We start from the raw sequence: 57,671 nt of genomic DNA, 5'->3' as shown, positions 1-57,671 counted from the left end.
ACAGCGTCGCTGACACCGGTTTAGTACGGACGCCGGAACAAGCAAGCGGCCAATTGCGCGCAGCTTCGTTCATCAAGCTGAAGGCACGTATCGGCCAAAACAAAACCGGCGCCCGAGGGCGCCGGTTTGCAAAGAAATGCACGCAGGGTCGCGTCAGGAGCTGGCGTTCAGCACGGTGACGGCGCGGCGGTTCTGCGACCAGCAGGAGATGTCGTTGCAGACCGCGACCGGGCGCTCCTTGCCGTAGGAAATGGTGCGCATGCGGCTCGGATCGATGCCGCGCGAGGCGAGATAGGCGCGGACCGACTGAGCACGGCGGGCACCGAGCGCGATGTTGTATTCGCGCGTGCCGCGCTCGTCGGCGTGTCCTTCGATGGTGAAGGAATAGCGGTTATAGGTCTGCAGCCACTGCGCCTGCTTGTCGAGGGTCGCGGTCGCCTGCGGGCTCAGATCGGTCTGATCGCTCTCAAAGAACACGCGATCGCCGACATTGACCACGAAATCCTGCTGGCTACCCGGGGTCGCGGCGCCCCCAATCGCGCCATTGGCGTCCAACGGGTTCTTGTTGGCGCAGGCGCCCATCGACAGCGCCACCGCCAGAACCGCAACCAGCTTCATACCCTGGAGATAATTCATTCCCGGAGCCTCCACGCTCACGCTCTTCGTACTACCCAATCGATCTACAGGGCGATGGTTAAGCGAACGTTCCGTCAACCTTGACGAGACCTTGCTGGACCCCATCAAATGCCAGGCAATGCCGGAAAGCGCCCCCGATGGTTAATGGGTGGCAAATGTGGCGCGACGGTGAAGGGAAGGCAAGCTTCGCGGGAACCGGCCGCTTTTGCAGGACAATCTGGCCCGCGCGCAACAGCCGGTCGATATCCCAGGTGCGAGATCGGCGGGTGTCCGCCGCTTCCCTCAGGAATTTGGTACGATCGACGCGCGCTCGAACGGCCGGACGATGCCGTCGGGCTGTAACTGGCCCTCCCGATCGAACAGCATGCGCCGCTCGAAGGCGCTGGAGCGCAGGAACGGATACCGGGCGAGCACGCGTTCGCGCACTGACGGCAGATGCGACGCCATCAAGCCGACCGGCTTGACCAGCCCGGGATAGAGCCGCGCCTCCGACCAGGTCTCATGCAGGAACACGCGCCGGTAGAACGCCATGTGCTCGGGCCGCACCGGCGCCAGGCCGTAATCGGCATTGAAATGCACGCCCGCGGTCGAGCCGAGGCGCACCGTGACATACGGCAGTTCCGGAATATTCCGTGCCTTGTCGGGGTCCGCGACGAAGCGCGTGGAGTCGATGAAGACCATGCCCTGATCGAGTTTCGGCAGCAGTATGTCGCCGAACACGTCGAGCGTCGGCGAGGAGCGCCATTCCGGAGTCACGACCGTGATGCGGATCGAGCTGCAGAGCTCGCCTTGCAGATAGACCCCGAACACCCAGGCATTCGGCGCATCATCGAACTGGTCGACCACGCGCTCATCCGCCGAGGCCCGGATCGCGCCCTCGCGCAGATAGGCGCGATAGCGGAGCCGGTAGATCTCGTCTTTCTGTTCCGGTGTCTGAGCGAGGCGGTAGTCGACTTGATCGAGGGGGTCCGCAAGCCTTCCTGTCGCGGGCTTGATGGCTTCGGCCGCGGACCTCATGTGGTACTCCCCTGAACAACCCAACAACTTCAACGCGCAGCCAAAAGATTAACAGCTTCTTAATTTCCGTCAAAGCAATCGAGCCAGTACGGTTAACTTGTGACCGCAAGAGTGCATTTCGAGAAGTGCACCCGGACGCATGCACAACTGCCAATTGAAGGTGTTCGACTAAGTCAGGCGATCGAGCGCGACGGAACCACGTGCAATTGCTCGTCGGGCCGCCGGCCATGCGAGGCATTGAGCAGTTGGCGGATGCGGACCGCGGGAACCGGCCGGCTGAACAGGTATCCTTGCGCTTCGGTCACCGCGCCGTCGGCACTGATCAGTTCCAACTGCTCATTGGTCTCGATGCCCTCGACCACCACCGACATGCCGAGGTCCGCCGACAGCCGCGCCACCCCGCGGAGCAGCGTCAGCGGACGGTCGCTGTCGATGCCTTCGAGGAAGGAGCGATCGATCTTGACCTTCTGCAACGGGAAATTGTGCAAATAGCTGAGCGACGAGTAGCCGGTGCCGAAATCGTCCAGCGAGATCCGCACGCCGAGCGAACGCAGCTGCGACAGCACGTCGTGGGTCAGTTCGGTGTTGTGCAGCAGTGAGGATTCGGTGATCTCGATCTCGAGCCGGTGCGCCGGCAGCCCGGAAACCTCGAGTGCGTAGCGTACCTCGCTCAGCACGTCGCGCTGATGGAACTGCTGCGGCGAGAAGTTGACCGCGACGCTGACCGCTTCGGGCCACTTCATGCATTCCATGCAGGCCTTGCGCAGGATCCAGCGGCCGAGATCGACGATCAGGCCCATATCCTCGGCGACCGGAATGATGTCGACCGGAGAGACGGTGCCGCGCGCCGGATGGTTCCAGCGCAACAGCGCCTCGCAGGTCGAGACCTTGCCGGACTTCAGGTTGATCAGCGGCTGGTAGAACAGCTCGAACTCTTCGTTGGCGAGCGCCTTGCGCAGATCGAGCTCGAGGATGCGGCGGGCTTCGACGGTTTGCGCCATCTCGTCGCGGAAGAAGCAGAAGGTGCCGCGGCCGTCGGCCTTGGCGCGGTAGAGCGCCATGTCGGCGTTCTTCAACAGCGTGTCGGCGCTGACCCCGGGCGCGGTCATCGCGATGCCGACGCTGGCGCCGATCTCGACCAGGTGGTTGTCGATCTTGTAGCGCTCGCTGAGGCGGTCGACGATGCGCCGCGCCAGCGCGGCGGCGTCCTCATGCGAATGGATGTTCTGCTGGAACACCACGAACTCGTCGCCGCCGAACCGCGCCACGAAATCCTCCGGACGCAGCATCTCGCGCAGCCGCTCCGCGACCGCGCAAAGCAGCTGGTCGCCGCAGGGATGGCCGAGCGTGTCGTTGACCTGCTTGAACTGGTCGAGGTCGACGAACAGCAATGCGGAACGATGGTCGCAGTGCTGCATGGCGAGCAGCCGGACGATCTCGTCGCGGAAATTGACGCGGTTGGGCAGCGCGGTCAGTTCGTCGTAGCGCGCCAGATGGCTGATCCTGGCCTCGGCATCCTTGCGCTCGGTGATGTCCTCGACCAGCACGACCGTGCCGCCACCGGCCATCGGCTGGAACGTCCAGTCGAGCGAGCGGTTCTTGCCCGGATCCGGATCGCTGGTGATGATATCGCCGCGCTGCGAGCTCTCGATCTCGTAGAGGATCTGTTGCGCCGCCGCCGCCGAGATCGCGCCGGACAGCACGCACGCATCGCAAATGTCGGCGGCACTGGCACCGCGCTGCACGAAGTCGTCGGACAGCTGCATCATCTCGATGAAGCGGTGGTTCATCACCGCGAGCCGGCCGTCGGCGCTGAACATGCACAGGCCGTGGGGCATGTTGTTCAGTGCGGTGTCGAACTGGCCGGCCAGCGCGGCCTCGCGCTCCTTGGCGATCCAGGCATTGACGTAGATGCGCTGCAAGCTCGAAGTGAGGTGACGGATCGCGCTGAAGAACACCAGGCTGAGCAGCGCGAGCGCGATGTGATAGGGACCGCCGACATACATCAGTGCCGCGATCAGGGGACCGATCGACATCAACAGATGCATGTGGAAGATCTGCGGCCGGCCGAAGGTCCGCCCGACCCCCGCCGACGTGTAGGCGACAACCGTGGTCACGCACAACATATGCGCCGCAGCGTCCTTGGTCGTGAGCAGGACGGTGACGCCCCAGACGCCGAGCGAAATGCCGTAGGCGATGGTGCCGAGCCGGTAGCGCTTCTCCCAGGTCACGGACTCTTCGATGGTGAGCCGCGAATTGCGCTGCTGATAGCGATACATCTGGAGCGCGCGCGCCAGTCCGACCACGATGAACAGCGGTACGCACAGCCAGGACAGCAGATTGCCGGTGACAGCCGCAATCACGGCGCCCGCAATCGCGGGGCCGAAGGCGCCGAAGATCATGGGCGCGGGGTTCATGAACAGCGAATCGACGAGCGCCGCGGAAATCGTCGGCGACATCGACCGGTCCGGTTCTCCCGTCTGACTTGCAAACTGCATTGTGAGAGCGCGCGTCCTTTTCAGCTCGCACTCTTACTGACCGCAGGTGAAGTCTTTCTGAGGGAACATCGTTAGCGAGTCGTTTCCGCGACCCCTCGACTTACCGAATTCACTATCAAAATCAGTGCGCTAGGTAAGAAGTGCCGACCAGCCCCGTGGTTCCCCCGTACCGATCGGCGAAAGCTCATGACAACAGCGGCGACCAGGCGGGATCGGAGGCAAAGCCCGGGGTCGGCACCCGCAGTTCGTTGCGCCCGGAGACGTCGATGGTGAACAGCGACGGTCCGCTGTTACCACCGGGATCGCGGAAGAACATCACGACACGGCCGTTCGGCGCAAAGGTCGGGCCCTCATTGTGGAAGCCTGAGGTCAGGATGCGCTCACCCGAGCCGTCCGGCTTCATGATCCCGATCGCGAACTGCCCGCCGCCCTGCTTGGTGAAGGCGATGTAGTCGCCGCGCGGCGACCACACCGGCGTCGAGTAGGTGCCGTCGCCGAACGAGATGCGCTGCGCCTGCCCGCCGGTTGCCGGCATCACATAGATCTGCGGCTTGCCGCCGCGATCGGATTCGAAGCAGAGCCGCGTGCCATCCGGCGCGTAGGACGGCGAGGTGTCGATCGCCGGCGTATCGGTCAGCCGCGTCATCGACTTCGAGCGCAGATCCATCACGAACAGATTGGAGTTGCCGCCCTGCTGCAGGCTCATGATGACGCGCTGGCCGTCGGGCGAGAAGCGCGGCGAGAACGACATGCCCGGGAAGTTGCCGACGATCTCGCGCTGGCCGGTCTCGATGTTGAGCAGATAGACCCGCGGGTCGCCCTGCCCGAACTCCATATAGGTGATCTCCTGGGTCGACGGCGAGAAGCGCGGCGTCAGCACGAGATCCGCGCCGCGGGTCAGGTAGCGCACATTGGCGCCGTCCTGGTCCATCAGCGCGAGGCGCTTGACGCGGCGATCCGCGGCGCCGCTCTCGTCGACGAACACGACACGGGTATCGAAATAGCCCTTCTCACCGGTCATCCGTTCGTAGATCTGGTCGGAGATGATATGCGCGATACGGCGCCAGTAGTCCGCCGACGTGTCGTATGACTGGCCGGCGAGCTGCTGGCCGGTGCTGACGTCCCAGAGCCGGAATTCCGCCTTCACACGGCCGTTGCCCTGGCGCGTCATGCGCCCGACGACCAGCGCCTGCGCATTGACGCTCTTCCAGTTGTTCAGGTTCGGCGGCGCGTCGATATTGACCTGCTTCTCGAGAAACGCCGCCTGATCGATCGGCGCGAACAAGCCGCTGCGCTTCAGGTTGTTGGTGATGACCTGCGCGACACCGACGCCGACCTCGGTGTCACCGGGCGTACCAGCCGAAAAATTCGGGATCGCAATCGGCACCGGCGCGAACTCGCCGCCGGGGACCGGAATCTGCTTGCGCCCGCCTTCCTGTCCGATGGCTGGACGGAACGGCGCGCCGGCGAACGCGGAAATCGCGGCCATGCCGGAAATCATCTGGCGGCGGTTGAGGCGAAACGTCATTGCACGCAAATCATTGTTGTCGGTCATTGTCGGTAGACTTTGTCTGCTATTGGCCAAACGTCACGGCTGATCTCAGGTATTATTCTCTTTGAACACGGGCGCGAATGCTTTCCATTCTTCGAACCAACCCGCGGGCAGATTGTAGGGCTGACAGTCGATGATCGCGCGCAGGGCGCTCTCCTGATAGACACGCATGTACGGCGTTGCCGGAGTGCCTTCGGCCACCGGCATGCGCGCGAGAGTGCCGTCGCGCTTCAGATCGACGTCGATCACCACCTGGGTCCGCTGCTCTTCAAGGCTGCCATAAGGCTTGTTTTTCCAGCAGCGCTCGACCTGCTGCCTGAACATCGCGCCCCAGGTCGCGGAGTTGTCGGCGGCCTTGCCCCTCGCGGTGCCGAGCGCAGCGTTGGCATTGAGCGCATCGCCGGTCGCCGCGGCCCGCGTCGGGTCGCGCTTGTCGAGCAGTGCTGCGATCTTGCTCTGGTCGAACACGCGATCCTTCGGCTTCTGCTCCGGCGGCGGCTTGGCGGCCTGCTGCACCGGTTTAGGCGGCGGCTTCTTCTCTTCCTTCTTGATCGCTTCCGCGATCGGATCGGGCTTCACCGGATCGGGCTTCTTCTCGACCGGCTTTGGCTCTTCCTTCGGCTTGTTCTCGACCTTCTTCGGCGGATCCGGCTTCTTGTCTTCCGGCTTCTCCACCTTCGGCGTCGGCTGCGGCGCGGTTTCGGTCACCACCGGCGGCTTCTTCTCCTCGACCTTGCCGACCATGTCGTCGACCGGCTTGGCCTCGGCGACCTTGTCGACCAGCGGCTTGGGATTTTCCTTCTTGCCGTCCTTCTGGCCGGCCATGACGTGGGACAGCTGGTCGGACGAGATCACGTCGACGGCAACAGATTCCTCTTCGGGCATCACATACGCCCTGGTCGAAAACGACACGAGGCCCCACCCGATCACGAGGACGTGCAGGACAATCGATGCCGCCAGAGTCTTGTCGACCTTGACCTTCAATTCAGGCTTCCCTGTCCTATCCGCCTTCCGGGATGATGACGATGTTCGCCTTGAATCCCGCGGCCCGGACCTCGCCGAGCAATTTCATCATATCCGTGTAACAGACGTCCTTGTCGCCTCGCAGATAGACGACTTTCTCAGCGTCCGACCGCGCATCGCCGATCGCCTTGATCTTGGCCGGGAAATCGGCGGCCGTGACCGGCGCGTCGCCGAGATAGAGCTCGACATTCGAGTTGCAGCCACCGCCGGTGCGCTTGACCGACAGCGTCAAGGGCGGCTGGTTCGACGAGATCGACTTGCCGCCGCTTGCGACCGGCAGGTCGATGTCGATGTTCGAGGTCATCAGCGGCGCCGCCACCATGAAGATGATCAGGAGCACCAGCATCACGTCGACCATCGGCGTGACGTTGATCTCGGCCATCACCGGCTTGCGTCCGCCGCGGCCGCGCCTGCCGCCGCCACCGGACCCTGCCATGCTCATCGCCATGATCGTGCGCTCACAAGAGTGACCATCGTGATCATCATCGGTCTCAGCCCCGCTCGTCGATCTGACGCGACAGGATGGCCGAGAACTCGTCGGCGAACCCCTCCAGGCGCGCGGCCTGCCGGTTCACCTCCGAAGTGAACTTATTGTAGAAAATAGTCGCCGGAATTGCGGCAATCAGGCCGATCGCGGTGGCAAACAGCGCTTCCGCGATACCCGGCGCCACCACCGCCAGGGAGGTATTTTTCGAGGCGGCGATCGACTGGAAGCTCGACATGATGCCCCAGACGGTGCCGAACAGGCCGACGAAGGGGCCGGCCGAGCCGACGGTGGCCAGCACCAGCAACCGCCGTTCCAGCCGCTCCACCTCGCGGGCGATCGAGACGTTCATGACCTTGTCGATCCGGGCCTGCAGGCCGGCAAAGGACCGCGACTGGCTCTCGAAGGAGCGTTTCCACTCCCGCATCGCCGCCACGAAACAGGCGGCCATCGACTGGGTCGGCTTGGCCGAGAGGGCCCGGTAGAGCTCCTCGATCGACTGGCCGGACCAGAATGCCTGCTCGAACTTGTCCATCGCACGCTTGGTGCGGGCGTAGAGCAGGATCTTGTCGATCGCGATCGCCCAGACCCACACCGAGCAGGACAGAAGTCCCAACATCACGCATTTGACGACCCAATGGGCCTGCCAAAACAATGCGATCAGCGACACATCGCTCGATGCCAGTGGCAGAGTCGACTGGGCCACATCGGCGGGATTCATCGGCAATATCCTCTCAACGCAAGTGTCCCAATTCGGCGGGCCGTCACCGGCACCGGTCTCACGGCCGCGCCCGGCGCGGCAAGAACTGCGCGAGAGCCTCTTACATCTGTCGCATGGGGGGCCCGTCCAAAGCCGGGCCCTGCTTCCCCTGCCAACATGTCAAAACGAGGGCTTTTCGCGCGGCATTCCGGCCCTAACCAAACGCTAATCATGGTTAAGGCGAGGTTACCAAAGGGAAATCTGGAGGCGGGAAATGCCGGCGGACGAGCCCCTTGGCAGGTTCCGGGGATGAACGGATCTCTCGTCATTCCGGGGCAGCCCGAAGGGCTGAGCCCGGAATCCATTCATCACCCCGATGCGCGGCCCGATGGATTTCGGGCTCTCGCTTCGCGAGCGCCGGAATGACGGCCGCGGGTGATTCAGGTCAAATGCCTGATGATCGCAAGTCCTGCGAACAGGCCCGCGATCGAGAGCAGCACCGAGCCCAGCACATACAGCACCGCCAGCCCAACCTCGCCACGCTCATAAAGCAATGCGGTGTCGAGCGAGAACGCCGAGAAGGTGGTGTAGCCGCCGAGAATGCCGGTCATCAGGAACAGCCGCCAGGGCTGCGAGGCATCGCCCTTGAAGGCGAGATAGCCGGCGATCAGGCCCATCACGGTCGAACCCGTGATGTTGATGATGAAGGTGCCCCAGGGAAACGCGGTGCCGAGGCAGCGCGCGCAGGTGATGTTGATCAGATGCCGCAGCGTCGCGCCGAGGCCGCCGCCGAAGAACACCAGAAGATAGCTTGTCGCCTGCCCCATCCGTTCCTTGTGCCGCATGGCTGTGGCCGCTGCAAGAAAACAAAAAGGGCAGCAGTTGATCCTGCCGCCCTCTTCCAAAGTACCCTTGTCGTCATTCCGGGGCGGTCCGCAGGACCGAGCCCGGAATCCATTCATCAAGCGTGCGGCCCGATGGATTCCGGGTTCGATGCTTCGCATCGCCCCGGAATGACAAGATCAACCGGCCTTGCCGAACAGTTCGTCGACGTAGTCCCAGTTGACCAGGCTGTCGACGAACGCCTTCAGATAGTCCGGACGGCGGTTGCGGTAGTCGATGTAGTACGAGTGCTCCCAGACGTCGACGCCGAGGATCGGCACCGCGCCATGGACCAGCGGGTTCTCGCCGTTCGCCGTCTTGGCGATCTCGAGCTTGCCGCCCTTGACCTGGAGCCAGGCCCAGCCGGAGCCGAACTGGCCGACGCCGGCGGCGGCAAAGTCGGTCTTGAATTTCTCGAAGCCACCGAGGTCTTCGTTGATCTTCTTCTCCAGCCGGCCGGGCAGCTTGCTGCCGCCGCCATTCGGCTTCATCCACTTCCAGAAGTGAATGTGGTTGTAGTGCTGGCCGGCATTGTTGAAGACGGCAGCGTTCTTGCCGAACGAGGTCTTCACGATCTCCTCGAGGGACTTGCCTTCGTATTCGGTCCCCTTGATCGCGTTGTTGCCGTTGGTGACGTAGGCCTGGTGGTGCTTGTCGTGGTGAAACTCCAGCGTTTCCTTGGACATGTAAGGCGCAAGGGCGTCGTGGGCGTAGGGCAGATCGGGTAGCGTGAAGGTCATGGGGTAATGTCCAACAGAGGGTGGGAGACTACACTTAACGGGTCCCCCTTATAGAAGGTTCCACGGCTGAGAAACACCGCATTTTCAGATCGTGTATGACAGATCGACACAACCGAAAGCAGGCCCAGGACGGCGACGATGAGCATCGAAATCGACATTCTCAACGGAGATGCGTCATGGCAGCGCGCCGAGCCGCTGCTCCGGGCGGTCTGGAGCCCTGACGTCATGAAGGACAAATCCTGGGGCGATATCAAATGGGCTCACGCGGATTTGCGCGTGTTGCTCGACGCGCCTGACGATGGCGGCCTGGCTTGCCACGTCGGTATCTATTTCCGGACCATCACCTGGAACGGCCACAAGGTACATGTCGGCGGCATCGGCGGGGTCTCGACCCGCGAGGACTGCCGACGGCGTGGCTATGCGTCACTCGCGCTCGACGCCGCCGTGCACACGATTCGTGCCAATGACGCGGTGAAGTTTGCAATCTTATTCTGCGAGCCGCACAATTTCGCGTTCTACGAGGCCCGCGGCTGGCATCGCTTCACCGGCGAGGTCACTTGCGAACAGCCGTCTGGGACGATCCGGTTCGAGGCCATGGCGCCGTTCGTCAACGACATCGTTCGCGCCCCGCGTCAGGGCAAGATCGACCTATGCGGCTTGCCATGGTGACCCTTGCGCAGGCGCGGGTGGCTTGCGCGTGACGCACGCCGTAAAATGTTGATCATCATTTATTGATTGCGGGATGATCAGTTGACGTCGAACAGCGCCCAGACCGGCACCACGCCCCTCTCCTGCTTGCGGGCGAGGTGAAGGCAACAGCATGACCATTGACGCCTCGATCGACGACGCGCGTTCCGCCGCGGCGACGCCGGCCAGTCCGGTCAATCAGTTGCTCACCGCGCCGATCCTGCCGACGCTGCTGAAGCTCGCTGTCCCCAACACCATCGCGATGTTCGGCTCGACTTTGGTCGCGGTGGCCGAGACCTCCTATATCGGCCGGCTCGGCACCGAGCCGCTGGCGGGCATCGCGCTGGTGTTTCCGTTCGCGATGCTGAACCAGATGATGTCGGCGGGCGCGATGGGCGGCGGCGTCTCTTCGGCGATCAGCCGCGCGCTCGGCGCCGGCGACCGAGACCGCGCTGCCGACCTAGCATTGCATGCGGCGATCATCGGGGTCGGCCTCGGCCTGTTCTTCACCGTGATGATGCTGGGCTTCGGCCGCAGCTTCTATGCGCTGCTCGGCGGCCATGGCGGCGTGCTCGAGCAGTCCCTGCATTATTCGCAGGTGCTGTTCTCCGGCGCGATCTCGATCTGGCTGGTCAACACGCTGGCGTCGGTGGTGCGTGGCACCGGCGACATGCGGATTCCCTCGATGACGCTGATCACGGTGTCGATGGTCCAGATCGCGGTCGGCGGCGTGCTTGGTCTCGGCCTGTTCGGCGTGCCCGGCCTTGGCATGCGCGGCGTCGCCGCCGGCCAGCTCACGGCGTTCACGCTCGGCGCGATCTTCCTTGCCTGGTATCTCGCCAGCGGCCGCAGCCGCCTGAAGCTCGATCTTGCCGCATTCAGCTTCCAGCGCGCGATGTTCCTCGACATCCTCAAGGTCGGTGCGATCTCCTGCCTGTCGCCGCTGCAAAGCGTGCTGACCATCCTGATCTTCACCAAGATCCTCGCCGGCTTCGGCACCGAGACATTGGCCGGTTACGGTATGGGTTCGCGGCTCGAATTCCTGCTGATCCCGATCGCCTTCGCGGTCGGCGTCGCCTCGGTGCCGATGGTCGGCATGGCGATCGGCGCGGGGCTCGTTACACGGGCTCGCAAGGTGGCGTGGACCGCCGGTACGGTCGCGGGCCTCGTGGTCGGGCTGGTCGGACTTGTAGTTGCCCTCAAGCCGACGCTGTGGATCGCGCTGTTCACCAATGATCCCGGCGTCACCGCCGCCGCATCCTCCTATTTCGCTCTGGCTGGGCCGGGCTTTGGCTTCTTCGGCGTCGGCGTCTGCCTTTATTTCTCGTCACAAGGCGCGGCCAAGGTCGGCGGCCCGGTGCTGGCCGGGACCATTCGCCTGCTCATGGTCGGCATCGGCGGCTGGTGGCTCGCCGCCGCGAGCGCCCCGGCCTGGACATTGTTTGCGCTGGTGGGCGCCGCGATGGTGGCGTTCGGCCTCGCCACGATCGTCTCGATCCGGCTGACCCGCTGGGGATAGCGCCGCGCGGCAGCTAAGTCTTGCCTGAGAATTGCGGCAGCGGAAATAACCTAAAGAAATTTTCGGACCGCACTCGTCCGATCACGCGAATATGTCATTGCAGAAATCATTCGACTTGCTATGCAGGCCAGCCTCTTGGGGAACAAATCATGGCCTGCAAATTCGGACTGGTGATCGCCATCATCGCGACGGCGCTTGCCGTGCCCGCCGCGCATGCGCAGGGCGCGCCCGAGCCTGTCGGCGTCTGGCAGACCCAGGCCGGCGATGCTCGCGTCAAGGTCACGAAATGCGGCGGCGGGATCTGCGGCGTGGTGGTCAGCCTGCGTGATCCGATCGATCCCATGACCGGCAAGCCGCAGGTCGACAACAAGAATTCCAATCCGGCGCTGGCCAGCCGGCCGATCATCGGGCTGCCGCTGTTCTCCGGCATGCACCCGGTCGCGGCAGGCAAATGGTCGGGCCAGATCTACAATGCCGATGATGGCGGCACCTATGCCAGCAGCATCACGGTGACCGGCGAGAACACGCTGCGTGTCGAAGGCTGCGTCGGCGCACTGTGCGGCGGCGAGACCTGGACGCGGGTGGGACGATAGCGATTTGGCGGCGAGCCGCCGTTGCACGACGTCGACCATATCTATTCACGGCTGCGCCAGAGCGGTCATCCCGGATGGGGCGGTGAGCATCATTCACGACGCCTCGAAGGATGGGCCAGCATGGTTGCGCGGCTTGTCGCAGAGCCTATGTTTCCGTGCGCGCCGGCGCAGTTGCTCGAGCTCGGCACGGGCAACGGCATGGTCGCCTCGCTATTCGCGCAGCGCGGCTACGCGGTGGAGGGCATCGACATCTCGCGGGAAGCCATCGGCTGGGCGCGGGAGCTGTTCATCGCCGCTTCACTCGCGGGAGCATTTCACCACGGCGATATCTGCGCCATGCCGTTCGACGCTGGCAGATTCGACATTGCGATCGATGGCAATTGCCTACATTGCCTGATCGGTGCGGATCGCCGGCGCGGACTCGCCGAGGTCAAGCGGGTGCTGCGACCGCGCGGCATGCTTCTCGTCAGCACGATGTGCGGCCTGCCGAAATCAGACGATGCTCGCGCGCAATATGATGCCGCGACCCGCACCCTGCGCAGGGACGGCTTCACCTATCGAACGCTGCTGCCGGCTGAAGACATTGCGTGCGAGATCGCGGCCGCGGGATTTCAGATCATCTCGCAGGAGATCGCCGAGAATTCCTGGTGGGATCATCTGACGCTGCTGGCTATGCGGGAGTAACCGCGCGTGCCTTCAGCGCAGTGGCGGCGGAGGCGTAGCCGCCACGGGCGCCATCGATGAAATGGACGTGGTCGGCGCGCATCACCGACGGCGTGAAGCAGGTCATCATCGCGGCATCCTGCTCGTGCAGGCCGTAGCGCACGATGCCCTGCGCCGCGGCGGCGGCGAGGCGCTGCGCGAGCTCGGCGGCGAGCTCCGGCGTACAGTCCAGGATCATGCGCAGGCCGTCGTCGAATTTGCGGAAGTCGGAGTTCTCGACCAGCTGCCGCACATAGGTCTTCGGCACGAACTTGCCGACCGGAATGTTGAAGCGCATCAGCGCGTAGGCCCACAGCGTGAATGCGAGCACGGCGGCGCGCCGCAGCAGCAGCGGGCCGCCGCGCCGGGCGCGCGCTTCATACTCCATGCCCTGCGGCGGCCAGCGCAGCGGCGGGCCACTTGCGGGCACCGGCCGTCCGGCATCGGGGCTCTTCTCGACGCGGGCGACGATGTCCTCGATCGCCTTGCGGAAGGCGGCGGGATCGGCTGCTTGCGCCGGCAGCACCAGCACCGAGAGGATGACACCGCGCGCTGACGGCATCACCTCGAAGCGGCAGGACAGGCCCGACAGATCGGGCTGCGTACCCTCGGGCGCCGGATCGATCGCGAACTCGCCGCGCTTCATCGCGGCGTCGGCGTAGGCAAGCCCGCCCCCGGAGAACATCGCATAGGACAGATTGGCCGACGGTCCGAACCGCGCGACGCGGACGTCGGCGCCCACGGAGCGGATTGCGGACATCGGCACCAGCGCCACGCGCAGCACGAGATCGAGGTCGTCGCGCACCCAGCGCGCGGTGGCGGCCAGCGCCGTGCGCGCGCTGGCGAGATCGGCCGGCGCGACCGCGAAGCTGGCGCCGTCGCCTCCGAACACGAAGGGGAATTCGCGGCCCTCCAGCGCATTGGTGACCGAGGCAACCACCGCGGCGCCGGCCATGTTGACCGCCTTGTAGCGCTGCGCCGCGATCGCCTTGGTGGACTCGACGATGTCGGCGACGCCGACCGACCAGTCACCCGGCAGCGACGCATACAGCGCGGGATCCATCAGCTTCGCGAAGCTGCGAAACACCGGAATGCCGCCGTAGAAGACCTCGCTGCCAACAGCCATCGCAACGCCGCACCGTTTCCACCTCTAGAATCTCTAGCAGATACGGCGCGGGTCGGGGGCAGGTTTTGAACCGCAGCCCGGAGTGGAATCCCGTCATCCTGAGGAGCCGCGAAGCGGCGTCTCGAAGGATCGACGGCCACCAGCCGGGCCGATTCATCCTTCGAGACGCGCGTTCCGCGCTCCTCAGGATGACGGAGATGGAGCGCTACGGCTGCTGCTTCACGCTGCCTCGCCCGCCCTGCGCCACGGTGGAAACGGATCGCGAAGCTGTTGCCACGCCTGCGGGTCCATGCCGGGCTTGCCGGTGACGAGGCAGGCATCGAGGCGGCGGCGAATATCGTCCTCGTTCATCCCGGAGCCGATGAAGACGAGCTCCTGGCGGCGATCGCCATAGTGGTCGTTCCAGCTCCGCTGCATCATCAGGTGCCAATCGGGATGATCCGGCCAGCGCTCGCGCGGGATCGCGGCCCACCAGGAGCCGAGCCCTTCGGTGCGCACGATCGCGCCGGCCTGGCTCATCTCGCCGCACCAATCCGGTCGGGTTGCGATCCAGAAATGGCCCTTGGCGCGGATCACGCCCTGCCAGCTCTCGCGCAGGAAAGCGTGGAAGCGCACCGGATCGAACGGACGCCGCGCGCGATAGACGAAGCTCGTGATGCCGTATTCCTCGGTCTCCGGCACATGCTCGGCGAAGCCATAGAGCTCCTTGTGCCAGAGCGGATGCTGCTGCGCGCGCTCATGGTCGAAGCGGCCGGTGTCGAGCACGCGGTCGAACGGGATGTTCGCGAAGCTCGCCTCGACGATGTCGGCATCCGGGTTGAGCGCGCGCACGATGGTGCGGGCGGCCTCGCGCTGCGCCGGCGTCGCCGCGTCGATCTTGTTCAACACGATGACGTCGGCGAACTCGATCTGCTCGACCAGGAGATCGACCAGTGTGCGCTTGTCGCCGTCGAGCGCCTCGCCGCGCTGGGCGAGGAAGTCGGTCGAGGCATAGTCCTTCAGCAGATTGGCGGCATCGACCACCGTGACCATGGTGTCGAGCCGCGCGACGTCGGACAGGCTCTCGCCATGCTCGTCGCGAAACTCGAAGGTCGCGGCGACCGGCAGCGGCTCGGAGATGCCGGTCGATTCGATCAGCAGATAGTCGAAGCGGCGGCTCTCGGCCAGCGCGCGCACCTCCTTCAGGAGATCGTCGCGCAGCGTGCAGCAGATGCAGCCGTTGCTCATCTCGACCAGCTTTTCGTCAGTCCGGGACAGGTTCGCACCGCCATCGCGAACGAGGTCGGCGTCGATGTTCACCTCGCTCATGTCGTTCACAATCACCGCAACCTTCAGGCCGTGGCGGTTGTTCAGGACGTGGTTCAGCAAAGTGGTCTTTCCAGCCCCGAGGAAGCCGGACAAGATGGTGACGGGGAGTTTCTGCATCGAGATCAAACAGTTGCTGGAGGGAGGGACGGCGGCGGGACATTGGCATACGCTTCTATGTAATGTTATAACATAACATCAATAGTCGAAGGCGTTGTCAAGATGGAAGCTGCCTTCTGACGTTGCGGGTCCCCGCATGTGCACTGTCGCGAAAGGGAGCGACCCAAATGTGGGCCGCTTCACGCGCGCGTCTCATCTCAGGTTGTAGGTTGGAAAAAATGCCCGCCTGAACCGGAAAGGATCGCGCCGTGACCCTCGCCTACGGATTCGTCAAGACCAAGGTGACCTCCGAGCCCTCATTGAAGCCGTCGCGCCACGGGCACGAGACGCAATATCACCTGCATTGCAATCTCGATGTCGACGGCGAGCAATGGGACGTTGCGATCAATGTCGGCACCAATGACGCGGACGATCTATTGAAATACAAGCTGGTGTTCGACTTCCGCCATCCGATCATCCAGACGCTTGCGGCCGCGGGCGGCGGTTCGCAGGACCTGACCGGGCAGAAGAAATTGCCGGCGCTGGATTTCCTGCGCAGCAATCTGCTCGACAACACCGGCAAATGGCGCGACAGCGACGTGATGGACGGTTCCGACGACACCGAGCCGGCGGCGACGCTGAGGCGGCTGTTGTCGCGCGCGCATCAGGAAAGCCGCGACGTCTACATCTTCGGCCGCTTCTACGCACAGGGCAACGGCCTGCACGACGTCCATCTCAACCAGGGCTCGACCAAGGGCTTCATCCATCGCCCGGGCGATGATTCCAACGACCACAACGACATCTGGCAGGACGGCGCCGTCATGGTCGATCTCGGCGAGCCGGAATGGGCGGCCTATGTCTCGGCCTTCACCCAGCAGCTGGTGCCGACCGACGATCTCGGCAATCCGCAGCCGGACGCCGCCACGATCGGCTGAGCGCGCCGGGCGCGCGTTCGCGCCTGCTGCGAGCTCCTTTGTCCCGTCATGCTGAGGAGCCGCGAAGCGGCGTCTCGAAGCATGCACGGCCCCGCTCTGACAGCTCAGCCGTTCATCCTTCGAGGCTCGCTCCGCTCGCACCTCCAGCGACAATGGCTACGCCATTGCGCGGGGATGACGGAAAGAAAACGCGCAGCCCGGATGGAGTGCAGCGAAATCTGAGCTACGGGTGAGCCTACTTCCCCAGCCCGCGCAGCACGAGCTGGTTCAGGCGGCTCGCGAAGGCGGCGGGATCGTCGGGCATCTCGCCGTCGAGGATCTGCGCCTGCTCGAACAGAAGAAGCGAGAGATCCTTGGCCTGCGCCGTGTCGGTCGCGAGCGCTGCGACCAGCGGATGGTGCAGGTTGACCTCGAGCACCGGCTTGGTGAGCTCGCCCCGGTTCTGCTGGGCGAGCAGCCGCTCCAGCGCGCGGTCACGCGCATCGCCGCCGGCGACCAAGCACGACGCGCTCGAGGTCAGCCGCTGCGAGGCGCGGACGTCGGAGACGCGCTCACCGAGCGCATCCTTGATCACCGCGATCGTGGTCGCGGCATCGGCCGCGGGCTCGTCCTTCTTGTCGTCCTTGTCGTCGACGAGCGGGATCAGGCCGAAATCGACATCGCCCTGGCTCAGCGACTTCAACGGCTTGCCGCCGAACTCGAGCGGCGCCGAGGTCCAGAACGCATCGACCGGATCGGTCAAGAGCAGCACCTCGATGCCGCGGGCACGCGCCGATTCCAGCTTCGGGTTCGACTTCAGCCGCTCGACGCTGTCGCCGACCAGGTAATAGATCTCGGTCTGGTTCGGCTTGAAATCGTCGACATACTGCTTCAGCGAGCGCTTCTCGCCCACCGTCGTGGTGAAGCGTGCCAGCGCCAGCAATTTCTCGCGGCGCTCGAAATCCTCGTAGATGCCTTCCTTGATCACAGAGCCGAACGCGTCCCAGATCTTGGCGAAGGTCTCCGGCTCCTTCTCGCTCAGCGTCTCGAACTCACCGATCACGCGACCGGTGACCGCCCTGCGGATCTGGGCGAGCTGCGGATTGTTCTGCAACATCTCGCGCGAGATGTTGAGCGGCAGGTCCTCGCTGTCGATCACGCCGCGGATGAAGCGCAGATATGCCGGCAACAGCTCGGCGTCGTCGGCGATGAAGACGCGGCGGACATAGAGCTTCACCCTGCCCTTGCGTTCGACCTGGAACAGGTCGAACGGCTTCTCCGACGGCGCGAACAGCAGCACCGCGTAGGACTGGCGGCCCTCGGCACGGTAGTGCAGCGTCATCGCCGGCTCGTCGAACGCCCCCGCGATCTGCTTGTAGGCCTGCGCGTAATCCTCCGGCGTGAGCTCGGATTTCGAGCGCTGCCACAGCGCGCTCGCCGAGTTGATCTGGCGCGGCTCGCCCTCCTCCGGCACCAGGAGGATCGGAAACTGGATGTTGTCGGAATATTCGCGGACGATGCGCTCGATCTCGTAGGCCTCGAGATATTTTGCGGCGTCCTTCTTGAGATGCAGCACGATCTCGGTGCCGCGCGCGACGCGCTGCGCGGCCGCCTCGCTGGCGGGAGCGATCTCGAAGCCGCTGCCGCCCTCCGACGTCCACACCCACACCTCGTCGGAACCGGCGCGACGGCTGGTGACGACGATCTTCTCGGCGACCATGAAGGCCGCATAGAAGCCGACGCCGAACTGGCCGATCAGATTGGCGCCGTCCTTGGCCTCAGTCAGCTTCGACAGGAACGATTTAGTGCCGGAGCGCGCGATGGTGCCGAGATTGTCGATCAGCTCCTGGCGCTCCATGCCAATGCCGGTGTCGACCACGGACAGCGTGTTCGCCGCCTTGTTGGGCACGATCCTGATCTCCGGCGGCGTACCGTCGCCGATCAGGCCGGGATTGGCGATCGCCTCATAGCGCAGCTTGTCGCAGGCATCCGACGCGTTCGAGATCAATTCGCGCAGGAAGATGTCGGTCTCGGAATAGACCGAATGCACCATCAGGTGCAGCAATTCGGCAACCTCGGCCTGGAACGGCTGGGATTCGGCGGCAGCAGTGGTGGTCATGCGGAAACTCGAATAAACCTGAAGTGGCGGGAAAGTCCTGATATAGCGCGACCACGCCCTGTGGCAAGACGCGCGGAAGGAACCGTCAACCCGAGATCGCAGCGATATAGCGCTCCACCGAACGGTCGAATGCCGCCTTGGCGTCGGCGGCAATGTTCTTGCCCCACCACGCGCCATAGATGCGGTCGAAGGCCAGCGGCGCGACCGCCCGCGCGACGCCGCGGACCAGCGTGGCATTGAGAGGGATGTAGTTCGGATAGGAGTACATGAAGCTGACCGAGCGGCGGTCCATCGCCACCATCGCGATGTCGCCAGTCAGCAGTGCACCGCGCCCGTCCGCCCCCTTGCGCCAATGCAGCATGGTGGCGCCGGCGAAATGCCCGCCGCCGCGCACCAACAAGATGTCGTCGGAGATGCGATGGCTGTCGCCCTGCCACGGCACGATCGACGGGTAGGGCCGCGTCACCCACTGCGCATCGTCGCCGTGCAGATAGATCGGCGCGTCATCGAACGCCGCGCTCCAGTCGGCGACCGCGCCATAATAATGCGGGTGCGAGATCGCGATCGCGGTCAGCCCGCCGAGTGACTCGACATGCGCGATTGCCTCCTCGGTCGCCAGCGGCACGCAGTCCCACATCACGCAGCCGCCGCGGTCGGGCACCAGCAGCGCACGTTGCCCGATCGCGAATGACGGCGCGAGCGCGATCCCGACGAGACCGAGATCGTCGCGCCAGACCAGCCGATGCCGCTGCGCGAGCTCCTCGCGCGTCAGCCACGCCTGCCCCTCCCAGTTCACATATTGTCGCTCGTCCTCGCAGATCGGGCACGACGACGGCGGCGATGCGGCTTCAGGAAATTGCGCGCCGCATTGTTCGCAGGTCCACAAGGGCATCGGGCGATCCTCCACCGTGAACAGATAGCGCAAATCGATCCGCCCGCCAGATTGGCGGGCGGATCTTTCGGTGGGGAACACGGACAGCCATGGCTTGCCGACGATGCGGACGGGCGGGCGATGCTTGATGCACCGAGGTTGGCGACTGGCCTGCCAGCGCAGCCCTCACCAGCGGTAACGCAAGCCGGCGAGCACCAGCCGGCCATTGCCGAACTGGCAGTAGAAGTTCGAGCTACAGCTCGTGTAGTAGCTCTTGTCGAACAGGTTGGTGACGTTGAGGGTGACCTCGGCCCCCTTCCAGGCGCGCACCAAATTGACGAGGTCATAGCGCACGGCCGCGTCGAACACGACATATCCCGGCGAGACGAGGCTGTTGACGTCGTCACCATAGCTCGAGCCGACCGACCGTACGCCGCCGCCAATGGTCAAGCCGGCCAAGCCCCCGTTCAGGAAGCTGTAGTTGGCCCAGACCGATTCAAAATGGTTGGGCACGGCCTGAGGCCGTTTGCCGATCGCCAGCAGATCGGTCGATTGCGTTACCCTGGTGTCGAGGAAGGTCGATGCCGCAATGATCTCGATGGTCTCGGTCACCCTGGCCCGCGCCTCGAGCTCGACACCCTGCGACCGGACCTCGCCCTGCTGCACGCTGAAGCCGGGCACCGTCGACGGCGTCAGGATGTTGCGCTGGCGCAGATCGAACACGGCCGCGGTGAACAGCATGTCGGCGAAGGTCGGCTTGTATTTCAGGCCGGCCTCATATTGCTCGCCGGTGGTCGGCGCAAACGGCAAGCCGTTGCTGCCGACGCCGACCACGGGTTCGAACGATGTCGAATAGCTTGCATAGGGCGCCAGGCCATTGTCGAAGAGATAGAGCAGGCCAGCCCGATAGGTCTGCTTGTCGCTGTCCTGGCCTTGTGACGTGCCGTTGAGCCGATTGTCGGTCTTCTGCTCGGTCCAGTCATGCCTCGTCCCCAGCGTGAGGCGGAAGCCGCCGAACTTCATCTGATCCTGAATATAGACGCCGGTCTGCGACAGCGTCTGGTCGTTGTTGATGAATGGAGCCAAGGCTCCGACCGGCTGGTTGTAGGCTGGGTTGACCACGTCGAGCGAGCTCGCGGCGCCGAACTGATAGAGCCACGAGCTCCTGGCATTCTGCTGATCGACGCCTGCCAGCACGGTATGATCGATGCCCGACGTCATGAAGTCGAAGCGCAACCGGTTGTCCGCCGCCAGCCCCGTCGCATGCTCCGTCGATCCGATCGCGGCACGCGGAATAGTCCCGGCCGCCGTGATCGGCCCGACCATCTGAATGGCGCGGAGATCGGTATCGACCTGCGAATACCGCAAGGCCGAATGGACGCTGACGACATCGTTCAGGCGCCGATCGAAAACATAGCCGACGCCAGTCTGCTCGCGCTCGAAGCGTTCGAACCCGGGATCACCGATATTGAGGTTCCGATTCAGATACGGCCGATAGGCCGCGGGCGCCAGCGATTGCGGGTAGAGCGAGTTGAAATAGCCGCCCTTCGGGTCGCGCTGATAGAATCCCGATATCGTCAGCTGGGTATCGGCATCGGGGCGCCACGTGATCGCCGGCGCGACGCCGACGCGCTGCTCCTCGACGCCGTCATACCTAGTGTCGGACATCCGGCCGATGGCGCTGACGCTGTAAAGCCATTGCTTGGCGGCATCCAGATATCCCTGGCTGGTGATGCCGCTCTGGATCCGGCCAAAGCTGCCGCCCTCGATGCGGGCCTCGTTATAGGGGACTGCGCTCGGCTGGCGGCTGACCAGATTGACCAGACCGCCCGGGCTGATCTGTCCGTACAATACGGCCGACGGTCCCTTGATGACGTCGATACGATCGAGCAGGAACGCATCGATCGACGTCACCGCGAATGCCTGCCCGCGCGGCAGTTTCAGCCCGTCGAGAAAGCTGACGAAGTTGGTCGCTGTGCCGAACGCTCCGAAGCCGCGCAGGAAGACGCTGTCGTAGCGCGACGTGGCGTCGACCTCGGAGAGCACGCCGGCCGTGTATCGCAGCGCGTTGCCGACAGTCTGCGGATTCTGCTCGTCGAGCTGGTGACGGGTCACCGTCGAAATCGACTGCGGCGTCTCCAGGACAGGCGTGGACGTCTTCGTCGCGGTCGACTGGCTGGTTGCGAACACCCGATCACGCGTGTCGGTTCGGCCTGCCGTCGCCGAGACGCCGCGCGCGGCCACCGCTCCGACCTGTCCCTGTTGCAGCACCGGGCGCGCGGTTCGACGAGGAGCCGCGTGCGGACGCGGCGCAATCACCGCGCGGGTCGCTCGCCGCACTTGGGAGGCCTCGACGCTCACCGGCGGCAGAATCGAACTCTGAGCATGAGCCGGCCAGTTCAGTGCCGGCATCGCCGCAGCGCCGAGCAGCAGCGCCGCCTTCCACGATGCCTGCACGTCCTTCGAAACACCCATCTAGGCCCCCTCGCCAAATTTCGCTCGCGAGTAAACAAAACGGGACGAACCTGTCCAGTTTATATAATGGCGTTTTCAATGATTTAGACATATTACAATCTGCCGCGCAGGCAGGCGCGTCACGGGGACAGGATGGAAGGCAGTAACGCGAAACGAGGCCAGCGAAGCCGAAGAAGACGTGGCGGCCGGCCGACCAAAGCCGAAGCGGCGCTCGTCGAGGATCGCATCCTCGCGATCGCCGCCGAACTGTTCGCAAGGGACGGCTACGCCGCAACATCGGTCGAGCGCGTGGCGTCGATGTGCGGCGCCGGCAAAGACACGATCTATCGGCGATATGCATCGAAACGCGCCTTGTTCAATGCCGTTTTGGAGCGCAGCCGCAAGCGCATCATGGCCCGCCTTGACGATCTCGGAGCCGGTAGTGCGGAGCAGGACAGCCTCGCTCAGCTCAGGGAGCTGACGAGTTGCCTGCTCGATATCAATCTCGATCCCGAGTTGATTGCGTTCAAGCGCATTGCCTTGAGCGAGATGCTGATCGCCGACAGCGATCGCATCGGCCCCGAGGCGGATGCGATCTCCGATCTGCTGCGCGCGCGCGTCGTGCAGGCACAGAAGGACCGGCATCTGGTTGCCGCCGATGCCACCTTCCTGACAAATCACCTCATCAACAGCATCATCGTCGGCCCCACGACGCTGGCCATGTTCGGCTACAAGCCGCTGCCGCCGGCGGATCGAAAGGCCTATTTCAAGAAGGCATGGAAACTGTTTCTCGGCGGTGCTGATGCCACCGGCAGCTCCGACTGAATGCTGCGTCCGAGAGCGCCGGCGCAGCCCCCTTGTCGGCGCAACGCGCGTCTGGCGGCTGACCGGGAGATCGCCGAGGTGACCGGCGCTCCGGTCACCATCGTCACGTCGTGGATCGCGCAGCCCGTGCTGCTTGCGCTATTGCGAACGGTCCGAGGTCCAGCCCTTGTATTCGGCGATATTGGCGCGCGTCACCAGTTTTGACGGCAGCAGCTCGACGGTCGAGGCAGGCTTCTGGCCGTTGAGCAGGCCGACGCCGATCTGCACGGCGCGGCGTGCCATGAAGAACGGATCCTGCGAGGCCGAGGCCTGGATCTGCTGCGCGGCGGGATCCTTCAGCGCGGCCTCGATGTCGGGCGCGCCGTCGACGGCAGTGATGATGATGCCGCTGCGGTTCTGCTGGCGCGCGGCGAGATCGGTGCCGATCGCCTGCGGATCGTTGATGGCGAAGATCGCATCGATCTTGGCGAAGCGGGTCAGATAGCCCTGAGCCACCGTCAGGCCGCCTTCGCGCGAACCCTTGCCGTCCTGGTCGCTGGACAGCACCTTGATGCCGGGATTCTTGCCAAGCACGTTCTTGCAGCCGGTCACGCGGTCGATCACTGCGGAGACCTGCGGCCCGTTCTCGATGATCACGTCGCCCTTGCCGCCGAGCTTGTCGACGATGTACTGGCAGGAAATCTCGCCGGCCTGGACATTGTTGGTGGTGACAGTGGCATCGGCGCCTTCGGCAGCGGTGTCGACGGCAACGACGATGATGCCTGCCGCCTGCGCCTTCCTGATCGCTGGGCCAACAGCCTTGGGATCGCCCGGATTGAGCAGGATCAGGTCGACGCCGGCGGCGATGAAATTGTCGATCTGGGTCACCTGCTTGCCGAGATCGTATTCAAAGCCGACCGTCGTGATCTTGATGTTGGGGTTGGTTTTCCTGGCCTCGAACTCGGCGCCCTTCGACAGGGCGACGAAGAACGGGTTGCCCAGCGAGCCCAGCGAGATGCCGATCGACTTCAGCTCCTTGGCGAAGCACGGCGCAGAGCCGAGGGCGAGCGCCACGACAGCGCCGGCAATCGAGATCGTCTTCATTGGCTTCCTCCCTGGTCTGTTTGAAGCTCCGGCGCGGCGGCCAGTGACCGCGCCGGATTGTTGACTGGTTGGGCATGATCTCCTCGGAAAACCGCTTCACGCTGTTCCGGACCATGCCTTAGGTGCGCGCCGAGCCCTGCAACCGGTAGCGGTCGAGCGCCACCGCACCGATGATCACGAGGCCTTTGATCACGTATTGCCAGACGTCCGACACGCCGGTGAGGATCAAGCCGTTCGACAGCACGGCGATGATCAGCGCGCCGACCAGCGTGCCCCAGATCGAGCCGATGCCGCCGACAAACGAGGTGCCGCCGAGGATCACGGCGGTGATCGCGTCGAGCTCGTAGGACTGGCCGAGTTGCAGGCCGTTGGCGGCGTACAGCCGCGCCGCCTGCATGGCACCGCCAAGGCCCGCCAGCAGACCGGACACGGCATAGACGAAGATCAGCACCGCCCAGACCTTGATGCCGGCGAGCCGTGCCGCGCTCTCATTGCCGCCGACCGCGTAGATGTGCACGCCGAGCACGGTGCGCCGCAGCACCAGCCAGGCGGCGAGGATCACCAGCAACGCGATCACCCAGAGCCAGGGAATCGACAGCACGCCGGGAATGAGCGTCAGCGACCCGTTACCGATGAAAGCATAGGGAATCTCCGAATTGAACACGGTGGTGTCGGCACCGAGCAGACGGGCCACGCCGCGCACGGCGGTGAGCGATCCCAGTGTCACGATGAAGGGCGGCAGGCGCAGCAGCGCGATGAAGCCGCCGTTGAGGATGCCGAAGGCGGCGCCGGTGAGCACCGCGGCCGGCAACCACAACGCGCCGAGATCGGGAAGTTTGGAGATAATCAGCCCGGCCATTGCCGAGGCCGCCAGTATCGAGCCGACCGAGAGATCGATACCTCCGGTGAGGATGACAAAGGTCATGCCGGCCGCCAGCACGGTGTTGACGGCGGCCTGCTGCACGACGATGCCGAGATTCTGCGCGGTGAAGAAGCGGCCGTCCGACAGCAGATGGAAGCCGAGGCACAGCAGCACCAGCACCGGCAGCATGCCGGCCGAGCGGATCAACAGCGCCGTCCGCTGACGCCTCGTTTCCTGTGCGGCGACGACGCCGGACGCTGCGGCCTTCGCGGAAGCACCGTCATCAGGCATCGACCTGCTCCATTCCGGTTGCGAGCGCCATGATCTGCTCCTGGTCGAGCGGCGTGGTCGCCGTCCGCCTGATCTCGCCGGCGATCAGCCCGGCGCGCATCACGATGACGCGGTCGCAGATGCCGATGATCTCGGGCAGGTCGGAGGAGATCACCAGCACTGCCGTGCCCGACTTGGCGAGATTGTCGATGATCGAATAGATCTCGGACTTGGCGCCGACGTCGACGCCGCGGGTCGGCTCGTCGAGGATCAGTATCTTGGGCGTGGTCGCAAGCAGCCGCGACAGCAGCACCTTCTGCTGGTTGCCGCCGGACAGGCGACCGGCCGGCACGCGGATATCCGAAGCACGGATGCCCAAGGCAGCGAATGCCTTGTTGGCGCGATCGCGTGCCTTGTCGCGGTCGAGGATTCCGCCGCGCTTCGCGTCGCGACCCAGCACGGCGAGATTGATGTTGTCGAGGCACGACATGTCGAGGAACAGGCCGAGCGCCTTCCTGTCCTCGGTGAGGTAGGCAATGCCCGACGCGAGCGCCTCGCCGGGTGTGCCAATGTCGACCTTGTGTCCGTCAATTTCAACATGGCCCAAAGTCTTGGGCGCGGCGCCGATGATCAGATGGGCAAGCTCGGTGCGGCCGGCGCCGACCAGCCCGGCGAGACCAACCACCTCGCCGGCATGCACGGTCAGCGAGCAACCCTTGACGCGTGGTCCGTCGGCGAGGTCGACGGCCGCAAGTACGGGAGCGCCACGCGGCGCATCCGCATCAGTTTTTGGATCGTGCTCCTTCTTGTAGAAGGATGAGACATCGCGCCCGACCATCAGGCGGACGATGGTGTCGGCGCGGATCTCGGGCTTGTCGAGCGAGCCGACCAGCGTGCCGTCACGCAGCACCGTGACGCGGTCGCCGAGCGCGTAGACCTCGTCCATGCGATGCGAGATGTAGATGATGGCAAGGCCGTTGGCACGGAGCCGGCTGATCAGTCCGAACAGCCGCTCGCTCTCGCCCGCCGACAATGCGGTGGTCGGCTCGTCCATGATCAGGATCTTCGAACGGGCGTGCAGCGCGCGGGCGATCTCGACCAGCTGGCGCTGGCCCATCGACAAGCCGGCGACCAGCGTCGACGGCGTGAAATCCGCGCCGAGCCGTTCGAGGATCGGACCGACGGCGGTCTCCATCGCGTCGCGGGCCAGCACGCCGAAGCGCGAGACCTCGCGGCCGAGATAGATGTTCTGTGCGACGCTGAGATTGGGGGCGAGCGACAGTTCCTGATAGATGATCGAGATGCCTGCCGCGCGGCCGGCATGCGGGCCGTTGAAATGCACAGGCTTGCCCTCGATCCGGATCTCGCCGCCCGGATCTGGCCGGTAGGCGCCCGACAGGATCTTCATCAGCGTCGATTTGCCGGCGCCGTTCTCGCCCATCAAAGCGTGGATTTCTCCGGGATAGACCGTGAGGTCGACGCCGCGGAGTGCCTTGATGCTGAAGAAGGACTTGGAGACCCGGCGCATCTCGAGGATCGGGTCGATCATCTTGCCTCCCACGGCACCGACGGCGTTGCGTCGCACCCGCAAGTTGTTGTCGGTATCTCGCGCGCGTGCGCGCATTAAACAAAAGGCCGCTGCGTAGGGCAATAGGTTCGAGCAAAACGCGAACCGGGAACCGAGGGCAAGGCAACGCGAATTTTTCGCGATTGCGTCCCGGCCGAAACTTCGCCCATTCTCCCTGCCGATGGGCAGCTCCCCTCATGCGTCGGCGCCGGAGACCAGGAAAGATGGTGGCATGAAGCTGTACTACGCGCCGGGGACGATATCGCTGATGCCCCATGTCGCCCTGCTCGAGAGCGGTCTTCCCTTTATCGGCGTTCGAGTCGATGAAGTGAGCAAGACGATGGCGGATGGCGGAGACTACCGAACAATAAACCCGCTAGGATACATACCGGCGTTGGGACTCGATGATGGCAGCGTCCTTCTCGAGGCCGCCGCGATCGTCCAATACATCGCAGACCGCGACCCGACCGGAAGGCTCGCACCATCGCACGGAACCATCGAGCGGGCCAGGTTGCAGACTTGGCTGAATTTCCTCTCCAGTGAGCTGCACAAGGGAGGTCTCGGCCCGTTGTTCTACACTGCGCTGGATGAGCGGGCGAAGGACGTGTTTCGCGAGCGGCTGAAGGCACGCTTCGCATTTCTCGACCAGCACCTCTCTACGAGCGCCTATCTGTTGGGCGAGAGCTACTCCATTGCCGACGTCGGCCTCTATGCGATGACGGGCTGGACGCCGCGCGTCGGCTTCGATATTGGCGCCTACCCCAACCTGGCTGCGCATTACGCCCGGATCGCCAATCGTGACGCCGTGCGTGAGGTGCACCGGATCGAGGGGCCTGCTCCGGCATAGCCTCCAGGTGGTGAATCTCAAGGAGGCGTCGGCTTTGGTCAGCGCCGCGGCCGGTACAGGCCGCGCCATTTTGGCAGCCGTTCGGCATAGGCTGCCGCAAGCGCGCGATCGGGCTCGAAGGTCTCGACGCGCCACGGCGCGGTGCAGACGGCCTCGATCGGCTCACCGCTGACCGCGAGGCGTCCGAGCCGCGCGGCGCCGAACGCGGCCCCGGTTTCGCCATCGGCAAAGCGGTGCACCGGAATGTCGAGGACACTGGCCAGCACGGCAAGCCAGAACCGCGAGCGCGAGCCGCCACCGATCGCATCCACTTCGGAGATCGCGATTCCACCATCGGAAAGCACGTCGCGGCAATCCGCCAGCGCGAAGGCGACGCCTTCGAGCACCGCCTGCACGATGGCGTCGCGATCGGTGCCGTGACTCAAGCCATCCAGCATGCCGCGCACATCGGGGTCGTCATGCGGCGTCCGCTCACCGGACAGATAGGGCAGAAAGCTGACATGCGAGGGCAGCTTCGGGCGATCCCCGAGCGGCGCCAGCAACTCGGCCTCGGGGGTCCGCAGCAGCCGCGCGATCCAGGCAAGGCACGACGCCGCCGAGAGGATCGCGCCGGCCTGGATCCACATTCCAGGAACCGCATGACAGAATGTATGCACGGCGCGGGCCGGATCGGCGGCAATCGTATCGGTTGGCGCCAGCAGCGCGCCGGAAGTTCCGAGCGAGACGAAGGCGGTGCCGGGGCCGATCGCGCCGATGCCGACGGCACCCGCGGGATTGTCGCCGGCGCCGCCGGCGATCATCGGCCGTCTGGTCATGCCCCAGCGCTGCGCGAGCTCGTTCAGGAGCCGCGCCGACGGCGCACAGCCCTCGACCAGTCGCGGCATCTGGCGGCGCGACAGGCCGGCCGCGGCGAGCGCGGCATCGCACCAGTCCCGTCGCGCCGCATCGAGCCACAGCGTTCCGGAGGCGTCCGAGATATCCTCGATCGCTTCGCCCGTGAGCACCAGGCGCAGATAGGCTTTCGGCAGCAGCACCAGCCTGGTGGCGGCGAAGATCTCCGGCTCGTGCCTGGCGACCCACAACAGCTTCGGCGCCGTGAATCCGGGCATCGCCTTGTTGCCGGTGGTCGACCGCAAGGCTGGCCATCGCTGCTCCAGTTCGGCGCATTCCGCGGCCGAGCGTCCGTCATTCCAGAGGATGCAGGGCCGCAACGGCTTCAAGCTGGCGTCGAGCAGCGTCGCGCCGTGCATCTGGCCGGACAGGCCGATGCCGTCGACAGCAGCCAATTCGGCCGGATGATCTGCCTTCAACGCGTCCAGCGTCGCGAAGGTGGCATCGACCCATTGCGCCGGATCCTGCTCGCTATAGCCCGGTCGCGGCGAAGCCACCGTCAGCGGCTGGCTGCGGCTCGCCACCACGCGCTGCCCCTCGTCGACGAGAACGGTTTTGACCGCCGAGGTGCCGAGATCGATCCCGAGATACATGGTGCCTCGTGTATCACGATCACTGCTGGGCGAACGCCCGTTGAACCGCAACGGGGTCGGTGACGCCGTTGGCGATCAGGAGCTGAAGCAGCACGCGCGCCTTCTGCGGATTGAGATCGAGCGAGACCGCAAAGCCGAGCTTGTCGTCCTCGACCTCGACGTTGCGGTTCACATAGCCGGAGCCGACGCGGGTCGAGCGAACCACCAGGACACCCTGCTTTGCCGCGGCGGCGAGCGCGTCGATCGCGCCCTTCGATGAATTGCCGTCGCCGACACCGGCCAGCACGATGCCCTTGGCGCCACGTTTGACCGCATCCTCGACTTCAGCGGCGTCCATGTTGGCGTGGGAATAGACGACGTCGACCCGCGGCAGTGGCGGCGCATCCGGCAGCTTCAGCTTCGCCGTCTTGATCGTGATGGCCGGCTGCAGGAAGCGCAGCGAACCGGTATCGACATAGCCGACCGGCCCCGCATCGGGTGAGCGGAACGTCTGGACGCTGGTGGTATTGGTCTTCTGCACCCAGCGCGCCGCATGGATGGTGTCGTTGAGCACCACCAGCACGCCGCGACCGCGGGATTCCGGCGACGCGGCGACGCGCATCGCCTCGTAGAGATTGGCCGGGCCATCGGCACCGATCGCGGTCGAGGGCCGCATCGAGCCGACCAGCACGACCGGCATGTCGGTGTCGAGCACGTTTTGCAGGAAGAACGCGGTCTCCTCCATCGTGTCGGTGCCATGCGTGATCACGACGCCGTCGACCTCCTTGTTGTCGATGGCCGATCGGATGCGCTTGACGAGATCGAACCAGACCTTGTCGTTCATGTCCTGCGAGCCGATCGAGGAAATCTGCTCGGCCGAGATCTGCGCAAGCTTGTCGATGCCGGGAATGGCGGCAATCAGGTTCGCCGCGCTGACCTTGCCTGAGTCATAGGCATTGCCAGCGCGTGCATTGGCCTGGCCTGCGATGGTGCCGCCGGTGCCGAGCACGAGCACGCGCGGGAGGTTGGCATCCGGCGTCTGGGCGACGGCCGGCACCGCAAACCAAGCAACAAGCGCGAAGAGGAGACCGGCGACGGCCTTTGCGGAATGACTGGATCGAAACGCACGCGACATCATATTCTCCCCCAAGCGACAGGCGACCTGCCTACAACTCGTGGTTTTGTCCCGTAACAAGTGGACAAAGTTGCGGCGGGATGGGACGGCCGCGCGCTGTGGGCTGCGCCACGTTGCGCAGACCGCCATCGATTTCCGCAGGTCATGCCCGGCGGGCGCTTCAGGAGCTTCCGAACGTCCGGCGCAGCGCGATCTTGTCGATCTTGCCGGTTTTGCCCTTCGGCAGCTCGGCGCAGAAGATCACCTCGTCCGGTATCTGCCATTTCGGAAAGAAGCTAGCGAGATAGTCACGGTATTCGCGCGCGAAGCGCTCGCGAGGCTCGGCGGCATCGGATCGCAGCACGACACAGATCACCGGCCGCTCCTGCCATTTCGGGTCCGGCCTGCCGATCGCCGCGGCCTCGCGCACGTCGGGATGGTTCATGATCTGTAGCTCGAGCGCCTGGCTCGAGATCCATTCGCCGCCCGACTTGATCAGGTCCTTGGCGCGATCGACGATCCTGACATAGCCATGCCGGTCGATGGTCGCGATGTCGCCGGTCTTCAGCCAGGTACGCCCGTCCTCGACGGCAAAGGAATCCGCCGACGGGGCCTGGTCGGCCGGGCCGGCGAAATAGGACGCCGCCGCCCACGGGCTCGAGATCCGCAATTCGCCCGGTGTCGTGCCGTCGCGGCCACACGGCACGCCTTCCGCATCGACATTGCGGAACCGGCAGCCCGGGATCGGCAAGCCTTGCGCCGTGCGGGTGCTGCGCGTCTCCTCCGTGTCGAGATCGGAACGCGCGACATTGGTCAGGCCGAGCGGCGAGATCTCCGTCATGCCCCAGCAATGCATCACCTCGATGCCGAGCCGCGCGAAACCATCGATGAAGGATTGGCCGATCGCGGCACCGCCGACCGGCAGCCGGCGCAGCGATGCGATGCGCGCGACCGCCTGCGGATGCTTGCCGAGATGATCGAGGAAGCCGAGCCAGACCGTGGGCACCGCCGTTGCCATCGTCACCTGCGCCACCTCGACCAGCTCGACCAGGGCCACCGGGTCGATCTGGCGACATGGCAACGCCAGCGCGGCGCCGGCCATCAGCGCAGCATAGGGAAAGCCCCAGGCATTGGCATGGAACATCGGCACCGCCGGCAGGCAGACGTCGCGCTCGCGCATCGCGATGCCGTCGGCGAACAGGCAGGCCAGCGTATGCAGGGTCGTCGAGCGATGGCTGTAGAGCACGCCCTTGGGATCGCCTGTGGTGCCGGAGGTGTAGCAGAGGCCCGACGCCTCGTTCTCGTCGAGGTCGGGCCATGCGAAGGCACTGCCGTGGCCGGCAATCGCGGCCTCATACAGCGTTGCGGGTGTACCCATCGGCGCCGGGGGATCGATCGACGGATCGACCTCGTCTTCCATGATCACAACATGGCGAACCCCAGAGGGCAGCACGATCTCGCGGCCGATGGTGCGCCAGATCGAGCGGTCGACGAACAGCACCTGATCGCCGGCATGCGCCAGCAAGCGCGCGATGTCGGGCGCCAGCAGCCGCGCGTTGATCGTATGCAACACCGCGCCCATGCAGGGCACCGCAAGATAGAGCTCGAGATGACGATGCGAGTTCCAGGCCAGCGTGGCGACGCGCATGCCGCGGCCGACGCCGATCCCGGCGAGATAATTGGCAAGCTGCCCGGCGCGATCGAGCATCGCGGCATAGCCGATGACGTGGATGCGGTCGTGAAACCGCGTCGTCACGGTCTTGTTCGGATAGAGGTCGCCAACCCGCTCCCGCACCAGATTTAGCGTGAGCGGCACTTGCTGCATCAGGCCTGCAAGCATCATCGTCCTCTCTCCGGCACCCCCGAAAACCTTGACATCACCGGGACGGCGGCGCAACATTTTTCGAAGATTATTCGAATTATGGTGAGCCATGCACTTCCAGCTTCCCGACGACCTCGTCGCCCTGCAAGGCCGGATCCGCGAATTTGTCCGCACCGAGCTCAAGCCCCATGACGCAGCGATCGAAGAGACCGGCGACGTGCCGGAGCACGCCATGGCCGGGCTGCGCCGGATGGGATTGTTCGGTACCAACACACCGAAGCAATTCGGCGGCCTCGGGCTCTCGATGCTCGGGAGCTGCATCGCGATCGAGGAATTGGCCAAGGCGCATACCGCTTTCTACTATCTGAGCGGCGTCAACGTGCACATCGGATCGAAGGCGATCGAGTTCTTCGCCACAGGTGCCGTCCGTGACCGATGGCTGCCGGAGCTTGCCAGCGGCCGGGTTATCGGCGCCTTCGCGCTGACCGAGCCGAATGCCGGCTCCGATGCCGCCCGGATCGAGACCCGGGCGCGGCGCGACGGCGACCACTACATCCTTGACGGTAGTAAGACCTACATCACCAACGCGCCGGCCGCCGGCGTCTTCACCGTGTTCGCCACCCTCGATCCGTCTGCCGGCGCCAAGGGCATCGCGGCCTTCGCAGTCGATGCGAGGACGCCGGGCCTCAGCATCGGCCGCGTGGTCGAAATGGCGGCCGGTCGCGGCTCGCAGCATGCCGAAGTGACGTTCGAGAACTGCCGCGTGCCGCGCGCGAACCTGCTGGGCCAGGAGGGCGAAGGCTTCGCCATCGCGATGCGGTGCCTGGATGCCGGACGCGTGCATTGGGGCGCCTATTGCGTCGGCGCGGCAAGCCAGCTTTTGGGCTACGCGCTCGATCACGTCTCGGCGCGCGAGACCTTTGGACGCAAGCTGCGCGACCATCAGGGGATCGAGTGGCAGATCGCCGACATGGCGAGCGCGCTGCATGCCGCGCGGCTTGTCGCCTATGAGGCGGCGTGGCGCTATGACCAGGGCGACGCGGCGGCGCGAACGGCGGCCGCGGCGCTGTCGAAATATACCGGCGCTGACATGGTGCAGCGCATCGCCGACATGACCATGCAGCTGTTCGGTGGTGCCGGGTATTCCAGGGACCTGCCGATCGAACGCATCTGGCGGGAGACGCGGGTGGTTCGCATTCTCGATGGAACATCCGAGATCATGCGCCAGATCATCGCCCGCAATGCGTTCCGCAATCATGAACGGCGCAACGCGCCGGCCTGACGACAAGCCGACGTTGTATATTGTCGCAATAGCGCTTGTGTTCCGATCCCGCGGCCTTACTGTTTTTGTGGGGAACGCGAGGAGACGGACGTGGCTTCGGGGACGATACTCAAGCTCAAGCAGCAGCGCAGCCGCGATCGGCGTGAGCAGATTCTCTCGGCGGCCACCAAGCTGTTCGGCGAAAGAGGTATCGACGGCACCTCAATTACCGATATCGCCGCCGTGGCGAAAGTACCGCTCTCCAGCATCTACGACTATTTCGAGGACAAGCGCGCGCTGGTGCTCGAGGTGCCCGAAGGCAATTTCGAGGCGCTGTACCAGAAGACCGAGCCGCTGCTGGTGAAGGGCGGTGACCCGGTCGAGCAGCTTCGCATCATCTTCCTCACGAACTTTCAGTACATCAAGGACAACCCGAGCTGGGGCCGTGTCTTCTTCCTGGAAATATGGCCGAGCGTGCTTGCCGCCGAGCCGCGGGTGAAGAAGGCGGTCGACAAATATGCCCTGCTCTATGTGCAGTTGATCAGGCAGGCGATCCGCGCCGGCAGCTATCGCCGGAATCTCGACCCCTACACCGCGATGTCCCTGATGATGGGCGGGATGTGCCACCTGACCGCGGTCTGGCTGCTCTACGGCCGCAAATACGATCTGGTGAAGAAGGGCAAGGCGCTGTTCACCACGCTGCACAACGGCTTCGTTCAGCGCTAGCGCTATGCCGCGGCGTAGCCGCGACAAATGTAGGATGCGTAGAGCGCAGCGAAACCCGTCATGCGTCGGGCACAAAGTGATGGGTTTCGCTTCACTCTCCCCATCCAAGGCATGCAAGCTGCCCTTCGGCACATTCGACATCCCGCCAGCGTGAGGGGCTGATCCAAGACCGGGACGATTTGATCCAATTCGTCGTGGTTTGAGCGGCGGTCACCGTGAAAACCGATACACAGCCGGCAAATTCATGTTCTAGTATCATGCAATGGAGACCCCGCGTCCGGAATCGCGGGCATTGGGATGGGGAGCGAACCGATGGACGTCAAAGCTGTCCTGCCACCGCGTGGCCGCGACTATCGCCTGGATCTGCTGCGCGGCTTCGCCAACTGGGCGATCTATCTCGACCATATCCCGAACAACGCGGTGAACTGGATCACTCAGAAGAACTTCGGCTTCAGCGACGCGGCCGATCTGTTCGTCTTCATCTCCGGCTATACCGCGTCCTTTGTCTATGCGCGGATGATGCTCGAGCGCGGCACCGTGATCGGCGCCACCCGTCTGATCAAGCGGGCCTGGCAGATCTATGTCGCCCACGTCCTGCTGTTCGTGATCTACATCGCCGAGATCGGCTATCTCGCCCAGCGCTACCACGACCCCAATTTGCAGAACGAGTTCAACGTCGCGGGCTTCATGCAAAACCCCGCCGAGACGCTCTATCAGGGCCTGATCCTGGCGTTCAAGCCGGTCAACATGGACGTGCTGCCGCTCTATATCGCGCTGATGCTGGTCTATCCGCTGGTGCTGTGGGCGATGTTGCGAAAGCTCAATCTGACGCTGCTGGCCTCGTTCCTGCTCTATCTCGCGGCACGGCATTTCGGCTGGAATCTGCCAGCCTATCCATCTGGCACGTGGTATTTCAATCCGTTCTGCTGGCAGTTCCTGTTCGTGTTCGGCGGCTGGTTCGCGCTCGGCGGCGCCAGCGAATCGATCTCGTTCATCCGTTCGCGCGCCTTCCTGTGGCTCGGCGGCGCCTATCTGCTGTTCGCGCTGGTCATGACGCTGGCGGGCCGCTTCCCCGAGCTTGGACAGGCGATGCCGGCCTGGCTCTACGATGCCTTCAATCCGAACGACAAGACCAACCTCGCGCCCTATCGCGTGCTGCACTTCGTGGTGCTCGCCTTCTTCGTGACCCGCTTCCTGCCGCGCGAATGGCCGGGCTACGAATGGCCGATCTTCGAGCCGATCATCAAATCCGGCCAGCAGTCGCTCGAAGTGTTCTGCGCGGGCGTCTTCCTCGCGGTGGTCGCACATGTCGTGCTGGTCGAGGTCTCCGAGAGCCTCTGGATGCAGATCGTGGTCAGCGTGGTCGGCATCGTGCTGATGACCGTGCTGGCCTATTACCGCTCCTGGTCGAAGAAGGTCGACAAGGCACCCAAGCCGCCGGCGGCCGCGACGACAGCGGCGGCCGCGAAGCCGGCGGAATAGGCCTGTTCGCACGTGAACGAACGCGGCCTGTCCGGCCGCGCTCTCGATCCGGCGCAAGCGCTATTCGCAAGTCCGCCACGCGCAAGTTTTCATCCGGCTTCGTGAACCTGACGGCCCTCGAACCATGTCGAAAGCACCTTGGTCTGCGATAGCCGTTCCGGCGCTGTCGCAAACAGGTCGCGATCGACCAGGATGAAATCTGCCGACTTGCCGGCTTCGATCGAGCCGGTGAGATCGGACAAGCCCATCGCCCGCGCCGCGTTGATGGTGTAGATGCGCAGCACCGTCTCGAGATCGAGGGCCTGCTCCGGCCAAAGCGCGCCGTCATATCCGCCCCGCGGATTGCGCCGCGTGATCATCCCTTCGATCCCGAGCCAGGGGTCGGGATTGGCCACGACCGGCCAGTCCGAGCCGGCCGCCATCAACGCGCCGGCATCGCGGAAATCGCGCAGCGGCCAATAGCAGTCGGCGCGGTCCTCCGGCATCGCCGCGCGGATGGCTTGCTGGATCGGGCCGGGATACCAGATGATCGGCGACAGGTCGGCTGCCACATCGAGCGCGCGGAAGCGCGGGATATCGGCGGGAGCAACGAAGCCTGCGTGCGCGATCTGGTGCGTAGCGCCGGCGCCGTTTCCGGGTCCGTTGAAGCTGCGCACCACGTCGATGGCATCGAGCGTATCGCGAACCGCGGCATCGCCGGTGCAATGCACCTTGACCCGCATTCGATGCTTCTCGGCCTTTGCGATCCACCGCACCAGGTCAGGGATCGAGATCAAGGGGTCGCCGCAGAAGCAGCAGCCTTGCAGGCGCGTGGCGCGGTATGGCGTGAGCATGGCGGCGGTCCGCGTCGTCGGCACCCCATCCATGAACAGCTTGATGAAATCGGGGCGGACGTGGCGGGTGCGATAGGTCTCGCGGCGCATGATCAGCGCGTCGCCGACGAGATCGGCGCCCGACAACGTCCGTTGCCCGGGCAGCGAGGCGACGCACCAGCCATTGAGCTCGTTCGCACGATCGAGCGCGGCCAGCGCTTCCAGGAACGGAAGCGTCGTGGTCGCATCCTGAAAGGCGGTGATGCCGAAGCCGTTGAGAATCTCAACCGCGCGGCGGCACGAAGCCTTGTTGCGCTCCGCAAGATCCGGGATGCTGCGCTCGACCGCCTGCTCGGCCGACCCCGAGGCCCGCTCCAGCAACAGCCCGGTCGCCGCCCCGGTCTCCGCGTCACGCAGGATTTGACCGTCCTGGGGATCGCGGGTGCCATCGTCGATCCCGATCAGTTCCAACGCACGCGAGTTGACCCACCGGTTGTGCTGGCTGTCGTCGCGCAGCATCACCGGATGCGCGCCGGAAACGGCATCGAGCGCCGCCAGCGAACTTGCACGGCCGATCATTTCGACCAGTTGACTGCCCCAGATGCCGCCGAAGACCCACTCGCCCGGCTTCGTCGTCGCGCATCGCGCGCGCACGGTTTCGAGCACCGCATCGAACGACATCGTCGGCAGCAGTTTCAATTCATAGAGGTCGGCTTGCCCGCCACGGAGATGGTGGTTGTGCACGTCGACGATGCCCGGCAACAGCATGCCGCCGCCGAGGTCCACCATCCTGGTTCCGGGACCGGCCAGGCCTTTGACATCGAGATCGCTGCCGACGGCGACGATCGTGCCGCCTGCCACCGCCATCGCCTCGGCGCGGCCCGCAGCGGCATCCGCCGTGAACACTTTGCCATTATGGAAGATCAATTCCGGCCGCACCATCGTGCTTCGCCCTCAGTGCGCCGACAGGCTTCGCGGCTGCCGCGCGAAAATGGTGAGGCACAGGGCGTAGGCCGCGATTGCGGCGGTCTGTAGCCAGTAAGGCAGCGTAGACTTGCCGGAGAGAACAGTCTGCAGCGCGTCGGAAACATTGACGGCGCAAAGTCCCAGAACGGTGACCCAGATCGCGACCAATGCGAAGAGAACCTCACCTGAACGTGCCGCGGAGGCAAACAGGCAGATATAGGCCACGACCGCGAACGAGATGATCTTGTCCTGATAGGCATAGTAGGGTGTATCGTAGTAGACGAACAGGATCGGGACCTTGATTCCGAAGAAATGCGCCACCGCCATGCAGCAGAAATAGGCCACGCCCGCCCACAACAGCAGATTGAGAATCCGACCGCTCATCGAGACACCCATGAAGCCTTGCGATCTGTAGCCGATGGCAGGCTGGTTACGCCGTTCCGATCGCGTCATGGTCCCACATCAATCGTGGACCAGCCAGACACATTAATTTCTGACCGAGGACACCATGGCCTACCAGCGCAAGCGCCCTGCCCCGGATCCCTGCCCGGTCGAGACGGTGCTCAAGATCGTCTCGGGCAAGTGGAAGGTCCGGGTGCTTCATCTGCTTTCGCTAGACGAACTCAGCTTCGGCGAATTGCGCAACTCGATCGCGGGCGTTCGCCAGCAAGTCTTGTCCAGCCTGCTGCGGGACCTGATCGCCGACGGCGCGGTCCAGCAGCGCAAGATTTCATCCGAACGATCGATCTACGCGCTGACGGAGCGGGGCTTCGAGCTGGTTGCGCTGCTGACCCCGCTGGCCGAGTGGGGAAACAATCTGCTCGCCGAACAGGGCGTGACGTGGCGACCACCCGAGCCGCGGCGAAGTGCCCAGCACGACGGCAGCGGCGAGACCTACCGGCCCTCCGGACAGAACGTGCAGCGATAGTTGCGTTCGGCCGGTTTGCTTACCGATTCCCGCGCCGGCTGACATAGAACACGATCACGACGAGCGGCAGCGCGAGCGCGAGCCAGGACGCCTGATCCCAGATGCCGTCGCCGAGCAGCGCCGAGATCAGCCCGAAGGCGATCACGGCGCAGAGCAGCACCGGCGCCAGGAATATCTGCGTGATCGAACGCTTTGCGGCCGGCATCAGGATCGCTCCGCGCCGGCGACCAGCGGCCGGCCCGCTGCGATTGGCGTGCGCGCCGGCACCTTGCGCAACTTCGCCGCCCAGAGATAGAGGCCGCTGCCCAGCACGATGATCGTCGCGAGGTCGAGCAACGCCCAGATGATCTTCAGCGGCATGCCGCCATAGTCCCCGAAATGCAGCGGACGCGACACGAACAATGCCTGGACATAGAGCGGCATGTCCCTGGTCTCGCCAAACGTGCCGTCATCGGCGTTGATCAGCACCGGCTTGAGCAGCCGCGAGGTCAGCGGCTGGTTGCCGCGGAGATAAACACCGTAATGATGGCCGCCGGCAAATGGCGAACCGGGCATCGCAACGGACTGCACCTTCATGCCCGGCGCATGCGCGAGCGCGGTATCGATCGCGCCTTGCGCCGACGCCAGTTTCGGCGGCACCGGCGCGTTGCGCCATGGCCCCAGCATGGCAACGAGCTCGGTCCGTTGCCAATGCTGCGCGATCTGCGTCGACAACGTGTTGATGACGCCGGTCACGCCGACGACGACCGTCCAGGCCAGGATGACGATCCCGAGCAGATTATGCAGGTCGAGCCAGTACAGACGGCGGCGCGGCCTGATGGTGCCGAACTCCAGCCGCCGCATGAATGGGCCATAGACGACGACGCCGGAGACGATCGCGACCAGGAAGCAAAGGCCCATGGCGCCCAGAAACAGCATGCCCGGCTGTTCCAGAAACAGATCCGTATGCAGGTCGAGCAGGAATTTGGTAACGGCGCCGCGGGCAGCAGCACCGACGTGGAGCACCCGTCCGGTACGCGAATCGACGCTGACGATCACCTCGGTTTTCGGCGCCGTAACGGTCGATGCCATGTAGACGTGCCAGATCGGATTCTCGTCATCCGCGCCGACGATCGTCACCACCTGGGTTGGCTGCGCTGCACGCGCGATGTCGAGAATCCGGTCGAAGCTGAGCAATGGCGCATTGTCCGGCGCCTGATCAGGCTCGATGGTGGCGCCCAACGCCGCGTCGATCTCATCGTGGAAGATCAGCGGCAGCCCGGTGATGCACAGCATCAGGAGGAACAGCGTGCAAACCAGGCTCGTCCATTTGTGGATGCTCGTCCAGAGGCGGATCGATCGCGGGGTCATGCGGAGCGGCCTCCATCAATTCCAGGTGTAGCGAACGCTGCCGATCACCGTCCGCCCGGACCCGAGGAAGCAGGAGTTCAGCGTCGTGCAGGAGGCGACATAGTACTTGTCGAACAGATTGGTGGCGTTCACCGCAAGCGTGACGCCGCGCAGCCTGCGATCGAGATTGGACAGATCATAGTGCACGGCGGCGTCGAACAGCGTGTAGCTCGGAATCGAAAACGAATTGGCGAGATCGGGATAGGAATCGCCGATATAACGCACGCCGGCGCCGAAGCCGAAACCGGCGAGCTGCCCCTGCTGGAAGGTATAATCGGCCCATAGCGCCGCCTGGTTCATCGGCTGGATCGGAAGGTGCTTGTTGAGCTGGGAGGGCGTGTTCGTCTTGGTCGTGAGCGTGTCGGTGTAGGCGTAGGAGGCGACCAGCTTCAGGCCCTCCGCCAGGCTGGCCTGGGCCTGGAATTCCGCGCCGCGCGACCGCGCTTCGCCGGTCTGTTCGCTGAATCCCAGAATGGGCGACGGCGTCACGACGTTCTGCTGCGTCATGTCGAACAACGCCGCGGTCAGCAGCAGGTTGGTGCCGGCCGGCTGGTACTTGACGCCGATCTCGGCCTGCTTGGCGGTGGTCGGACGCAGCGGAGCCGTCGCGGTCACTCCGAGCGTCGGCAGGAACGAGGTCGCATACGCGATGTAGGGGGCAATGCCGGAATCGAAGATGTAGCTCAGGCCGGCGCGTCCGGTGAACGCCTGGTCGTTCTGGTTGGTCTGCTTGTTGGTCAGGAAATTGGTCGAGTCGGTCGTGACCCAGTCGCTGCGACCGCTCAGGGTCAGCCGCCACCGGTCAAGTGCGATCTGGTCCTGCACATAGAGGCCGGTCTGGTCCTGCGTCTGGCTGGAATTGTTGGTCTTGATCGTCGGGAACGTGATCGCCGCGCCGTAGACGGTGTTGTAGAGGTTGATCGGTGGCGCGGCGCCGACACGCATGTCGATCGAGCTGTCGATGTGCCGATAGTCGACGCCAAACAGCATGGTGTGCGCGAGCGGGCCGGTCGCGAACCGCGCCTCGGCCTGATTGTCCAGGGTGACGGAACTGGCACTCTCAGGAAACGAGAACGCACCGCGATTGAGCGTCTGCAAATCCGGCTGCAACGCCGTCTGCATCAGCGCGCCGGCGCCCGCGACCGCGTAGGTGTTGGTCTGAAGGTCGAAATAGCGAACGTTCTGCCGCACCGTCCAGACTTCGTTGAACGAGTGCTCGAACTGGTAGCCGACCCAGGCCTGGGTGCGGTCGAAATGATCGAAGCCGGGCTCGCCGAGGAACTTGGTGAGCGGGATGCGTCCGTTGGGGTTGGCGTAGAGCGTGCCGACCGCCGGCATGAATTGCAACGCCAGCCCGGTGATGTCGCGCTGGTAGCCGCCCAGGAACGTGATGGTGGTATCGAGGTCAGGCTTGTAGGTGATGGACGGCGCGATTGCGCCGCGGAAGTCATTGACGAAATCGACCTGTGTTCCGCCGCCATGGACCGTGCCGGCGATGCGCCAGAACAGATCGCCCTTCTGGTTCACCGCACCGACGCCGCCGACGTCGAAATTGGCCTGCACCTTACCCCAATTGTCCGCAAGCAGCTCGAACGAGTTCAGCGGCGTGGCCGTCGGCAGTTTGCTGACCATGTTGACGAAGCCACCGGGAGGGGCCTGGCCATAGAGCGAGGAGGATGGTCCGCGCAGCACTTCGATCCGCTCCAGCAGTGCGAGATCGAGCTTCGGCTGGCCGAATGTGGCCGCGCCGTAGGGCAGCCGCATGCCGTCGAGGAAGAGCTGCGCCTGGAAGCCGCGGATCCAGAGCGATTCGAAGCGCGTGTCGTTCGGGCTGTTGGTGACGATCCCCGGGGTGTAGCCGATCGCCTGCACCACCGAGCGCGCGCCCTGGTCGCGGATCTGGTCGGCGCCGATCACCGACATCGACTGCGGCACTTCGAGGATCGACGTGTTGGTCTTGGTTCCCGCCAACGTGCGATGCGCGACGTAGCCCTGGATCGGACCATTGCCTTCGCGGAACGAGCCGCGGCTCGCCACCGTCTCGGCGTGCGGTGGAGCACTCGGTACGTTGCGGTTGGCAGCGTGCCTCGGCCGGTCGCTGCGTGCCGCGCGCGAACCGCGCGACGCCGTCGTGCGCGGTTGCGTCCGTTGTTTCGGTGCCTCCACGGTTACCGGCGGCAACACCGCTGCGCCCTGCCCGCTTCCCGCGGTCTGCGCGGCTCCCGCCGTTGCATACCCCGCCAACGCCACCCCTACACAAACAACGATCGGAGCTTTCGCTCCAGCACCCAGCATTCCCACTTGTCACGCCCCATGCGACTGATGAGGCAGCCGTAACGCCACGGCTCTGTCGAGAAAAGAACTAGCAGCCGCGGCTTTCTGGAATCGCTCTTAGAGCGCTTCTATTTTCATCGACGTACGTACCAGCGTGACATAAATCCGTGGAACATTCGACTTTCGGAGTAGGCGTCCGTGACGCGAACCGCGCGACGAGGAACCGTTCCCGCTTGAGCCGGGACAAATTCCCGAGCGTGACATCGTGCAATGCAACGGGCGGTTCCAACCGGATTCATCACGACGTGAGGCGAACGCTGGACCGCCGACGTCCCGTAGGACATCGGGCGGCTGCAATGCTCGAGACGGGATCTCAGTTCAGAACTTTACGGTGATGCCCGAGTACACCGTCTGCTCCGTGCAACTCCTGTTGCTGGTACCATCGGCAAAGAAGCAAATGCTGTTGGCCGGATTGCTGCCGTCGAACCCGAACTTGTTCCTCCAGTAGCGATACGCGACCCAGGCGTCGACGAAATGCGCGTATTTCGCGCCCCACAGCGCTTTGCTCGCGTCGAACGTCAGGCGGACCGGCTCCGAATTGATCTCCGTTTTGGTGCTCATCGCGGATGGCAGCGTGTAGCCGCCATAGGCCCCATTGCCCTTCGGACCGTAGAAGCCAGCGCGGCCGCTGACCGAGAAGAAGCGCAGGCTCTCCGGCAGGAAACCGAGATCCATGCCGTAATTGACTTCGACCGCCCAGGTCGGATTGAAGTGCAGATTGCCGTCGGGCGTCCCGGTCAGACCGGCCGGCAGCAGCCCTGCGTAGGGCGGATTTCCAAGCAGTGCGAAGCCGGCATAATTCGGATAGGCAAAGGTGTTGTGGTTCCACTCCTGATAATAGAGCGGCGCTATGTTCAGATAGCCTCGGTAAGGCAGGTCGAACGCAAACTGCAGACCGGCGACGACGGCTTTCTTTTCGGGTGACATGAAGTTGTTTGCGATTCTAAGGTCCGCACCTGCTTCGAATGAGATGTTCTTCAAAGGCCCGACCGTGAAGGCGCGCGTACCGAAAGCCTCATTCCAGCCAAGCGTGCTGCGCAGCGACGCGTTGAATTCGTAGGTTCCTGCGCATGGTCCAGATGCCCCGAAGACCGGCGTGCCATATGCCGCCGAGCACGGGGACGACGGATCGCGGTGATCCGATCGCATGACGTCGGCATAGAAGCTGTTGGTGCCGTAGCTCCAGGCATCGTTATGCGCGTAGGCAAAAACCTGCTTTGCGGTACTGGCGGTCTGTCCGGGCGACGTTGCGTCCGGCAGATAGGCATAGGTGAGCCGGTTGTCGACATCCTTGAAGAACGGCAGGCCGAACGCGGATAGCGCCGGCGTGCCCGGCACCTCGGCGCCGAGCTTGACCGTGATGCCCGAATACACGCCGCTGTCGGAACAACTGCCATTGTAGACGCCGCCGGGCGCGCAGGTCGGGTCGTAAGCCACCGCATAGCCGGCAGTGTTTCGGTTGTAACGCCATGCCGTCCAGATATCGACCAGGTGGCTGTATTGCGGCCCCCAGAACAGTTTGCCCGCATCGAGCGTCACGCGGATCGGCTCGGTGACATACTCCACGGTCCGCGATTTCAGCGGATCGCCCACATAGGGCCCGTAATATCCATTGCCCTTCGGGCCACGGATCGAGGCCCGACCGCTGATCGAGAAATACTGCAAGCTTTCCGGCAGGAAGCCGAGATCCATGTAGTAGTTGGTCTCGATCCCCCATGTTGGATTGAAGCGCTGCACACCGTCGGGCAGGCCGGTGAAGGGCGGCTTGACTCCGATTGCGCCGTCCGTGCCGGACGGCAGGGCATTGTTGGTGTAGCCCCAGTCTTGCGAGTAGACCGGCGCGATGTTGAAGTAGCCTTTGTATGGCAGCGCGAAGCCGAATTGCAGCCCGGCGATCACCCCCGAGCCGGAGGTGGCGGTCAGCAGGTTGAACGGCGCCATGCTGGCGCCCGCCAGGAACGAGATATTCGTCAAGGGTCCGACCGAGAACGCCTTGGTGTCGAACAACTCGTTCCAGCCAAGGGTGCTACGGACGGAAAACAGACCAACCGCACCACCCGCGCAGGGACCGGCCGGACCCGCCAGGTTGCCGACGCATGGCGGCGTCGGGACCGCATGGTCGTACTTGCTGTAGAGGATCGAAACGGTGTTGGTGCCATATGCCCACGCATCGAAATGCGTGAAGGCAAGCGTATTGGTACTGGCGTTCCTGGTGTAGCCCGGCACCGCCGCCGACCCGTAATATGAGTATGTCACACGGTTGTCGTTGATCAGAAAGAACGGCTTCTCGGCAGCCGGCTTCGCCTTGAGTACCGGCTTGTCTTTCGCGAGATCCGCAGCAGATGCTCCGGTTATTCCAGCCAGAGTCACCACCCACAGAACCGGAATTCCTCTGTTGAAGACTGTCATGTTTCCCCCTTGCGCTGCTTTTTATCGGCGTCAGCGCGCGACGCTGGCCTCGAGCGCGCAGCTCAAGATCAGCGACCACCTTCGCGACGTGAACGACTTTGATTTCCAGCGTCGATTTGAACTTCGACGCAGCTATCGCCGACCTACGAGCCCTCAACCATGTGCATGCTGCCCCGTGGCGTTGTTCGATCTCGAGTCGACCGATCAACCTTCCGACGCCAGAAGGCCGAGCTCGTCGAGAATTTCGCGCGTGTGCTGGCCGAGCGACGGCGCATGCGAGCGAATCTCCGAGGGCGTCGCGCTGAAGCGGGCGGCGGGCCTCGCTTGCCGGATCGGCCCCCAATCGGGATGATCGCAATGCTGCACGATGTCGTTGACCGCGATCTGCGGGTCGCGCAACAAGTCCTCGATTCCAAGGACCGGCGCGCAGGGCACATCGTTCCAATCCAGCACGTTCAGCCAGTGCTCGCTATCGCGGTGTCGCAAGACCTCCTGGATTTCCGCGATAAGCAGCTTGTCGTTCGTCAGACGCGACGAACTGGTGGAAAACCTCTCGTCGTGAAGCCATTCCGGCTTCTCCAGCGCCGCACACAGCCCACGCCACTCGATCTGCGAAACGACGGCCGCGGTGATGTAGCCATCCGTGGTCTCGAAAATCCGGTCCACGCGTCCCGGCGGACGTTTGGGATCGTCCTGCGACGAACGCGTCAGCGAGCCCAGTGCCGACACCCACAGGAACGACACCATGGCATCGAGCATCGCAAGCCTGACCGTCTGCCCCTCGCCAGAACGGGCGCGGGCGAACAATGCCGCCGTGATCGCCTGGGCCGCGGTCATGGCCGCGACCTGATCGGCGAGGATGATCTGGACGAATTTTGGTTTCCCGGTCTCCCGGTCGGCTTGCAGGGCAGCGACACCTGACGCCGCCTGGATGATGGGATCGTAGACGCGCTTGTGGATGTAGGGACCGTTCTCGCCGAACCCGTTGATCGAGACGTAGACGATGTCAGGCTTGATCGCGCGCACCTCCGCCTCGCCGAAGCCCATCCTGGCGGCGGTGCCCGGGCGGAAGTTCTCGACCAGGACATCCGCGGTTCTGACCAGTTCGCGAAGCGCCTGCCGGCCCGGCTCGTGCTTGAGGTCCAGCATCACCGATCGCTTGTTGCGATTTGCGCTGAGAAAGGATGACGAGACGGAACCGGGTCCGACGCCGAAATGACGCAAAGTGTCGCCCTCGGGCGACTCCACCTTGATGACGTCGGCGCCCTGATCGGCAAGCATCTGCGTGGCAACGGGACCGGAGATCATGGTCGTCAGATCAAGGATCCGAACACCTGCTAGCGCGCCGCTCATTTCATTCCCTCTTTCCGATTCCACGCAGGCGACCACTGGTCCTCAACGGCAACCCGATATGCACAGCCCGTTGCTATCGGCCGCGAAACCGCGCCGGCCGCTTTTCGGCGAAGGCACGCGGTCCCTCGCGGGCATCCTCCGACCGCGTGACTTCGCGTCCTGCCGCCGTCTCGATGGCAAACCCCTCCGACAACGACAGTCCGCTGCTTTGCAGGGCGACCCGCTTGATCGCCTGGACCGACAGCGGTGCGCTGCTCACGAGCGCCTCGACCATCTTCTCGGTCTCGGACAACAGCGCATGCGGCTCGACCACCCGGTTGATCATTCCCGCCGCCAGCGCCTCGGCCGCGGTGAAGATGCGTCCCGTCATCATCAACTCCATCGCAAGGCAGTAGGGAATTTGCCGTGGCAGACGCACCATCGATCCTGCACCCGGCACGATTCCGCGCTGCGCCTCCGGCAATGCGAAGCGCGCCGACGTCGTCGCGATCCGGATGTCGCATGCCAGCACCAGCTCGCAGCCTCCCGCGTAGGCGACGCCGTTGACGGCGGCGATGATCGGCTTCGCGACGATCCGGTCCTTCATGAAGCCGCCACGGCCGGCCTTGCGCATCTCGACGACCCGGCGATCCCATTCGTCTTCGGGCTCGCGCGCGCCGGTGTAGAGCGGGATCAGGCGTTTGAGGTCGGCGCCGGAGCAGAACGCACGGTCGCCGGTCCCGGTGACGACAGCAACGCGCAGCTCGTCGTCGGTCTCGAGCATCTGCCAGGCGTCCTGCAACTTGCAGCATGCCTCGGGGCTCATGCAATTGAACACCTCGGGCCGGTTCAGCGTCAGCCAAAGCGCCGGGCCTCTTCTCTCAACAATCAAATCGCTCATGTCGTTCTCTCCCGGGCAACCTTACCGCTGCGACGCTGGTCGAAACTTGATCAGGGTGACTGCGTCCGAGACCGGTTCGAAGACCGCCTTCACTTTCAACCCCACCGAAATCTCGTCGGGCGCACAGTCGATGACGTTGCTGGTCAAGCGCACGCCGTCGCCGAGCTCGACGATCGCAATGATGTACGGCGTGTCGCCCTTGAATTCTGGCATCGTTGCCCAGTGGCAGACCGTGTAGGAGTAGACCTCTCCTTCAAGGCCGCAGCTCACCCACTCCAGATCGTCATTCCAGCACGCGGTGCACAGCGGTCGTGGCGGGTGCTCGATATGGCCGCAGGCACGGCAGCGCTGCGCACGGATTTCCGAGCGGCGCGCGCCTTCCCAGAACGGCAGGGACAGCCGCGACGGCTGCGGCAGGGGTTTGGAGGAGGCGCCCATGACTGTCTGTCTCACTGGTTTGCAAGCACGAGGGTGACCTGGTCGCCCATCACGCCGCCATTGCCATGGGCAACACCCAGGCTCGCATTCTTCACCTGGCGCGCCGCGCCGCGTCCCATCAGCTGGCGCACGGCTTCGACGACGTGGATCATTCCACCGGCCGTTCCCGGCTGACCGAACGAAAGCTGGCCGCCATTGGTGTTGAGCGGAAGATCGCCGGCGAAGGTCAGGTCGCGCTCGGCGACGAACGGACCGCTCTGCCCCTTGGGGCAGAACCCCATGTCCTCCAGGCTGACCAGAACCGTGATGGTGTAGCAGTCGTAGACCTGAACGAAATCCATCTGCTTCGGCGCGACGCCGGCCATGGCAAATGCGGTTTCCGCTGACGCCTTGACCCAGGACTCCGTGATGTTCTTCCGTGCCGAAATCGCCAGATGGGTGCCCGCCTCGCCGGCACCAATCAGATGGACCGGACGGTTCTTCGACGCGCGCGCGACGTCGCGGCTGCTGACGAGAACCGCGGCGCCGCCCGAGCAGCGCGAGACGATCTCGAGCAAATGCAGGGGATCGAACACCAGCGGAGACGCCAGCACCTTGTCCACCGTCAGCGGCTCCTTGTTGAACAAGGCGATCGGATTGCGCAGCGCGTTGGTTCGCTGGTCGACCGCGACCTTGGCCATCTGCTCCGGCCGCGTGCCGTATTCGTGCATGTGCCGCCGCGCGATCAGGGCATAGCCCGCGTTCGGCTGCGATATGCCGAACGGCGCATCGAACTCGGCGCGATGCGCCGGGCTCAAATGACCGAGCTGGAGCGAGCCTCCCCCGGCGGTCACGCCACCGATGACGCACAGTACGTTGCGGCACAGTCCGGCATGGATCGCCGCGGCCGCGCGCCAGATCATGCCGGCCGCGGATGCGCCGCCAAGCTCGACGGTGTCGAAATATTTCAGTGACATGCCGAGGTTCTCGCCAACCACCGTCGGCCAGAACATGCTGAAGGAATCGATCGGGGTCGTCGTCAGCAGCCCGTCGATGTCGCGCTTCTCGAACCCGGCATCCTGCGCCGTCTCTCGCGCCAGCCGCGCGATGATCTCGAGCGAGACAAGACCATCCGGGGTCTTGGTCGGCGGGAACTCCGCATAACCGGTAATGGCCGCCGCACCCTTCAGACTCACGATCAATGCCTCGCGCTCGCTATTTCGATCCCGGACGGGCCGGCTTCATGTCGCGGCGAGGATTGCGGAAATGAGCCGGGAAAAATACCTCCCGGATTCGCGAGGGTCGCCGCGCAGCCTCGGGCAGGCGGCTTACCTCTCGTTTTCGCAAGGTGGCATCCCGCATCACCCGGCGCTTCAATCACGTGGCGTTCAATCGTCCTCACTCCGTCGATTTGTGCCGACGGAGACCGATCAAGCTGTGGGAGCATCCCATGCCGATGGGCAGAATCATCCTGAGCGTTGCGTGCGTCGTCGCGAGCACCCTGGCTGCTGCCGCCACCGACAAGAAGTATGACGGTGGCGCGACCGACACCGAGATCAGGATCGGGAACCTGGCGCCCTACAGCGGCCCCTTCTCCGCCTACAGCGCCCTTGCCAAGGCGCAGGAAGCCTACTTTCACAAGATCAACGACGAAGGCGGCATTCATGGACGCCGCATCAAGTTCATCTCCTATGACGATGCCAGCAGTCCACCCAAGACGGTCGAGCAGGTGCGCAAGCTGGTCGAGAGCGACGACGTGCTGGCGGTGCTCGGCCCGCTCGGAACCCCGAGTAACACGGCGATGCAGAAATATCTCAACGCCAGGAAAGTCCCGCAGATCTTCGTCGGATCCGGCGCCGCGAAATGGGCCGATCCGCAGAACTTCCCGTGGACCATGGGCATGTTGCCGAGCTACCGCGGCGAGGGACACATCTACGCGGCCTATCTGCTCAAACAGCGGCCCGAGGCGAAGGTCGGCATCCTCTACGAGAACAACGACTATGGCAGAGACTATTTGAAGGGCTTCAAGGACGGCCTCGGCAATGCCGCCAAGGATATGATCGTGGCCGAGGTCCCCTATGAGACGAGCCAGCCGACGATCGACTCGCAGATCGCCACGCTGAAGGCCAGTGGCGCGGACACGCTGTTCAGCGTCACCAGCGCGCGGTTCGCATCACAGACCATCCGGAAGCTGGCGGAGCTGAACTGGAAACCACGGATATTGCTCAACGGCATCTCGACGTCGATCAGCGCGGTGCTCGAGCCGGCGGGCCTCGAGAATGCGAAGGACATCGTCTCGGCGGCTTCCCTGAAGGATCCGACCGACCCGCAATGGACGAACGATCCCGAGACCAGGGACTACCTGACCTTCCTCGGGAAATACGATCCCGGTGCCAACAAGGCCGATGCGATCGTCACGGCGGGCTATGTCGCGGCTCAACTGATGGTTCAGGTGCTGAGACAGTGCGGCGACGACCTGCGACGGGAGAACGTCATGAAGCAGGCCGCCAATCTCAGGGATTTCCGGGCGGCAATGCTGTTGCCGGGCATCATGGTCAATACCAGCAGCAGCGACTACCGCCCGATCGAGGGAATGCAGTTGGTGAAGTTCGACGGAACCCGCTGGGTGCCATTCGGCCCGATCCTCAACAGCGAGTCGGGCCTTCCGCAGCCTTAGCCTGGACCGCTGCGACGCTCATGCGATCGGACCGATCAGGCCGAGCTGCGCGGCCTTGGCCACTGCCTGCACGCGGGTCTGGGCCTGCAACTTCTTCATCACGTTGTCGATATGAAATCGCGCCGTGCCGGGGCCAAAGCGCAACTCCTTGGCGATCTGCTTGTCGGTCAGCCCGCGTCCTGCCAGGGTGACGCAATCGATCTCGCGCTTGGTGAGATGATTGATGGCTTGTGTCACGTCGGCATTGGCGGCAGCATCGAGGCACGAGTTCATCAGGTAGATGCCGGCGACCACCAACGCCGAACGATGGGTTTCGAGGCAGTGCTCGAGATCGATTCCCTTGCGGTCGAGGAAATGGAGACATCCGACCCGGCCGCGCGGCGCGTGGATCGGAACGCAGAGACCGCCCAGGATGCCGTAGGTCTTCACAAACTCGATATTCTTGCTGGAGACGTCGATCGTCGCGGGGCCCTGACCGTCGTGTCGCCACGTGAAAGGCAAGTATTGCGTTCGGCAGGCCAGATAGACCGGGGATTTCATCCGGTACTGCCGCTTGTCCCATACCCGGCGAAACTCGATGAACTTTTCCGACAACGGCCACCGCGACCGTCCGGCGATATGGAGTTCACTCGATTCGGACGCGAGATCATCCCGAAACAGGACAAGCGGAAGGCCGATGGCTTGGCCAACGGCCTTGACACGATCGAGCGCCGACGCGAAGTCGCAAAGCGTTGCCATCTCCGTGCAAAGCTCCAGGACCTGCTCCTTGCGCATCACGACCTCCCCTGTCGAGGTCCGCTGGACCCACACGGCTGATCTTGTTGTTGATTATCGATCGGCCGCGGATATCAGGACCATCACGATTCGGGATCGTCAATAGACAACCGCAGCCCCCCCCCCGCGGTCGGAGAACACCGCAAGGCGGCAGCGCTCTCCGCCTCAGCAACCTATCCACTGCTTGCGCAGGCTTGGGGATAGCGTGGCAGCTGGGTGCTCGACTGGGCGCGGTGAGCTTGTTAAGTCGCGTCTTCGCAAGGATGATTTGAGTCGAAGCATGACGGTCGCGATCGAGATGGGACAAACGACGGCCGGCGCTTCGGCGGCCATCGACCTCGAGGAGCTCTTGGCCACGCGCCTGCTGGTGCAGGGCAATTCGGGTTCCGGCAAGTCCCATCTGCTGCGACGCCTGCTGGAACAGAGCGCGCCCTGGGTGCAGCAGACCATCATCGATCCCGAAGGCGACTTCGTCACTCTCGCCGAGCGCTTCGGTCACCTCGTGATCGACGCCGAGGATCATACGGAGCGCAGCCTGCAGGTCGCCGGCGAGCGGGTGCGGATTCATCGCGTCTCCACGGTGCTCAATCTCGAAGGGCTCGACGCCGAGAACCAGATGCGGCGTGCCGCGGCCTTCCTCGGCGGGTTGTTCGACGTCGCCCGCGACCATTGGTATCCGATGCTGGTGGTGGTGGACGAAGCGCAATTGTTCGCGCCGGCGATCGCGGGCGAAGTGTCCGACGAGGCGCGCAAGCTGTCGCTCGGCGCGATGACCAATCTGATGTGCCGCGGCCGCAAGCGCGGCCTTGCCGGGATCATCGCGACCCAGCGGCTGGCGAAGCTCGCCAAGAATGTCGCGGCCGAGGCGTCGAACTTCCTGATGGGCCGCACCTTCCTGGACATCGACATGGCGCGCGCCGCCGACCTGCTCGGCATGGAGCGGCGCCAGGCCGAAGCGTTCCGCGACCTGGAGCGCGGACAATTCATGGCGCTCGGACCCGCGCTGTCGCGCCGTCCGCTCGGCCTGCGCATCGGTCCGACCGATACCCAGCCGCGCAACGCGGCACCACGACTGATGCCGCTGCCCGAAGCGACGCTGGAAGACGCGCGCGCGATCATCCTCGCGGCGCCGCCGCCTGAGACCAGCGCCCGGCCGCAGCGCCGGGCACCGTCCCCGGATTTGCTCAGCCAATTGATGGCGGCGAAGTCGCCGGCACCGGAACCGGCTCAAGAGGCTGCGGAACAGCCGCTCAGTGCCGAGCAATTGGCCGAGCGGCGCGAACGGCTGGACCGGATCCTGCGCGCCATCCTCGCCGAGCCGGACGCCGGCTTCCGCGCCATCGGTGTGCTGTATCAGGAGTTCGTGGTCCGCTGCCGCATCGAGGGTCTCGGTGCTGTCGTGCCGGAGCTGACCGATTTCCGCCGCATGCTGACGCGGGCCCGCGCCGGGCTCGGTACAGAGATGGCCGAGGACGACGCGTGGCAGGACGTCTCGCTGCGCGCCTCCCTGCTGCCTGAGGACATGCAGGGCGTCTTCATGATGATCGCCCGCGCGGCGAAGGAAGGCTGGCCCTGCCCGAGCGACGCCGCAATCGCGCGCGCCTACGGCACCCATTCGTTGCGCCGCGCGCGGCATCTTCTGACCTACATCGAGGAGCAAGGCCTGATCGTCTGCCAGCTCGACGGCGCCGGACGGCGGATCGTGACGCTGGTCGAACTGGCCTGGGCAACCGCGGCCGCCGACCCGAACGTGGATGAAGCACCGGCGGAGGCCGCCTGCAACGACTCAACACCGTGAGCCATGCAGGATCAAGACATGCACGAAAAAGGCCCGCCGTGAGGCGGGCCTTTTTGTCGGAACCGGTTGGTCCGAAGCTTGGTTGCGGGGACTGGCATTGGCCAGAACTTGCGCGATCCCCAAGTTGAGGTGGTTGCGGGAGGGCGCAACCATCAGAACTTGCGGACGCAAAAAAGCCGCCCGGTTGGGGCGGCTGATCTACGCGATTTGGCATCGCAATTTGAGATGGTTGCGGGGGCACGCAACCATCTCAAATTGCTTTTTCGAGCGGCGGCATAGCTACCTGCCGGCGCTGTGTTTCCGACGATAGCGTACCACAATGAGGAAGTTCGAATCCCCCACGGCCCGGCAACGAGCCCGGCGATGCCGGCAACGAGGATTTCGTGCTGGGCTGTTGTAGCGGCGGCGACGCCCACGATCAGGCTCGACGTCCATATCAGCCCGTCATTGGCTCCGAGCACTGCGGCTCGAAGCCAGCCGATACGCTCGATGAGATGAGCTTCCTTGTGAATTGTGCGCATGTTTCCCCCTTATCCAAATCCCGGAATCGAGACGCCGAAGACCTGGAGAAGCAAAATGACGTTGAGACCGAGGACGGCGATCGTTCCGGCAACGGCGGTGAGATGGGTGAGACGACCATTGGCGAATTCGCCCATGATCGCGCGGCTGCGCGTGAAAATGACGAGCGCAATCATGGGAAGCGGCAGCGCGAAGGAGAGAACGACCTGGCTGTAGATCAGCGCGTCCGTTGCGTTGGCCCCGAGCAGAACGACGATAAATGCCGGCAGCATCGTTGCCAGCCGGCGCAGCCAGATCGGAAGGCGGAATCCGGTGAAACCCTGCATGATCAGTTGGCCCGCCATGGTGCCGACGGCTGATGAGGAAATGCCGGACGCCATCAGCGAAACCAGGAACACGGAAGCGGCGGCGGCCCCCAGCAAGGGCGTCAGCGTATGGTAGGCCGTGCTGATTTCCGCGACATCGGGATGGCCGGTATGGAAAGCGGCCGCCGCCATCATCACCATGGCGATATTGACCGCGCCGGCGACCGCGAGCGCGACGAAGCATTCCAGATTGGAGAAGCGCACGAGGGCACGGCGCTCTGCATTGTCACGGGCCGACGCCCGGTTCTGCGTCAGACCAGAGTGCAGATAAAGCGCGTGCGGCATGACCGTCGCGCCGATGATGCCGACCGAGATGGTCAGGGCAGCCCCGTCAGGCATTGACGGCATCACGATACCAAGCATCGCTTCGCCCCAGGCGATCGGCGCGATGACCAGTTCGATCACGTAGCAAAGGCCAATCGCTGCTACCAGCGCGCCGATGATGAGTTCCATCGGGCGATAGCCACGCCCCTCGAACAGCAGGACGCCATAGGTCACGATCGCGGTAACGGCCATTCCTGCGATCAGAGGTATGCCGAAGAGCAGCGACAGACCAATGGCGCCACCGAGAAACTCGGCGAGGTCCGTCGCCATCGCGGCAATCTCGCTGACGACCCACATGGCATAGCGCACAGGCGTTGAAACCTGATCGCGGCATATCTCGGCAAGGTTCCGACCGGTGACGATGCCAAGCTTGGCCGAAAGCGCCTGGAAGAGCATGGCAATTAGGTTGGCCATCAGTACGACCCACAGCAGTGAGTAACCGAAGCGGGCGCCCGCCTGGATGTTGGTGGCGAAGTTGCCGGGGTCCATGTAGGCGATCGAGGCGATCACCGCCGGCCCGGCAAAGAGCAGGGCTGATCGCGCACCGCGCCGCCGTCCTGCCAGCACCTCGCGAATTTGCGCGTCGGTTCGCTCCGACAGGCTCTCGCGAACAGCCGTTTCAGTCATCGCGCCTCCTCGGCCTTGCCGCGTCGCGCCGCAGCGCCTGGAGGTCTTCCCGCGCGATCGGCAGCGAGCATGCGTAACGGACCTGGCATCGGCTTGGGCCAGCCGTGAGCAGGAGCTGCGTCAGGCAATCGGGCAAGCGATTACCCCCGGAAAGTATGGAAGCCATCGCTACCGGCGACGAGGTGGCGTTGTTCCTTCGCTTGAACATCAAGCGCTGCCGATGAAGATGCCCGTGACCAGCACGAGAAGACCGCCGAGGACGACCTGAATAATGGCCGAGGTGAAGGGCGTCTCCATGTACTTCCAGCGAATCCAGGCAATGGCGAACAACTCCACCGCCACCACGATCATCGCCGCGATGGTCGCGGTCCAGAAATTGGGGATCAGATAAGGCAGCGTGTGCCCGAGGCCTCCGATTGCGGTCATCAGGCCGCAGATGCCACCGCGCAGCCAGGGATGGCCGCGATCCGTGATCTCGCCGTCGTCGGACAACGCTTCGGTCAGCCCCATGCTGATGCCGGCGCCGATCGATGCGGCAAGGCCGACGACAAACGTGTTCCACGAATTGTGCGTGGCAAAGGCGGCCGCAAAGATCGGGGCCAGGGTCGAGACCGAGCCATCGATCAAGCCGGCGAGGCCGGGCTGTACCACCTGCAAGAGGAAGAGGCGCTTGGCTGTAGCCTCTTCCTCCTCGCTGGCATCGACCGTGCGGGTCGTCTCCAGATTAGCCGCAATGTTGACGTGCTGATGCTCCTCTTCAGCCAGATCGGTGAGCAACGTGCGCATGCCGACATCCGTCGTGCGTTCAGCCGCCTTCGCGTAAAACTGGCTGGCCTCATATTCCATGAGTTGAGCCTGCTTGCGGATCGCATCGAGGCGCAGGTCCTTGAGGAGCCAGACTGGATTGCGCTTCAGGAACCCCTTCACGTCCTGCCGGGTGATATAGGGTAACTCGTCCCCGAACTTGTCAGTGTAGACCTTCAGCAGCCGGCGGCGGTGTCCCTGCTCCTCGGCAGCCATTTCCTCGAACGCCCGCGCCGAGGCCGGATAGGTGCCACGCAGCTTCGCTGCGAAATTGAGATAGATTCGTGCGTCCTCCTCCTCATTTGCAACGGCCAGGGCCAGCACCTCGGATTCGGAGAGGTCGTCAAAACGCTTCATGGATCACCAGATTTAGAATGATTCTAATCATGGTAACCGTTGGCGATCGAGTCTGTCAATATTTTAGAATCATTCTAAAAATATGCACCCACTTCCAGTCGTTGAGACCGCTCCTCTGCTCCAGTTTGTGGTCACGCCGATCCGAACGAGGGCCGCCGCTACCACCAAAAGAACCAGCACGTCGTAAGTCGGGGCGAGACCGGGGGGGCAAGGCGCAAGGGCGGCCGAGACGGATGGGAACCCGGCCCGGCCGAGCGTCAGCGATCCCTTGCGCCGCGCCAGGGGGCAGCGCCCCCAAGCAACCTGTCCGGCGTGAGCGAAGCGGGAGCCGGAGGGAAGATCCGATCGGGATGCCGGAAATCTGAAAGTCGAAATCTCCTCATCCCGATCTCTCTATTTTCTTGAAGGCGGCGGGCATGAGCATAAAGAAGCCCCGATCTTGGCGGGGCTTCTGGAAGGCTGGCCTCAATCGCCGTTGCGGCGGGACCAGATGAGGTTGTGGCCGCTGCCGTCCTCGGCTTCGACCAGGCTGGCGTAGATCGGGGCCGGGAAACTCGGATCGTCCAGCTTGACGGAGAGGTATTCCCAGCTGCTCTCGCGGGCGGTTTTCTTCCAGGCCGCACCGAACTCGGTCGCACCGGCGAAGATGCGGAAGTCGGGGCCGCGCTTGCTTTCGCCTTCGGTGGGGACGAACTTGGCCTTGACGTTGAGGGTCAGGGTCTTGACCGCGCCGGTGAAGCCCGCGCCGTTTTCGTTCTTGGTGAAGGTGCCGATGGTTGCCATTGCCGTATTCCTTTTCCTGTCGGGCCGCACCATTGCGACCTCGATAAGGGTCGTGAGACCGGGGACGATCGGCCCCGCACCCGAAGGGCCGGAATGAAGTGGAAGGCGGCCGGCGACGGCTTTTTTGGATCGCGATGCAAAGCCGAAGGCGGCGGACAAAAGTTGGCGACGGACGTTGCGGGAGACGAGCGAGGCGAAGCCGGTTCTCGGTCAGACCCATGCCAATCGAGATCGCGGATGGAGCGCCCGTTTCAGGAAATCAGGGGAATACGGCAATGGCGGCCGTCCCTGCGCCTCGCCGCTCGAGAACGGAAACGGCGCGGGGTTCGCTGGTCGATGTTCTGCCGCCTGACCTTCATCGTCAAGGCCGGCAACCGCCCCCGATGGGTGTAAGCGATGCTCGGCCGAGCTTTCGCTCCCTCGCTGCACAGGCTGGGTTTGATGCTGCCGGAACGACTGCTCACGAGAGCAGCCATGAATGCCTTGGCCCGCAACTTCGATCCGGGTTTCCGGTGCTGCTCTGCTCCCTGCCGTGATCGACCGAGTGGAGCTGCCTCATCACACTGGTGTCAGTGCGATGGTGAATGAGGCCCGCCTATGTGGGGCGCTCGCGAAATGACCGCCGCTGCCTTTGCGTTTTGCGTTAGCGATCGAAGCCGAATGGCGGAAACGCGCCATGGGCGTGGTTCCGGCGCAGCCGAGAGCGCGGCCCGAAGGGCAACGCCAAAGCTCTTTTTATACCCTCATCGGGTAGCCAGCACCGGTAATGGATCGTGGGGCATCGCCCTAGCTAGGACCAATCGACATTCAGGATTCAGTTCTGTCGTGATGTGTGATTCATGGGGCTCCAGACCCGTTGGTCTGGAGCCTGCAGATGTCGAAGCCGAAGCGCTACGAATTGACCCTTGAGCAATGGCGCCGGGTCGGGGGTTTGTTGCCCGGCAAGCCCGGTGATCCGGGCCGTTCTGGGGCGGATAATCTCAATTTCGTCAATGGCGTGCTCTGGGTACTGCGCTCCGGCGCACATTGGCATGACCTGCCTGATCGCTATGGCAAGTGGAAAACTGTCCACAAGCGCTTCACGCGATGGGCGAAGGCCGGCGTATGGGAACGTGTCTTCGCCCACCTGATCGACGATCCCGACAACGATTATGTGAGCCTCGATTCAAGCCTCGTGCGCGCTCATCAGCAGGCAGCCACCGGAAGGGGCGGCGGGCAAAAAGGGGGGACCAGGCTCTGGGGCGCTCCAGAGGAGGACTGACGACCAAGATCCACATGGCCGTGGATGCGCTGGGCCGACCACTGAAGCTGATCCTCACGCCCGGACAGCGCGGCGATGCACCGCTCGCCCCGGCCCTGCTCCAGGGCCTCTCGCCACGCCGCGTGCTTGCCGACAAGGCCTATGATGCCAATACCCTTCGCGGCTTGATCGCCAGCATGGGCGCCGAAGCCGTCATTCCCTGCATCCCCACCCGCAAGCAGCCGATCCCCTACGATTTCGAGGCCTACAAGGTCCGCAACACCATCGAGCGATGCTTCAACAAGCTCAAACACTTCCGACGCATCGCAACCCGCTTCGACCGGCGCGCCGCAAACTTCCTCAGCTTCCTACACCTCGCCGCAGCAATGCTATGGATGCGCTGAATGTCGATTCAGCCTAAACCTTCCTCCAGCGCGCATTGAATTCAGTGTGTTGGAATTTCGAAGGACACTTATCTTTTTGGATAAATATCGTTGACAAGGCCACGCCGCTGTATTTAGCTTACCCAAATGGGTAACCAATTGCATCTCCAGTTCCATGCCCTTGCAGACCCGACACGGTTTGTCAATCGGCGTTCAAATTTGACCCCGTATCGGCTTCCAATTTTGACCCCCTTGAGCGGCTCGGTTTGGCGGTAGCGCTCGTCTCGTC

At 64.2% G+C, this 57,671-nt stretch carries 47 protein-coding genes and 2 pseudogenes; 14 read left to right on the top strand and 35 right to left on the bottom strand.

Annotation, left to right across the window (positions count from 1 at the left end):
- Window positions 1-153: 153 nt before the first annotated feature.
- From pal to B2W55_RS15285, 9 genes are all read right to left on the bottom strand, one after another.
- Window positions 154-636: a peptidoglycan-associated lipoprotein Pal gene (pal, locus tag B2W55_RS15325; protein WP_016846948.1), complete on the bottom strand. Its 483-nt coding sequence runs from the start codon at window positions 634-636 to the stop codon at window positions 154-156.
- Between the two features lie 282 nt (window positions 637-918).
- Window positions 919-1,653 (bottom strand): N-acyl amino acid synthase FeeM domain-containing protein, encoded by a 735-nt coding sequence (locus tag B2W55_RS15320; protein ID WP_024584925.1) that lies wholly within the window; start codon window positions 1,651-1,653, stop codon window positions 919-921.
- A gap of 173 nt (window positions 1,654-1,826) precedes the next feature.
- Window positions 1,827-4,151 (bottom strand): putative bifunctional diguanylate cyclase/phosphodiesterase, encoded by a 2,325-nt coding sequence (locus B2W55_RS15315; RefSeq protein ID WP_024584924.1) that lies wholly within the window; start codon window positions 4,149-4,151, stop codon window positions 1,827-1,829.
- A 184-nt stretch (window positions 4,152-4,335) separates the two neighbouring features.
- Complete coding sequence (tolB, locus tag B2W55_RS15310) at window positions 4,336-5,679, bottom strand: Tol-Pal system beta propeller repeat protein TolB (protein ID WP_029880235.1); 1,344 nt, start codon at window positions 5,677-5,679, stop codon at window positions 4,336-4,338.
- A 72-nt stretch (window positions 5,680-5,751) separates the two neighbouring features.
- Window positions 5,752-6,687 carry a cell envelope integrity protein TolA gene (locus tag B2W55_RS15305; RefSeq protein WP_024584922.1) on the bottom strand — a complete coding sequence of 312 codons (936 nt, stop codon included), beginning with the start codon at window positions 6,685-6,687 and terminating at the stop codon, window positions 5,752-5,754.
- Between the two features lie 16 nt (window positions 6,688-6,703).
- Entirely contained in the window at window positions 6,704-7,174 is a 471-nt protein-coding gene (locus B2W55_RS15300; RefSeq protein ID WP_024584921.1) for a biopolymer transporter ExbD, read from the bottom strand.
- Between the two features lie 43 nt (window positions 7,175-7,217).
- Window positions 7,218-7,931, bottom strand: coding sequence for a protein TolQ (gene tolQ / locus B2W55_RS15295; RefSeq protein ID WP_024584920.1), 714 nt, complete (start codon window positions 7,929-7,931; stop codon window positions 7,218-7,220).
- Between the two features lie 419 nt (window positions 7,932-8,350).
- Window positions 8,351-8,737, bottom strand: a complete 387-nt coding sequence (gene crcB, locus B2W55_RS15290) for a fluoride efflux transporter CrcB (protein WP_024584919.1) — start codon at window positions 8,735-8,737, stop codon at window positions 8,351-8,353.
- A 195-nt stretch (window positions 8,738-8,932) separates the two neighbouring features.
- Entirely contained in the window at window positions 8,933-9,532 is a 600-nt protein-coding gene (locus B2W55_RS15285) for a superoxide dismutase (protein ID WP_024584918.1), read from the bottom strand.
- A 138-nt stretch (window positions 9,533-9,670) separates the two neighbouring features.
- Here B2W55_RS15285 and B2W55_RS15280 point away from each other — a divergent pair, with 138 nt between their 5' ends.
- The 4 genes from B2W55_RS15280 to B2W55_RS15265 all read left to right on the top strand — a co-directional run bounded on the left by B2W55_RS15280 (window position 9,671) and on the right by B2W55_RS15265 (window position 13,015).
- A complete protein-coding gene (locus B2W55_RS15280; protein ID WP_024584917.1) occupies window positions 9,671-10,201 on the top strand; it encodes a GNAT family N-acetyltransferase in 531 nt (176 codons plus the stop codon).
- A 151-nt stretch (window positions 10,202-10,352) separates the two neighbouring features.
- Window positions 10,353-11,738: an MATE family efflux transporter gene (locus tag B2W55_RS15275; RefSeq protein WP_024584916.1), complete on the top strand. Its 1,386-nt coding sequence runs from the start codon at window positions 10,353-10,355 to the stop codon at window positions 11,736-11,738.
- 149 nt (window positions 11,739-11,887) lie between these two features.
- Entirely contained in the window at window positions 11,888-12,331 is a 444-nt protein-coding gene (locus B2W55_RS15270) for a DUF2147 domain-containing protein (protein WP_024584915.1), read from the top strand.
- A 21-nt stretch (window positions 12,332-12,352) separates the two neighbouring features.
- Window positions 12,353-13,015 (top strand): class I SAM-dependent methyltransferase, encoded by a 663-nt coding sequence (locus B2W55_RS15265; RefSeq protein WP_029880234.1) that lies wholly within the window; start codon window positions 12,353-12,355, stop codon window positions 13,013-13,015.
- Here the strand turns inward: B2W55_RS15265 and B2W55_RS15260 are convergent.
- Both B2W55_RS15260 and zigA read right to left on the bottom strand, forming a co-directional pair.
- Window positions 13,002-14,159 (bottom strand): DUF3095 domain-containing protein, encoded by a 1,158-nt coding sequence (locus B2W55_RS15260; protein WP_024584913.1) that lies wholly within the window; start codon window positions 14,157-14,159, stop codon window positions 13,002-13,004. The genes B2W55_RS15265 and B2W55_RS15260 overlap by 14 nt on opposite strands.
- 219 nt (window positions 14,160-14,378) lie before the next feature.
- Window positions 14,379-15,584 carry a zinc metallochaperone GTPase ZigA gene (gene zigA, locus B2W55_RS15255; RefSeq protein ID WP_024584912.1) on the bottom strand — a complete coding sequence of 402 codons (1,206 nt, stop codon included), beginning with the start codon at window positions 15,582-15,584 and terminating at the stop codon, window positions 14,379-14,381.
- Between the two features lie 248 nt (window positions 15,585-15,832).
- On the opposite strand from zigA, the gene B2W55_RS15250 reads away from it, so the two are divergent.
- Window positions 15,833-16,498: a DUF2278 family protein gene (locus B2W55_RS15250; RefSeq protein ID WP_024584911.1), complete on the top strand. Its 666-nt coding sequence runs from the start codon at window positions 15,833-15,835 to the stop codon at window positions 16,496-16,498.
- A gap of 235 nt (window positions 16,499-16,733) precedes the next feature.
- Here the strand turns inward: B2W55_RS15250 and htpG are convergent, their stop codons facing one another.
- The 3 genes from htpG to B2W55_RS15235 form a co-directional block, all read right to left on the bottom strand.
- Window positions 16,734-18,596 carry a molecular chaperone HtpG gene (gene htpG / locus B2W55_RS15245; protein ID WP_024584910.1) on the bottom strand — a complete coding sequence of 621 codons (1,863 nt, stop codon included), beginning with the start codon at window positions 18,594-18,596 and terminating at the stop codon, window positions 16,734-16,736.
- A gap of 85 nt (window positions 18,597-18,681) precedes the next feature.
- Window positions 18,682-19,488, bottom strand: a complete 807-nt coding sequence (locus B2W55_RS15240) for an MBL fold metallo-hydrolase (protein WP_024584909.1) — start codon at window positions 19,486-19,488, stop codon at window positions 18,682-18,684.
- 165 nt (window positions 19,489-19,653) lie between these two features.
- Window positions 19,654-21,942: a TonB-dependent siderophore receptor gene (locus tag B2W55_RS15235; RefSeq protein ID WP_024584908.1), complete on the bottom strand. Its 2,289-nt coding sequence runs from the start codon at window positions 21,940-21,942 to the stop codon at window positions 19,654-19,656.
- 132 nt (window positions 21,943-22,074) lie between these two features.
- Between B2W55_RS15235 and B2W55_RS15230 the strand changes: the two genes are divergently transcribed.
- Window positions 22,075-22,746, top strand: coding sequence for a TetR/AcrR family transcriptional regulator (locus B2W55_RS15230; protein ID WP_024584907.1), 672 nt, complete (start codon window positions 22,075-22,077; stop codon window positions 22,744-22,746).
- A gap of 138 nt (window positions 22,747-22,884) precedes the next feature.
- Here B2W55_RS15230 and B2W55_RS15225 read toward each other — a convergent pair whose 3' ends face one another.
- From B2W55_RS15225 to B2W55_RS15215, 3 genes are all read right to left on the bottom strand, one after another.
- Entirely contained in the window at window positions 22,885-23,829 is a 945-nt protein-coding gene (locus tag B2W55_RS15225; RefSeq protein ID WP_024584906.1) for an ABC transporter substrate-binding protein, read from the bottom strand.
- 118 nt (window positions 23,830-23,947) lie between these two features.
- Complete coding sequence (locus tag B2W55_RS15220; RefSeq protein ID WP_024584905.1) at window positions 23,948-24,982, bottom strand: ABC transporter permease subunit; 1,035 nt, start codon at window positions 24,980-24,982, stop codon at window positions 23,948-23,950.
- Window positions 24,975-26,510 (bottom strand): sugar ABC transporter ATP-binding protein, encoded by a 1,536-nt coding sequence (locus B2W55_RS15215; protein WP_024584904.1) that lies wholly within the window; start codon window positions 26,508-26,510, stop codon window positions 24,975-24,977. Before B2W55_RS15215 ends, B2W55_RS15220 begins: the two co-directional genes overlap by 8 nt.
- Before the next feature lie 250 nt (window positions 26,511-26,760).
- On the opposite strand from B2W55_RS15215, the gene B2W55_RS15210 reads away from it, so the two are divergent.
- Window positions 26,761-27,375 (top strand): glutathione binding-like protein, encoded by a 615-nt coding sequence (locus B2W55_RS15210; protein WP_024584903.1) that lies wholly within the window; start codon window positions 26,761-26,763, stop codon window positions 27,373-27,375.
- Window positions 27,376-27,413: 38 nt separating this feature from the next.
- Here the strand turns inward: B2W55_RS15210 and xylB are convergent, their stop codons facing one another.
- The 3 genes from xylB to B2W55_RS15195 all read right to left on the bottom strand — a co-directional run bounded on the left by xylB (window position 27,414) and on the right by B2W55_RS15195 (window position 31,795).
- Window positions 27,414-28,859, bottom strand: coding sequence for a xylulokinase (xylB, locus tag B2W55_RS15205; RefSeq protein WP_024584902.1), 1,446 nt, complete (start codon window positions 28,857-28,859; stop codon window positions 27,414-27,416).
- Between the two features lie 19 nt (window positions 28,860-28,878).
- Entirely contained in the window at window positions 28,879-29,973 is a 1,095-nt protein-coding gene (locus tag B2W55_RS15200; RefSeq protein WP_244442337.1) for an asparaginase, read from the bottom strand.
- A gap of 160 nt (window positions 29,974-30,133) precedes the next feature.
- Window positions 30,134-31,795, bottom strand: a complete 1,662-nt coding sequence (locus B2W55_RS15195; protein ID WP_051404389.1) for an AMP-binding protein — start codon at window positions 31,793-31,795, stop codon at window positions 30,134-30,136.
- 88 nt (window positions 31,796-31,883) lie between these two features.
- On the opposite strand from B2W55_RS15195, the gene B2W55_RS15190 reads away from it, so the two are divergent.
- The 3 genes from B2W55_RS15190 to B2W55_RS15180 all read left to right on the top strand — a co-directional run bounded on the left by B2W55_RS15190 (window position 31,884) and on the right by B2W55_RS15180 (window position 35,243).
- The gene (locus tag B2W55_RS15190) at window positions 31,884-33,056 is read left to right on the top strand and encodes an acyl-CoA dehydrogenase family protein (RefSeq protein WP_024584899.1); all 1,173 of its coding nucleotides are present in this window, start codon (window positions 31,884-31,886) and stop codon (window positions 33,054-33,056) included.
- 90 nt (window positions 33,057-33,146) lie between these two features.
- Window positions 33,147-33,761 (top strand): TetR/AcrR family transcriptional regulator, encoded by a 615-nt coding sequence (locus B2W55_RS15185; RefSeq protein ID WP_029880232.1) that lies wholly within the window; start codon window positions 33,147-33,149, stop codon window positions 33,759-33,761.
- 312 nt (window positions 33,762-34,073) lie between these two features.
- Entirely contained in the window at window positions 34,074-35,243 is a 1,170-nt protein-coding gene (locus B2W55_RS15180; RefSeq protein WP_024584898.1) for an OpgC domain-containing protein, read from the top strand.
- Between the two features lie 89 nt (window positions 35,244-35,332).
- Here B2W55_RS15180 and B2W55_RS15175 read toward each other — a convergent pair whose 3' ends face one another.
- Together B2W55_RS15175 and B2W55_RS15170 are read right to left on the bottom strand one after the other, a co-directional pair.
- Window positions 35,333-36,997 (bottom strand): amidohydrolase, encoded by a 1,665-nt coding sequence (locus B2W55_RS15175; RefSeq protein ID WP_024584897.1) that lies wholly within the window; start codon window positions 36,995-36,997, stop codon window positions 35,333-35,335.
- 12 nt (window positions 36,998-37,009) lie between these two features.
- On the bottom strand, window positions 37,010-37,405 hold the full coding sequence (locus B2W55_RS15170; RefSeq protein WP_145987118.1) for a hypothetical protein: 396 nt from the start codon (window positions 37,403-37,405) through the stop codon (window positions 37,010-37,012).
- Window positions 37,406-37,529: 124 nt separating this feature from the next.
- Between B2W55_RS15170 and B2W55_RS15165 the strand changes: the two genes are divergently transcribed.
- A complete protein-coding gene (locus B2W55_RS15165; RefSeq protein ID WP_024584895.1) occupies window positions 37,530-37,949 on the top strand; it encodes a winged helix-turn-helix transcriptional regulator in 420 nt (139 codons plus the stop codon).
- A gap of 19 nt (window positions 37,950-37,968) precedes the next feature.
- On the opposite strand, the gene B2W55_RS15160 is transcribed toward B2W55_RS15165, so the two are convergent.
- The 8 genes from B2W55_RS15160 to B2W55_RS15125 form a co-directional block, all read right to left on the bottom strand.
- The gene (locus tag B2W55_RS15160; protein WP_029880230.1) at window positions 37,969-38,154 is read right to left on the bottom strand and encodes a hypothetical protein; all 186 of its coding nucleotides are present in this window, start codon (window positions 38,152-38,154) and stop codon (window positions 37,969-37,971) included.
- On the bottom strand, window positions 38,154-39,299 hold the full coding sequence (locus tag B2W55_RS15155) for a PepSY-associated TM helix domain-containing protein (RefSeq protein ID WP_024584893.1): 1,146 nt from the start codon (window positions 39,297-39,299) through the stop codon (window positions 38,154-38,156). The genes B2W55_RS15160 and B2W55_RS15155 overlap by 1 nt, the downstream gene beginning before the upstream one ends.
- Before the next feature lie 15 nt (window positions 39,300-39,314).
- A complete protein-coding gene (locus B2W55_RS15150; protein ID WP_160306643.1) occupies window positions 39,315-41,582 on the bottom strand; it encodes a TonB-dependent siderophore receptor in 2,268 nt (755 codons plus the stop codon).
- A 408-nt stretch (window positions 41,583-41,990) separates the two neighbouring features.
- Window positions 41,991-44,081 carry a hypothetical protein gene (locus B2W55_RS15145; protein WP_192827296.1) on the bottom strand — a complete coding sequence of 697 codons (2,091 nt, stop codon included), beginning with the start codon at window positions 44,079-44,081 and terminating at the stop codon, window positions 41,991-41,993.
- Window positions 44,082-44,285: 204 nt separating this feature from the next.
- The gene (locus B2W55_RS15140) at window positions 44,286-45,434 is read right to left on the bottom strand and encodes a CaiB/BaiF CoA transferase family protein (protein WP_024584890.1); all 1,149 of its coding nucleotides are present in this window, start codon (window positions 45,432-45,434) and stop codon (window positions 44,286-44,288) included.
- 73 nt (window positions 45,435-45,507) lie between these two features.
- Entirely contained in the window at window positions 45,508-46,314 is an 807-nt protein-coding gene (locus B2W55_RS15135) for an enoyl-CoA hydratase/isomerase family protein (protein ID WP_024584889.1), read from the bottom strand.
- A 21-nt stretch (window positions 46,315-46,335) separates the two neighbouring features.
- Complete coding sequence (locus B2W55_RS15130) at window positions 46,336-46,752, bottom strand: Zn-ribbon domain-containing OB-fold protein (protein ID WP_024584888.1); 417 nt, start codon at window positions 46,750-46,752, stop codon at window positions 46,336-46,338.
- Between the two features lie 11 nt (window positions 46,753-46,763).
- Entirely contained in the window at window positions 46,764-47,927 is a 1,164-nt protein-coding gene (locus tag B2W55_RS15125) for a thiolase family protein (RefSeq protein ID WP_024584887.1), read from the bottom strand.
- 254 nt (window positions 47,928-48,181) lie between these two features.
- Between B2W55_RS15125 and B2W55_RS15120 the strand changes: the two genes are divergently transcribed.
- Entirely contained in the window at window positions 48,182-49,408 is a 1,227-nt protein-coding gene (locus B2W55_RS15120) for an ABC transporter substrate-binding protein (protein WP_024584886.1), read from the top strand.
- 18 nt (window positions 49,409-49,426) lie between these two features.
- Here B2W55_RS15120 and B2W55_RS15115 read toward each other — a convergent pair whose 3' ends face one another.
- Complete coding sequence (locus B2W55_RS15115; protein WP_291532236.1) at window positions 49,427-50,002, bottom strand: helix-turn-helix transcriptional regulator; 576 nt, start codon at window positions 50,000-50,002, stop codon at window positions 49,427-49,429.
- A 460-nt stretch (window positions 50,003-50,462) separates the two neighbouring features.
- On the opposite strand from B2W55_RS15115, the gene B2W55_RS15110 reads away from it, so the two are divergent.
- Window positions 50,463-51,980, top strand: coding sequence for an ATP-binding protein (locus B2W55_RS15110; protein ID WP_024584884.1), 1,518 nt, complete (start codon window positions 50,463-50,465; stop codon window positions 51,978-51,980).
- Between the two features lie 344 nt (window positions 51,981-52,324).
- Here the strand turns inward: B2W55_RS15110 and B2W55_RS15105 are convergent.
- The 4 genes and pseudogenes from B2W55_RS15105 to B2W55_RS15090 all read right to left on the bottom strand — a co-directional run.
- Window positions 52,325-52,501 (bottom strand): annotated as a pseudogene (locus B2W55_RS15105) (VIT1/CCC1 transporter family protein); the annotation flags it as partial.
- A gap of 9 nt (window positions 52,502-52,510) precedes the next feature.
- The gene (locus B2W55_RS15100) at window positions 52,511-53,815 is read right to left on the bottom strand and encodes an Nramp family divalent metal transporter (protein ID WP_024342655.1); all 1,305 of its coding nucleotides are present in this window, start codon (window positions 53,813-53,815) and stop codon (window positions 52,511-52,513) included.
- Window positions 53,816-54,022: 207 nt separating this feature from the next.
- Window positions 54,023-54,976, bottom strand: a complete 954-nt coding sequence (mbfA, locus tag B2W55_RS15095; protein WP_024342656.1) for an iron exporter MbfA — start codon at window positions 54,974-54,976, stop codon at window positions 54,023-54,025.
- A gap of 465 nt (window positions 54,977-55,441) precedes the next feature.
- Window positions 55,442-55,759 carry a DUF736 domain-containing protein gene (locus tag B2W55_RS15090; protein WP_024342657.1) on the bottom strand — a complete coding sequence of 106 codons (318 nt, stop codon included), beginning with the start codon at window positions 55,757-55,759 and terminating at the stop codon, window positions 55,442-55,444.
- A gap of 874 nt (window positions 55,760-56,633) precedes the next feature.
- Here B2W55_RS15090 and B2W55_RS15085 point away from each other — a divergent pair.
- A pseudogene (locus B2W55_RS15085) lies at window positions 56,634-57,403 on the top strand (IS5 family transposase).
- The last annotated feature ends 268 nt before the right edge of the window (window positions 57,404-57,671 follow it).

The sequence above is a fragment of the Bradyrhizobium sp. UBA2491 genome (genome assembly GCF_002341725.1).
Classification (GTDB): Bacteria; Pseudomonadota; Alphaproteobacteria; order Rhizobiales; family Xanthobacteraceae; genus Bradyrhizobium.
This window is presented reverse-complemented; position numbering and strand designations above follow the sequence as displayed.

What these genes read in the sequence shown, in the direction of transcription:
- pal (WP_016846948.1), bottom strand. Translation starts at nt 636, where the DNA reads ATGAATTATCTCCAGGGTATGAAGCTGGTTGCGGTTCTGGCGGTGGCG.
- B2W55_RS15320 (WP_024584925.1), bottom strand. Translation starts at nt 1,653, where the DNA reads ATGAGGTCCGCGGCCGAAGCCATCAAGCCCGCGACAGGAAGGCTTGCG.
- B2W55_RS15315 (WP_024584924.1), bottom strand. Translation starts at nt 4,151, where the DNA reads ATGCAGTTTGCAAGTCAGACGGGAGAACCGGACCGGTCGATGTCGCCG.
- tolB (WP_029880235.1), bottom strand. Translation starts at nt 5,679, where the DNA reads ATGACGTTTCGCCTCAACCGCCGCCAGATGATTTCCGGCATGGCCGCG.
- B2W55_RS15300 (WP_024584921.1), bottom strand. Translation starts at nt 7,174, where the DNA reads ATGGCGATGAGCATGGCAGGGTCCGGTGGCGGCGGCAGGCGCGGCCGC.
- tolQ (WP_024584920.1), bottom strand. Translation starts at nt 7,931, where the DNA reads ATGAATCCCGCCGATGTGGCCCAGTCGACTCTGCCACTGGCATCGAGC.
- crcB (WP_024584919.1), bottom strand. Translation starts at nt 8,737, where the DNA reads ATGGGGCAGGCGACAAGCTATCTTCTGGTGTTCTTCGGCGGCGGCCTC.
- B2W55_RS15285 (WP_024584918.1), bottom strand. Translation starts at nt 9,532, where the DNA reads ATGACCTTCACGCTACCCGATCTGCCCTACGCCCACGACGCCCTTGCG.
- B2W55_RS15280 (WP_024584917.1), top strand. Translation starts at nt 9,671, where the DNA reads ATGAGCATCGAAATCGACATTCTCAACGGAGATGCGTCATGGCAGCGC.
- B2W55_RS15275 (WP_024584916.1), top strand. Translation starts at nt 10,353, where the DNA reads ATGACCATTGACGCCTCGATCGACGACGCGCGTTCCGCCGCGGCGACG.
- B2W55_RS15270 (WP_024584915.1), top strand. Translation starts at nt 11,888, where the DNA reads ATGGCCTGCAAATTCGGACTGGTGATCGCCATCATCGCGACGGCGCTT.
- B2W55_RS15260 (WP_024584913.1), bottom strand. Translation starts at nt 14,159, where the DNA reads ATGGCTGTTGGCAGCGAGGTCTTCTACGGCGGCATTCCGGTGTTTCGC.
- zigA (WP_024584912.1), bottom strand. Translation starts at nt 15,584, where the DNA reads ATGCAGAAACTCCCCGTCACCATCTTGTCCGGCTTCCTCGGGGCTGGA.
- htpG (WP_024584910.1), bottom strand. Translation starts at nt 18,596, where the DNA reads ATGACCACCACTGCTGCCGCCGAATCCCAGCCGTTCCAGGCCGAGGTT.
- B2W55_RS15240 (WP_024584909.1), bottom strand. Translation starts at nt 19,488, where the DNA reads ATGCCCTTGTGGACCTGCGAACAATGCGGCGCGCAATTTCCTGAAGCC.
- B2W55_RS15235 (WP_024584908.1), bottom strand. Translation starts at nt 21,942, where the DNA reads ATGGGTGTTTCGAAGGACGTGCAGGCATCGTGGAAGGCGGCGCTGCTG.
- B2W55_RS15230 (WP_024584907.1), top strand. Translation starts at nt 22,075, where the DNA reads ATGGAAGGCAGTAACGCGAAACGAGGCCAGCGAAGCCGAAGAAGACGT.
- B2W55_RS15225 (WP_024584906.1), bottom strand. Translation starts at nt 23,829, where the DNA reads ATGAAGACGATCTCGATTGCCGGCGCTGTCGTGGCGCTCGCCCTCGGC.
- B2W55_RS15220 (WP_024584905.1), bottom strand. Translation starts at nt 24,982, where the DNA reads ATGCCTGATGACGGTGCTTCCGCGAAGGCCGCAGCGTCCGGCGTCGTC.
- B2W55_RS15215 (WP_024584904.1), bottom strand. Translation starts at nt 26,510, where the DNA reads ATGATCGACCCGATCCTCGAGATGCGCCGGGTCTCCAAGTCCTTCTTC.
- B2W55_RS15210 (WP_024584903.1), top strand. Translation starts at nt 26,761, where the DNA reads ATGAAGCTGTACTACGCGCCGGGGACGATATCGCTGATGCCCCATGTC.
- xylB (WP_024584902.1), bottom strand. Translation starts at nt 28,859, where the DNA reads ATGTATCTCGGGATCGATCTCGGCACCTCGGCGGTCAAAACCGTTCTC.
- B2W55_RS15200 (WP_244442337.1), bottom strand. Translation starts at nt 29,973, where the DNA reads ATGTCGCGTGCGTTTCGATCCAGTCATTCCGCAAAGGCCGTCGCCGGT.
- B2W55_RS15195 (WP_051404389.1), bottom strand. Translation starts at nt 31,795, where the DNA reads ATGATGCTTGCAGGCCTGATGCAGCAAGTGCCGCTCACGCTAAATCTG.
- B2W55_RS15190 (WP_024584899.1), top strand. Translation starts at nt 31,884, where the DNA reads ATGCACTTCCAGCTTCCCGACGACCTCGTCGCCCTGCAAGGCCGGATC.
- B2W55_RS15180 (WP_024584898.1), top strand. Translation starts at nt 34,074, where the DNA reads ATGGACGTCAAAGCTGTCCTGCCACCGCGTGGCCGCGACTATCGCCTG.
- B2W55_RS15175 (WP_024584897.1), bottom strand. Translation starts at nt 36,997, where the DNA reads ATGGTGCGGCCGGAATTGATCTTCCATAATGGCAAAGTGTTCACGGCG.
- B2W55_RS15170 (WP_145987118.1), bottom strand. Translation starts at nt 37,405, where the DNA reads ATGAGCGGTCGGATTCTCAATCTGCTGTTGTGGGCGGGCGTGGCCTAT.
- B2W55_RS15165 (WP_024584895.1), top strand. Translation starts at nt 37,530, where the DNA reads ATGGCCTACCAGCGCAAGCGCCCTGCCCCGGATCCCTGCCCGGTCGAG.
- B2W55_RS15160 (WP_029880230.1), bottom strand. Translation starts at nt 38,154, where the DNA reads ATGCCGGCCGCAAAGCGTTCGATCACGCAGATATTCCTGGCGCCGGTG.
- B2W55_RS15155 (WP_024584893.1), bottom strand. Translation starts at nt 39,299, where the DNA reads ATGACCCCGCGATCGATCCGCCTCTGGACGAGCATCCACAAATGGACG.
- B2W55_RS15145 (WP_192827296.1), bottom strand. Translation starts at nt 44,081, where the DNA reads ATGACAGTCTTCAACAGAGGAATTCCGGTTCTGTGGGTGGTGACTCTG.
- B2W55_RS15140 (WP_024584890.1), bottom strand. Translation starts at nt 45,434, where the DNA reads ATGAGCGGCGCGCTAGCAGGTGTTCGGATCCTTGATCTGACGACCATG.
- B2W55_RS15135 (WP_024584889.1), bottom strand. Translation starts at nt 46,314, where the DNA reads ATGAGCGATTTGATTGTTGAGAGAAGAGGCCCGGCGCTTTGGCTGACG.
- B2W55_RS15130 (WP_024584888.1), bottom strand. Translation starts at nt 46,752, where the DNA reads ATGGGCGCCTCCTCCAAACCCCTGCCGCAGCCGTCGCGGCTGTCCCTG.
- B2W55_RS15120 (WP_024584886.1), top strand. Translation starts at nt 48,182, where the DNA reads ATGCCGATGGGCAGAATCATCCTGAGCGTTGCGTGCGTCGTCGCGAGC.
- B2W55_RS15110 (WP_024584884.1), top strand. Translation starts at nt 50,463, where the DNA reads ATGACGGTCGCGATCGAGATGGGACAAACGACGGCCGGCGCTTCGGCG.
- B2W55_RS15100 (WP_024342655.1), bottom strand. Translation starts at nt 53,815, where the DNA reads ATGACTGAAACGGCTGTTCGCGAGAGCCTGTCGGAGCGAACCGACGCG.
- mbfA (WP_024342656.1), bottom strand. Translation starts at nt 54,976, where the DNA reads ATGAAGCGTTTTGACGACCTCTCCGAATCCGAGGTGCTGGCCCTGGCC.
- B2W55_RS15090 (WP_024342657.1), bottom strand. Translation starts at nt 55,759, where the DNA reads ATGGCAACCATCGGCACCTTCACCAAGAACGAAAACGGCGCGGGCTTC.